Source organism: Granulicella sp. S190 (assembly GCF_009766095.1).
Taxonomy (GTDB): domain Bacteria; phylum Acidobacteriota; class Terriglobia; order Terriglobales; family Acidobacteriaceae; genus Edaphobacter.
Map to the genome: position 1 here is coordinate 154,279 of NZ_LMUD01000023.1, position 56,017 is coordinate 210,295.

General features: G+C 57.8%; 53 protein-coding genes and 1 tRNA gene (1 of these 54 cut by a window edge). 29 read left to right on the forward strand and 25 right to left on the reverse strand.

What is annotated here, in order from left to right; genetic code table 11:
- On the forward strand, nt 1-592 hold a 592-nt coding region (locus GSQ94_RS13995; protein WP_158944489.1), incomplete at its 5' end, for an indole-3-glycerol-phosphate synthase.
- Nucleotides 593-712: 120 nt separating this feature from the next.
- Nucleotides 713-1,396, forward strand: a complete 684-nt coding sequence (locus GSQ94_RS14000; protein ID WP_158944490.1) for a phosphoribosylanthranilate isomerase — start codon at nt 713-715, stop codon at nt 1,394-1,396.
- A gap of 27 nt (nt 1,397-1,423) precedes the next feature.
- Here the strand turns inward: GSQ94_RS14000 and GSQ94_RS14005 are convergent, their stop codons facing one another.
- The 3 genes from GSQ94_RS14005 to GSQ94_RS21675 all read right to left on the reverse strand — a co-directional run bounded on the left by GSQ94_RS14005 (nt 1,424) and on the right by GSQ94_RS21675 (nt 4,240).
- Nucleotides 1,424-1,579 carry a hypothetical protein gene (locus tag GSQ94_RS14005; RefSeq protein WP_158944491.1) on the reverse strand — a complete coding sequence of 52 codons (156 nt, stop codon included), beginning with the start codon at nt 1,577-1,579 and terminating at the stop codon, nt 1,424-1,426.
- A 192-nt stretch (nt 1,580-1,771) separates the two neighbouring features.
- On the reverse strand, nt 1,772-3,877 hold the full coding sequence (locus GSQ94_RS14010; RefSeq protein WP_158944492.1) for a prolyl oligopeptidase family protein: 2,106 nt from the start codon (nt 3,875-3,877) through the stop codon (nt 1,772-1,774).
- A gap of 240 nt (nt 3,878-4,117) precedes the next feature.
- Nucleotides 4,118-4,240: a hypothetical protein gene (locus GSQ94_RS21675; protein ID WP_256369976.1), complete on the reverse strand. Its 123-nt coding sequence runs from the start codon at nt 4,238-4,240 to the stop codon at nt 4,118-4,120.
- Between GSQ94_RS21675 and GSQ94_RS14015 the strand changes: the two genes are divergently transcribed.
- Complete coding sequence (locus GSQ94_RS14015; protein WP_158944493.1) at nt 4,239-5,249, forward strand: VWA domain-containing protein; 1,011 nt, start codon at nt 4,239-4,241, stop codon at nt 5,247-5,249. The genes GSQ94_RS21675 and GSQ94_RS14015 overlap by 2 nt on opposite strands.
- A gap of 171 nt (nt 5,250-5,420) precedes the next feature.
- The gene (locus GSQ94_RS14020) at nt 5,421-7,205 is read left to right on the forward strand and encodes a diguanylate cyclase (protein ID WP_158944494.1); all 1,785 of its coding nucleotides are present in this window, start codon (nt 5,421-5,423) and stop codon (nt 7,203-7,205) included.
- A gap of 301 nt (nt 7,206-7,506) precedes the next feature.
- Here GSQ94_RS14020 and GSQ94_RS14025 read toward each other — a convergent pair whose 3' ends face one another.
- Together GSQ94_RS14025 and GSQ94_RS14030 are read right to left on the reverse strand one after the other, a co-directional pair.
- Entirely contained in the window at nt 7,507-7,902 is a 396-nt protein-coding gene (locus GSQ94_RS14025; protein ID WP_158944495.1) for a LysM peptidoglycan-binding domain-containing protein, read from the reverse strand.
- Between the two features lie 104 nt (nt 7,903-8,006).
- Nucleotides 8,007-8,414, reverse strand: coding sequence for a YidB family protein (locus GSQ94_RS14030; protein ID WP_158944496.1), 408 nt, complete (start codon nt 8,412-8,414; stop codon nt 8,007-8,009).
- Between the two features lie 278 nt (nt 8,415-8,692).
- Here GSQ94_RS14030 and GSQ94_RS14035 point away from each other — a divergent pair, with 278 nt between their 5' ends.
- Entirely contained in the window at nt 8,693-9,637 is a 945-nt protein-coding gene (locus GSQ94_RS14035; RefSeq protein ID WP_158944497.1) for a formylglycine-generating enzyme family protein, read from the forward strand.
- Between the two features lie 82 nt (nt 9,638-9,719).
- Here GSQ94_RS14035 and GSQ94_RS14040 read toward each other — a convergent pair whose 3' ends face one another.
- On the reverse strand, nt 9,720-10,799 hold the full coding sequence (locus tag GSQ94_RS14040) for a cobalamin-independent methionine synthase II family protein (protein ID WP_254063872.1): 1,080 nt from the start codon (nt 10,797-10,799) through the stop codon (nt 9,720-9,722).
- Nucleotides 10,800-10,931: 132 nt separating this feature from the next.
- On the opposite strand from GSQ94_RS14040, the gene GSQ94_RS14045 reads away from it, so the two are divergent.
- Together GSQ94_RS14045 and msrB are read left to right on the forward strand one after the other, a co-directional pair.
- Nucleotides 10,932-11,336 (forward strand): RidA family protein, encoded by a 405-nt coding sequence (locus GSQ94_RS14045; protein WP_158944789.1) that lies wholly within the window; start codon nt 10,932-10,934, stop codon nt 11,334-11,336.
- 52 nt (nt 11,337-11,388) lie between these two features.
- Nucleotides 11,389-11,799, forward strand: coding sequence for a peptide-methionine (R)-S-oxide reductase MsrB (msrB, locus tag GSQ94_RS14050; RefSeq protein ID WP_158944498.1), 411 nt, complete (start codon nt 11,389-11,391; stop codon nt 11,797-11,799).
- A gap of 77 nt (nt 11,800-11,876) precedes the next feature.
- Here msrB and rpmB read toward each other — a convergent pair whose 3' ends face one another.
- On the reverse strand, nt 11,877-12,065 hold the full coding sequence (gene rpmB, locus GSQ94_RS14055) for a 50S ribosomal protein L28 (protein ID WP_158944499.1): 189 nt from the start codon (nt 12,063-12,065) through the stop codon (nt 11,877-11,879).
- Between the two features lie 389 nt (nt 12,066-12,454).
- Between rpmB and GSQ94_RS14060 the strand changes: the two genes are divergently transcribed.
- From GSQ94_RS14060 to GSQ94_RS14085, 6 genes are all read left to right on the forward strand, one after another.
- The gene (locus tag GSQ94_RS14060) at nt 12,455-13,705 is read left to right on the forward strand and encodes an efflux RND transporter periplasmic adaptor subunit (protein ID WP_254063873.1); all 1,251 of its coding nucleotides are present in this window, start codon (nt 12,455-12,457) and stop codon (nt 13,703-13,705) included.
- On the forward strand, nt 13,702-17,028 hold the full coding sequence (locus tag GSQ94_RS14065) for an efflux RND transporter permease subunit (RefSeq protein WP_158944501.1): 3,327 nt from the start codon (nt 13,702-13,704) through the stop codon (nt 17,026-17,028). The genes GSQ94_RS14060 and GSQ94_RS14065 overlap by 4 nt, the downstream gene beginning before the upstream one ends.
- Nucleotides 17,025-20,156, forward strand: coding sequence for an efflux RND transporter permease subunit (locus GSQ94_RS14070; RefSeq protein ID WP_158944502.1), 3,132 nt, complete (start codon nt 17,025-17,027; stop codon nt 20,154-20,156). The genes GSQ94_RS14065 and GSQ94_RS14070 overlap by 4 nt, the downstream gene beginning before the upstream one ends.
- A 6-nt stretch (nt 20,157-20,162) precedes the next feature.
- The gene (locus GSQ94_RS14075) at nt 20,163-21,689 is read left to right on the forward strand and encodes an efflux transporter outer membrane subunit (RefSeq protein ID WP_254063874.1); all 1,527 of its coding nucleotides are present in this window, start codon (nt 20,163-20,165) and stop codon (nt 21,687-21,689) included.
- Nucleotides 21,690-21,812: 123 nt separating this feature from the next.
- On the forward strand, nt 21,813-24,488 hold the full coding sequence (locus GSQ94_RS14080; protein WP_158944503.1) for a sugar-binding domain-containing protein: 2,676 nt from the start codon (nt 21,813-21,815) through the stop codon (nt 24,486-24,488).
- 294 nt (nt 24,489-24,782) lie between these two features.
- Nucleotides 24,783-25,172, forward strand: a complete 390-nt coding sequence (locus GSQ94_RS14085; RefSeq protein WP_158944504.1) for a RidA family protein — start codon at nt 24,783-24,785, stop codon at nt 25,170-25,172.
- Nucleotides 25,173-25,417: 245 nt separating this feature from the next.
- On the opposite strand, the gene GSQ94_RS14090 is transcribed toward GSQ94_RS14085, so the two are convergent.
- The 6 genes from GSQ94_RS14090 to GSQ94_RS14115 form a co-directional block, all read right to left on the reverse strand.
- Nucleotides 25,418-26,002, reverse strand: a complete 585-nt coding sequence (locus GSQ94_RS14090) for an outer membrane beta-barrel protein (RefSeq protein WP_158944505.1) — start codon at nt 26,000-26,002, stop codon at nt 25,418-25,420.
- Nucleotides 26,003-26,013: 11 nt separating this feature from the next.
- Entirely contained in the window at nt 26,014-29,529 is a 3,516-nt protein-coding gene (locus GSQ94_RS14095; protein ID WP_158944506.1) for a choice-of-anchor D domain-containing protein, read from the reverse strand.
- Nucleotides 29,529-29,711, reverse strand: coding sequence for a hypothetical protein (locus tag GSQ94_RS14100; RefSeq protein ID WP_158944507.1), 183 nt, complete (start codon nt 29,709-29,711; stop codon nt 29,529-29,531). The genes GSQ94_RS14095 and GSQ94_RS14100 overlap by 1 nt, the downstream gene beginning before the upstream one ends.
- On the reverse strand, nt 29,701-29,931 hold the full coding sequence (locus GSQ94_RS14105) for a hypothetical protein (protein WP_158944508.1): 231 nt from the start codon (nt 29,929-29,931) through the stop codon (nt 29,701-29,703). The genes GSQ94_RS14100 and GSQ94_RS14105 overlap by 11 nt, the downstream gene beginning before the upstream one ends.
- Before the next feature lie 35 nt (nt 29,932-29,966).
- On the reverse strand, nt 29,967-30,212 hold the full coding sequence (locus GSQ94_RS14110; protein ID WP_158944509.1) for a hypothetical protein: 246 nt from the start codon (nt 30,210-30,212) through the stop codon (nt 29,967-29,969).
- A 480-nt stretch (nt 30,213-30,692) separates the two neighbouring features.
- Nucleotides 30,693-32,978: a winged helix-turn-helix domain-containing protein gene (locus GSQ94_RS14115; protein WP_158944510.1), complete on the reverse strand. Its 2,286-nt coding sequence runs from the start codon at nt 32,976-32,978 to the stop codon at nt 30,693-30,695.
- 504 nt (nt 32,979-33,482) lie between these two features.
- Here GSQ94_RS14115 and GSQ94_RS14120 point away from each other — a divergent pair.
- Nucleotides 33,483-34,055, forward strand: a complete 573-nt coding sequence (locus tag GSQ94_RS14120; protein ID WP_158944511.1) for a PEP-CTERM sorting domain-containing protein — start codon at nt 33,483-33,485, stop codon at nt 34,053-34,055.
- A gap of 140 nt (nt 34,056-34,195) precedes the next feature.
- Here the strand turns inward: GSQ94_RS14120 and GSQ94_RS14125 are convergent.
- Nucleotides 34,196-34,272 (reverse strand) — tRNA-Val (locus GSQ94_RS14125).
- 80 nt (nt 34,273-34,352) lie between these two features.
- Between GSQ94_RS14125 and GSQ94_RS14130 the strand changes: the two genes are divergently transcribed.
- Nucleotides 34,353-34,925, forward strand: a complete 573-nt coding sequence (locus tag GSQ94_RS14130) for a CDP-alcohol phosphatidyltransferase family protein (RefSeq protein ID WP_158944512.1) — start codon at nt 34,353-34,355, stop codon at nt 34,923-34,925.
- Here GSQ94_RS14130 and GSQ94_RS20995 read toward each other — a convergent pair.
- Nucleotides 34,922-35,083 carry a hypothetical protein gene (locus GSQ94_RS20995; protein ID WP_174240939.1) on the reverse strand — a complete coding sequence of 54 codons (162 nt, stop codon included), beginning with the start codon at nt 35,081-35,083 and terminating at the stop codon, nt 34,922-34,924. The two genes, GSQ94_RS14130 and GSQ94_RS20995, sit on opposite strands and share 4 nt — an antisense overlap.
- A gap of 222 nt (nt 35,084-35,305) precedes the next feature.
- Here GSQ94_RS20995 and GSQ94_RS14135 point away from each other — a divergent pair, with 222 nt between their 5' ends.
- The 6 genes from GSQ94_RS14135 to GSQ94_RS14160 all read left to right on the forward strand — a co-directional run bounded on the left by GSQ94_RS14135 (nt 35,306) and on the right by GSQ94_RS14160 (nt 40,156).
- Nucleotides 35,306-35,773, forward strand: coding sequence for an Rrf2 family transcriptional regulator (locus GSQ94_RS14135; RefSeq protein ID WP_158944513.1), 468 nt, complete (start codon nt 35,306-35,308; stop codon nt 35,771-35,773).
- Between the two features lie 81 nt (nt 35,774-35,854).
- The gene (locus GSQ94_RS14140; RefSeq protein ID WP_158944791.1) at nt 35,855-37,123 is read left to right on the forward strand and encodes an IscS subfamily cysteine desulfurase; all 1,269 of its coding nucleotides are present in this window, start codon (nt 35,855-35,857) and stop codon (nt 37,121-37,123) included.
- Between the two features lie 40 nt (nt 37,124-37,163).
- Nucleotides 37,164-37,580, forward strand: a complete 417-nt coding sequence (gene iscU / locus GSQ94_RS14145; protein ID WP_158944514.1) for a Fe-S cluster assembly scaffold IscU — start codon at nt 37,164-37,166, stop codon at nt 37,578-37,580.
- A gap of 90 nt (nt 37,581-37,670) precedes the next feature.
- A complete protein-coding gene (locus GSQ94_RS14150) occupies nt 37,671-38,171 on the forward strand; it encodes an iron-sulfur cluster assembly accessory protein (RefSeq protein ID WP_158944792.1) in 501 nt (166 codons plus the stop codon).
- A complete protein-coding gene (gene hscB / locus GSQ94_RS14155; RefSeq protein WP_158944515.1) occupies nt 38,172-38,783 on the forward strand; it encodes a Fe-S protein assembly co-chaperone HscB in 612 nt (203 codons plus the stop codon).
- Between the two features lie 239 nt (nt 38,784-39,022).
- Complete coding sequence (locus GSQ94_RS14160; RefSeq protein ID WP_158944516.1) at nt 39,023-40,156, forward strand: type IV pilus twitching motility protein PilT; 1,134 nt, start codon at nt 39,023-39,025, stop codon at nt 40,154-40,156.
- Between the two features lie 7 nt (nt 40,157-40,163).
- Here the strand turns inward: GSQ94_RS14160 and GSQ94_RS14165 are convergent, their stop codons facing one another.
- The 5 genes from GSQ94_RS14165 to GSQ94_RS14180 all read right to left on the reverse strand — a co-directional run bounded on the left by GSQ94_RS14165 (nt 40,164) and on the right by GSQ94_RS14180 (nt 42,684).
- Entirely contained in the window at nt 40,164-40,661 is a 498-nt protein-coding gene (locus GSQ94_RS14165) for a DinB family protein (protein WP_158944517.1), read from the reverse strand.
- A 112-nt stretch (nt 40,662-40,773) separates the two neighbouring features.
- Nucleotides 40,774-40,929, reverse strand: coding sequence for a hypothetical protein (locus tag GSQ94_RS21845; protein ID WP_371417533.1), 156 nt, complete (start codon nt 40,927-40,929; stop codon nt 40,774-40,776).
- A complete protein-coding gene (locus tag GSQ94_RS14170) occupies nt 40,872-41,186 on the reverse strand; it encodes a hypothetical protein (RefSeq protein ID WP_216843089.1) in 315 nt (104 codons plus the stop codon). Before GSQ94_RS14170 ends, GSQ94_RS21845 begins: the two co-directional genes overlap by 58 nt.
- On the reverse strand, nt 41,183-41,668 hold the full coding sequence (locus tag GSQ94_RS14175) for a VOC family protein (RefSeq protein ID WP_158944518.1): 486 nt from the start codon (nt 41,666-41,668) through the stop codon (nt 41,183-41,185). Before GSQ94_RS14175 ends, GSQ94_RS14170 begins: the two co-directional genes overlap by 4 nt.
- Nucleotides 41,669-41,862: 194 nt before the next feature.
- Nucleotides 41,863-42,684 (reverse strand): AraC family transcriptional regulator, encoded by an 822-nt coding sequence (locus tag GSQ94_RS14180; protein ID WP_158944519.1) that lies wholly within the window; start codon nt 42,682-42,684, stop codon nt 41,863-41,865.
- Nucleotides 42,685-42,785: 101 nt separating this feature from the next.
- Between GSQ94_RS14180 and hscA the strand changes: the two genes are divergently transcribed.
- Together hscA and GSQ94_RS14190 are read left to right on the forward strand one after the other, a co-directional pair.
- The gene (gene hscA / locus GSQ94_RS14185; protein WP_158944520.1) at nt 42,786-44,738 is read left to right on the forward strand and encodes a Fe-S protein assembly chaperone HscA; all 1,953 of its coding nucleotides are present in this window, start codon (nt 42,786-42,788) and stop codon (nt 44,736-44,738) included.
- 41 nt (nt 44,739-44,779) lie between these two features.
- Entirely contained in the window at nt 44,780-45,211 is a 432-nt protein-coding gene (locus GSQ94_RS14190; protein WP_158944521.1) for a 2Fe-2S iron-sulfur cluster-binding protein, read from the forward strand.
- Nucleotides 45,212-45,285: 74 nt separating this feature from the next.
- Here GSQ94_RS14190 and GSQ94_RS14195 read toward each other — a convergent pair whose 3' ends face one another.
- Complete coding sequence (locus tag GSQ94_RS14195) at nt 45,286-46,356, reverse strand: hypothetical protein (RefSeq protein ID WP_158944522.1); 1,071 nt, start codon at nt 46,354-46,356, stop codon at nt 45,286-45,288.
- A gap of 66 nt (nt 46,357-46,422) precedes the next feature.
- Between GSQ94_RS14195 and iscX the strand changes: the two genes are divergently transcribed.
- Nucleotides 46,423-46,638, forward strand: coding sequence for a Fe-S cluster assembly protein IscX (gene iscX / locus GSQ94_RS14200; RefSeq protein ID WP_158944523.1), 216 nt, complete (start codon nt 46,423-46,425; stop codon nt 46,636-46,638).
- Between the two features lie 60 nt (nt 46,639-46,698).
- Here the strand turns inward: iscX and murJ are convergent, their stop codons facing one another.
- Nucleotides 46,699-48,306 (reverse strand): murein biosynthesis integral membrane protein MurJ, encoded by a 1,608-nt coding sequence (murJ, locus tag GSQ94_RS14205; protein ID WP_158944524.1) that lies wholly within the window; start codon nt 48,304-48,306, stop codon nt 46,699-46,701.
- A 70-nt stretch (nt 48,307-48,376) separates the two neighbouring features.
- Between murJ and GSQ94_RS14210 the strand changes: the two genes are divergently transcribed.
- Entirely contained in the window at nt 48,377-49,297 is a 921-nt protein-coding gene (locus GSQ94_RS14210) for a LysR substrate-binding domain-containing protein (RefSeq protein ID WP_158944525.1), read from the forward strand.
- Between the two features lie 82 nt (nt 49,298-49,379).
- The gene (locus tag GSQ94_RS14215) at nt 49,380-50,315 is read left to right on the forward strand and encodes a YeiH family protein (RefSeq protein WP_158944526.1); all 936 of its coding nucleotides are present in this window, start codon (nt 49,380-49,382) and stop codon (nt 50,313-50,315) included.
- A gap of 4 nt (nt 50,316-50,319) precedes the next feature.
- On the opposite strand, the gene GSQ94_RS14220 is transcribed toward GSQ94_RS14215, so the two are convergent.
- The 3 genes from GSQ94_RS14220 to GSQ94_RS14230 form a co-directional block, all read right to left on the reverse strand.
- A complete protein-coding gene (locus GSQ94_RS14220; protein WP_158944527.1) occupies nt 50,320-50,700 on the reverse strand; it encodes a hypothetical protein in 381 nt (126 codons plus the stop codon).
- 2 nt (nt 50,701-50,702) lie between these two features.
- Nucleotides 50,703-51,221, reverse strand: a complete 519-nt coding sequence (locus GSQ94_RS14225; RefSeq protein ID WP_158944528.1) for a MerR family transcriptional regulator — start codon at nt 51,219-51,221, stop codon at nt 50,703-50,705.
- A gap of 115 nt (nt 51,222-51,336) precedes the next feature.
- Nucleotides 51,337-52,467 (reverse strand): NADH:flavin oxidoreductase/NADH oxidase, encoded by a 1,131-nt coding sequence (locus GSQ94_RS14230; RefSeq protein ID WP_158944529.1) that lies wholly within the window; start codon nt 52,465-52,467, stop codon nt 51,337-51,339.
- A 290-nt stretch (nt 52,468-52,757) separates the two neighbouring features.
- On the opposite strand from GSQ94_RS14230, the gene GSQ94_RS14235 reads away from it, so the two are divergent.
- The 3 genes from GSQ94_RS14235 to GSQ94_RS14245 all read left to right on the forward strand — a co-directional run.
- The gene (locus GSQ94_RS14235; protein ID WP_158944530.1) at nt 52,758-53,369 is read left to right on the forward strand and encodes a hypothetical protein; all 612 of its coding nucleotides are present in this window, start codon (nt 52,758-52,760) and stop codon (nt 53,367-53,369) included.
- 166 nt (nt 53,370-53,535) lie between these two features.
- Nucleotides 53,536-54,222 carry a hypothetical protein gene (locus GSQ94_RS14240; RefSeq protein ID WP_158944531.1) on the forward strand — a complete coding sequence of 229 codons (687 nt, stop codon included), beginning with the start codon at nt 53,536-53,538 and terminating at the stop codon, nt 54,220-54,222.
- 297 nt (nt 54,223-54,519) lie between these two features.
- On the forward strand, nt 54,520-56,017 hold the beginning of the coding sequence (locus tag GSQ94_RS14245) for a DUF3857 domain-containing protein (protein ID WP_158944532.1). 1,616 nt of this gene lie beyond the right edge of the window; 1,498 of the gene's 3,114 nt are visible here — the first part of the coding sequence; it begins with the start codon at nt 54,520-54,522; the stop codon falls past the right edge of the window.

Sequence of the window (56,017 nt, forward strand, 5' to 3'; positions counted from 1 at the left end):
CTTCTATCCCGCCACTCTCGCCAAAACCTTTGAGTCCTCCGGTGCCGCAGCTCTTTCCATCCTCACCGACGAAGAGTTTTTTCAGGGTTCTTTAGCCTATCTGCAGCAGGCTTCAAACGTCGTAAAAATTCCCTGCCTCCGCAAAGACTTTATCCTCGATCCATTTCAGATCCTCGAGGCCCGCGCCTATGGGGCGGACGCCATCCTTCTCATCGTCTCTGCGCACACCGACGCCACCCTCAGCGATCTGCGCGACGAGGCTCACTCCGTCGGCCTCGACGTGCTCTGCGAAACCCACGACCGCGAAGAGATGAATCGCGCCATCGCTCTCGGTTTCGATCTCATCGGCGTCAACAGCCGCGATCTACGCACCTTTTCCGTCCGCACAGAGGTTCTATTCGAGCTTGCCGCATCGTTGCCGAAGAACGCTGTCAAGGTCGCCGAAAGCGGCATTCGCACTGCCGAGGACATCGCCAGCCTGCGTTCCGCCGGATACGATGCCTTCCTCATCGGTGAGACCCTGATGCGTCAACCCGACCCCGCAGCCGCGCTCGCAACCCTCCTGGATCGCGAGTACTCCTCCGACATCTAATCAACTAGCTGGTAGTAGCTGTTGTCGTCCTTGCCCTGACGTAGCCGAAGGAGAAGAATTCTTGTCGCTGTGGTTCATCTCTACGCAGTCAGAAGCACTCGTTTCAATCTGAAATAAGCCATGTGGATTAAAATCTGCGCCAACACCAACCTCGAAGATGCACAACTGGCCGCTGAGCTGGGAGCCGACGCCATCGGCTTCGTCTTTGCGCCCAGCACCCGCCGTGTCACCTCCGCTGAAGTCGCAAAGATCACGCCGCATCTTCCGGCCACTGTAGAGCGCGTAGGCGTCTTCCATGCGCTCGACGCCTATGAGATCGCGCGCGGCGCCCACGAAGCTGGCCTTGACACGGTGCAGCTTCACGGAGGCGTCGATCTCGCTCTCATGCGTCGCCTCCACAAGCTCTTCGCCGGGCAGGTCAAAATGATCCAGGCCGTTCACTGGTCGGTCGATGAGGATGGCGCAAGCGCAGCAGTGGTAGCTGCACAGCTTCGCGAGATCGCGCAGGAGGGATTGGTGGATCGGGTGCTGATCGACTCAAAGGTAGGTGCGGCGCTGGGTGGCACGGGTGTCTCGTTCGACTGGCACACAGCCGGCACCGCGTTGGCACACGCTGCGCCTCAGCTCAAGTTGATAGTGGCTGGCGGCCTCCGCCACGAAAACGTAGCAGAGGCCATCCATGGGCTGAAGCCCTGGGGAGTAGATGTTGCAAGTGGTGTGGAGTCGGAGCCGGGCAAAAAGAGTCCCGAAAAACTTGCTGCGTTTATCAGGAAGGCGCGGGAGTCGAAGGTCGGTTCGATCTAAGCGCGAGCGCCAACTGAAACGCGCGTTTTAGGCGTGATGCACAAACGAATGCTGGATGTGAGCTTTAGGAGAACGGTCGTGGTACTGCTGCGGCCGCAGGTGGGCTGTAGGCGGCTTGGGTGTCGCCGAAGCGAACACAGGAGCCAGTGCCAACAGTAAACCGATAGACAGTTTCAGCTTCATAAAGGCAACCTTTCTACGTTGTTTATAGGACGCGCCGGCGATCTTCCCGGATTCATTTTCTCCGCGGAATCATCACAAGGCGGGGCAGTTGGATATACAACGAATGCGGGAGAGTTCAGTATCGGCGAAAAGGCAGGAGGATCTTTAAGATCTTCCCGCCGCGTGCCTGAAGATGTATTGCGCAAGTGGTTATTATTCGCCGAGCATCCCGTCTCGTAACTCCCTCACCAGAAATGCATACTGATCCACAGTCGCTTCAATCCTCTTGCTGAGCGGCATTCCAGCACCATGCCCAGCCCGTGTCTCCACGCGAATCAGTATCGGCTCTGTACCAGCCTGCGCCTCCTGCAGAGCCGCCGTGTACTTGAAGCTGTGCGCCGGGTACACACGGTCGTCGTGATCGCCAGTCGTAATGAGAGTCGCAGGATAGCTGCCACCCTTCTTGATGTTGTGCAGCGGCGAATACTTGTAGATCGCAGCAAACTCCTCCGCGTTCTCCGAAGGCGATCCGTACTCTTCCTTCCACGCCCAGCCGATCGTGAACTTGTCGAAGCGCAGCATATCCATCACGCCCACCTGCGCAATCACTGCGCCAAAAAGATCGGGCCGCTGCAGCTCACACGCTGCCACCAGCAACCCGCCGTTGCTTCCGCCGGAGATCGCAAGCTTCTTCGCGGACGTGTACTTATTCGCGATCAGCCACTCCGCCGCCGCGATGAAATCGTCGAAGACGTTCTGCTTGTTCAGTCGTGTTCCAGCCTCATGCCACGCCTCGCCATACTCTCCGCCGCCGCGAAGGCTCGGCTGCGCGTAGATGCCACCCATCTCCATCCACATCACATGCGAGGAAGAGAACTCCGGCATCAGCGGCACGTTAAAACCTCCATACGCATACAGCAGAGTCGGCGCAGAACCATCGAGCATCATGCCCTTCTTATGGCTTATGAACATCGGCACGCGCGTGCCGTCTTTACTTCCGTAAAAAATCTGCGTCGTCTCGTAGAGTGCCGGATCGAACAACAGCTGCGGCTGCCGGAATAACGTCGACTGCTGCGTCTTCATATTCAACCGGTAGATCGTACCCGGCGTCGTGAAGTTGGTGAACTGGTAGAAGGTTTCGGTATCCTCGCGCAGCCCCCCAAAGCCATACGCCGTGCCAATCGCAGGTAGCTTCAGTTGCTCGATCAACTGCCCGTCGAGGCTCCGAAGCTCTACGAGGCTCTGCGCATCAGCAAGGTAGTTCGCGATAAAGGTGTTGTCGATGATCGAAATATCGCTGAGCTTGTTCGCGCTCTCCGGGATCACCGTCTTCCAATGCTCACGTTCTGGATGATTCAGATCGATAGCGATGATCTTGCCGTTGGGCGCATCAACCGTAGTGAGCAGCCAGAACAAAGTGCCCTCATTGTTGATCGGAGCGTACGTCGCGTCCGCAAGATCAATAAGCCGCACGATCGTCGATTCAGGATGTTGAAGATCTTTGATCGCGACTTCGTTATTCGGGCTCGTGCCCTTGGACTGGTGAATCACAAGGTAGCGGCCATCATCGGTTACCTGTGCGCCAAGATTCAACTCCTTGTCGTCTGGCCGATCGAAGATGAGCTTGTCTTCACTCTGTGGCGTACCAAGTGTGTGGAAGAAAATCTTGTGAAAGTAGTTCGCTGCTTTCAGAGCCTCAGCCTCAGGCGCGTCGTAGCCCTGGTAGAAGAAGCCGCTGCCATCCTTCAGCCACGCCGCGCCGCTGAACTTCGACCACTCCACGATATCCGGCAGATCCTTGCCCGTCGTCACGTCGCGCACATGCCACTTCACCCAGTCGCTCCCTGCATCCGCAATCGAGTACGCCGCCAGCGATCCATCGTCGGTAATGCTGATGCCGCTGATTGCAACCGTGCCATCGGTCGACAGAGTGTTCGGGTCGAGTAGAACCTTTGCTTCACCGTCCAGCCCCTCCTGCCAGTAAAGGACGTTCTGATTCTGCAACCCACTGTTATGCGAGTAGAAGTACCTCGTGCCCCGTCTGGCAGGAGCGGTGTACCGCTCAAAGTTGATCAGCTCCATCAATCGTCGCTGCATCGACTTCCGCTCAGGAACCTGCGAGAGGTAACTCTGCGTCAACTCATTCTCGGCGTCCACCCACGTCTTCAACTCGGCCGAGTCCACATCCTCCATCCAGCGATACGGATCACTGACAGCTACCCCGAAGTAATCATCGGTCTGCCCAACCTTGCGAGCATGGGGATACGTGAGAGAAGAAGTGCTTTCGAGGGAGGGCGCAACAGCGGAGCTCGGATTCATCAGGTCAACTTTCGGTCAATTGGCGTTCTGGACTGCTGCCTTCGGACTCTAGCTTAGATGAGCAAACCTGGAAGAAGTAGCGCAGGAGGCAGCATCACACTCTGCCGCGCAGAGGACGGAAAATAGCCTGCGCACTTCGAGGTCCAAAAATAAAGTTCAAAAATGTGGCGTATCTTTCGACTGCGAAAGAGTGACGGCTAAGGAACCACGCTAGCCATGCAATCCACCACGCTCACACCATCATTTCACCACCACAAAACACCCTGAAAATGCAAAAACCCCAATTAAAACCACCATCTCACCACGAACCACTTTTTTTGCAACGGGAACAGTGAATTTCTTTCCGGTTAGACTTTCAGACATGCGGATTCTTCTGCCGGTCCTCCTGCTCTGCGGCACCCTCCCGGTTTTGTCCCAGTCTCCCGTCCCACCGGACGACCAGAGCTACACCCTCAAAACCCAGTCCAACGTCGTCCTGGTTCCCACTACCGTCCAAACCAAGCACGGCGATGTGATCTATGAGCTCAAACCGGAGCAGTTCGTCGTTGAAGACAATGGAGTTCCGCAGACCGTCCACGTCGATGAAGACACCGACTCCCTCGGACTCTCCCTCGTAGTCGTCGTCCAGTGCAGCCGTGCCTCCGGCTATGAATACCCCAAGTTGGGTGGCCTGGGCTCCATGATCGATGGCATCGCCGGGGATGCTCCGCGCGAGGTCGCCATCGTCACCTACGGCTCCGCCCCCCTGCTGCTCGGCAAGTTCTCCAACAGCGTCGACGCCATGAGCCACGCGCTCGCCCAACTAGAGCCGTGCGACGATCCGGAGGCCTCCACGCTGGACGCCGTAGCCTATGCCACGAAGCTGCTCGAAGCCCGCCAGAATCACTATCGCCACGCCATCCTGCTGATCAGCGAGACCCGCGACCATGGCAGCACCGCCAAGCCTGCCGAGGTTGTGGCAGCGCTTGGACGGACGAACACCGTCGTCGACGCGGTAGCGTTTGGCCCAGGAAAGACAGAGGTGATGAGTGATCTGAAGTATGGCGGCGGAAGCGGACCGCTCGGCCTGTTGGTGATGGCGGTCAACGCTCTGAAGAAGAATGCAGCGCATGAGCTGGCTGCCTTGTCCGGCGGAGAATACGTCAACTTCACTACGCAAAGAGGCTTCGACGAAGGGCTTCATCTGCTCTCGAACCACGTGCATAACTATTACCTGTTGAGCTTTCAGCCCCACGCTGAAGCTAACGGAGAGCCAGCTTCTGGAATGCACAGGATCCGTGTGAAGATTCCCGATTATCCGGATGCGCGGATACGATTCCGGGAGAGTTACTTCGCGGGAGAACTGGATTCAGCCGCGGCAAATACTAACTGATGTCCTCACCATTAGTTGGATAGGGTGGTTCAAAGTTTTAGGCGGATCAATTCGCCCTTGACGAAGGAGCATACTAGGAGTTCGATGTGAGTTATCAAGCGGAACGGTGCGTTTACCGATAGAGTTTCTCCGGGCTGGCTTATGAGAATTGATGAAAATATAGAAGGTGGCATGCCATTGCTGCGTCGTCTGGCAATGGTAGCGATAGCCCTGACGTGTCTGGATAGTGCTGCGCTGCTGCTCAACCTCCACAGCTGGGGGCAGGGTGGGGTCACTATCCTGTGGCCAGCGAATGGCCTGCTGGTGGGAGTTCTGCTTACTGCACGGCGGCGGCACTGGGCTGCCTTTCTTGCAGTCGGCTACGCGGTCGATGTGAGCGTCAATATTGCGCTGACCTTTGCGGTCTGGACTTCCGCATACCTGGCCTGCTGCAACATGCTGGAGGTTATCCTTGCGGCGGTCTTCCTTTACCGGATCATCTCGCCCAAGCCGGATCTGACCCAGCGCAGGCAGTTGGTGAGCCTGCTGCTGTATGGAGTCATCCTGGCCCCGGCTGTCGCCTCGATGCTGGCACAGCTCAATACCAGCAGCGCTGCGGGAATGCCGTTATTTACCTCCTTCAAGCACTGGTTCACGGCCGACGCTCTGGGTATGGCGGTGATGATTCCACTCTACCTGTCGTTCCGAGAGCGGAGCCACTTTGCCGGACGCTCGCGGTTGGAGGTGATCGGCCTTACCGCGCTGCTAAGCGTCACCGCGTTTGGCGTGTTCTGGCAGACGCGGTTCCCCTTTCTGTTCCTAGTGCTTCCGGTTCTGCTGCTGCTCGGTGTTCGCCTTCGACTTGCGGGCTCTGCGATGGGGCTGCTGATTGTCTCGATCGTCGGAGGATACCTGACTATCCAGGGTCATGGCCCGGTCGCGATGGTGCGCGGATCTTCTGCGACCTCACGCGATCTGCTGGTGCAGTTCTTCGTCGCTGTGTCGATGCTATCTCTCTACGTGATTGAGGTGATGACTGCGGAGCGCGAACGGTTGCAATCGAACCTCAAGGCCAGCGAGACCCTGTTTCGACTTTTGGCAGAGGCTTCGAACGATGTGATCGTACTGGCCGACCTTTCCGGCGAGCGGCGCTATGTTTCGCCTGCGGTGACTACTGTGCTGGGGTGGGAGCCGGCGGAGTTGGTGGGGCATACCCCGGTGCAGATCGTTCATCCCGACGACGTCTCCGAGGTAGAGGAGTTGATGCAGGCTTGCCGTGAGGGCAAGCCGGTGGATACGCTGACCTACCGGTGCGCCCGGAGGGATGGGAGCTATGTGTGGATGGAGGCGAGTATTCGGCTTTATCACGACGAGACGACGTGGGAGCCGATCGGCTTCGTGAACGTGGTGCGTGATGTGACCATACGCAAGGCGGCGGAAGAGGCGCTTGAGAATCTTGCGATGGCGGACGGGCTTACCGGGATTGCGAACCGGCGGCGGTTCGAGGAGAAACTGGACCAGGAGTGGCGCAGGGCGATGCGCGATGGGTCTCTTTTGTCCGTGTTGATGATCGATGTCGACCACTTCAAGCGATATAACGATCTGTACGGACACGTACTGGGTGACACCTGCCTGCGGCAGATTGCCGTGGCGGCGCAGGAGGTGATTCACCGCGCCTCGGACCTGTTTGCCCGATACGGGGGGGAAGAATTTGTGGTGGTGCTGCCGAATACCGACAGCATCGGCGCCCAACTGGTCGCGGAGCAGATTCGGCTGGTGGTGGAGATGCTTCACCTGCCCCACTCCGGCAATCCGCATGGAGTGGTGACGGTGAGCATAGGCTGCGCGACGCAGGCCCTGGATCATGACTCAGTCTCGACATCGGTGGTGGAGGCTGCAGATCAGGCGCTCTATCAAGCCAAGTCGGAGGGGCGTAACCGAGTGCAGGTTGCCGTGGGCTCCGTTGTATCTATTTGACGGTCTACCCCCCTCCCCCGGGGGGGGGTATTTTGGGCGTAACCTGTTTCTCATCATTGGTTTAGCGGAGGGGTGTGTCTGTAAAATATTGATTCCGCTTGGCTTACGTGCAAAATATTATAAATAAAAGGGTTAGGCTCACGTGCGAGAGCCCCGGGATGATATCCGGGGCTCTTTTTACCTTCGTCTTTCAGTATAGCGTTGAGCACTCAATTGATGCGCCACGCTAAGGTCCAGGATTGACGCTGGTTTTGGTGAGGTGAGGGCTTGACAGGGTTTTCATCCTGCCGGTTCTGCGTGGTTAGGCCGTGATGACGGGAAGCTGGAGCGTGGTGCCGATGGGGACGCTGTTGGGGTTGGCTATGTTGTTGGCTTTGGCTATCTCGGGATACTTGTTGGCGTTGCCATAGAAGAGGAGGCTGATGGCGGAGAGAGTATCGCCAGATTTAATGGTGTAGGGCTGGGTGTCGCCACCTGTATTTGCGATCTCGTGATGGAGATCAGAGTAGGTGGGATCGGCCTTTTTGATGTTGTCCCAGACGCGCTCCAGGATGACGCGGGAAGGGACGGAACCTTTGATGTGGAGCTGCTCGCCGTCGAGGTCGACGGCATCGAGGGTGGCACCGTAGGGGGCGAACTTCTGCAGGGATTGGATAACACCGGCATACTTCTGCTTCAAAGCTTCGAGATCTGCCATGACGTGGCTCTCCTTGGTCAGCGTGGCTGACTGTAGTTAGATGTTGTTTGGAGTGAGCGCTGTGGCCCCGGCGCTCCTCAGATCTGCCCCCGCGAGGCGGCGGCCTAGACGAACTTGCTGAGCAGGCTCTGCGCCATGCTGCCCATGGAGCTGGTCGGGGTAGCCTGCCCGTTGGGGGCAAAGTGCTGGATGACCATGGGAAGTACGGTGGCGAGGGCTACCTGCACGACCTGCGGCGAGACGCCGGCCTTGGCTGCGGTAGCTTCGATGAGGCCGGTTCCGCCGAGACCCTGCTGAACCTGCTCGGGTGTGGCGGTGGCTGCCTGGCCGGCGCCCCAGTTGTTGACGTGTTCGGCCATTCCGTTGTTCTTGAAGGCATCGAGCACGCCCTGAATTCCCTCAGGATGCTGGGTGAGAGCTTCGATGAAGCCGCCAGCTACCTTTGCCTGATCGGTTCCCGCAGCCGCACCGGTCTGGCCTGCGAGACCCTGAATCATGTCCATTATTCCCATGTTGTTCACCTCGCACCCAATATATGACCGATTTCCACTGGGTGCGGGAAGAAGTATGAAATATTTATCGATTTCTCATGGGATTGAAAGGCTCTACGGGGTCATTGGATCGCAAGACCCCTTGTAACCTTTCTCCAAATTGCAGCTCTTACGAGGCAAGCATGCATTTTGCAAATCTCTCTTATTGTTATTGTCTGTGGAAGAGGAGCGCCTGCCAGGTGCTCAAGATGACAAAAAGCAAAAGGGAAGCACCACATGCTTGTGGAGGAGTCAGGGAGATGAAGAAGTGGGCAAAAGTTGCCATTCCAGTTGTTGCGGTGGTGGTTTTGGTGGCTTGGTATGCATTTCGGCAGGAGCGGCCTGTAGTCCATCGGCAGGTCGGCGAAGCGTTGCCGGTCGCCCCACCAGCGGCACCGCCCGATGACTTCGTCAACATCCCCGCCGGGCACTTCCAGATGGGCTCTCCCAGCAACGAAAAGGACCGATATGACGACGAAGGCCCGGTGCACGATGTGGTGATCACCGGCTTCGCGCTTTCCAAATACGACGTGACGCGGGGGGAGTTCGCGGCGTTCGTCAAGGAAACCGGGTATGACGCGGGCAACAGTTGCTATACCTTTGAGACCAACGATTGGGAGTCACATGACGGACGCAACTGGCGCGATCCAGCGTTCCGTCAGACCGACCGCGACCCGGTCGTCTGCGTCAATCAGAACGATATCCACGCCTATGCCGAGTGGCTCGGGCGCAAGACCGGGCACCAGTACCGGCTCCCGAGCGAGGCCGAATGGGAGTACGCCACCCGGGCCGGCACGACTTCTTCCCGGTTCTGGGGCGAAGATCCCGATCAGGCGTGCGAGTACGCGAATGTCGCCGACCAGACGGCACGGGATCAGATCGCGGGAGCCAGCACTTGGGAGATCCACAACTGCAGAGATGGCTACGCGTACACCTCGCCGGTGGGCAGCTTCAAACCGAACGGTTTTGGCCTCTACGACATGTTGGGGGACGTCTGGCAATGGACGGAGGATTGCTATCACAAAAACTACAACGAGGCGCCGAAAGACGGATCGGCCTGGACGGCAGGCGCCTGCGAGTTGCACGCGTGCCGCGGCGGGGCCTGGCTGATCGAACCGGAGAATGTCCGCTCGGCCAGTCGCGTCAGGGACCGCCCGCTGAACCGCTTCACCAGCCTGGGCTTTCGTCTCGCAAGAATCAATTAGCCCTTGCGTCTTATCCCGTTTACCTGGGATTGAAGGGCTCTACGGGGTCATGGGATAGCAAGAGGATGGATTTCCGCTATGGCTATGAGAGACCTAGTTTCTGTGCGGCGAGGGCAGTGCCTTCGACCCGGGCTTGAATCTTTCTGAAGGCTGTTTCGCGGGCAGTGGAGGTGTCATCGGCGAAGGGGGCGAAGCCACAGTCATCTGTGGTCCCAAGTTGTGCGGGTTGGAAGAAGGAGGCAGCTTCGAGGACGCGATCGCGCACCTGCAGAGGGGTTTCAACGATTGGGTGGATGGGATCGATGACGCCGATGAAGACGGTCTGATGCGGCTGGAGGAGCTGGCTTACCAGAGAGAGCATTCGTTTTCTATCTGGTTCGCTGGCCATTTGCAGATACAAGCGGCCTACGTTTAACTGGAAGAGGTCCGGCAACAGCTTTGAGTAGTCAATGTCGGCGCTGTGGGTGGAGTCATGGTCGCCTCCGGGGCAGACGTGAACTCCGATGCGAGGACGTTCCTCTGCGGTGAACCGCTCGAGCACCTGATTGTTGAGGGCAATGAAGGTGCGCAGGAGGCTGCCTGAGGGATCGAGCTTGAGAGAGAGCCTGGCTTCGGTGAAGTCAATCTGAACTGAGTCTGCGCCGGCCTGAAGGGCACCGCGGATGTCGGATGCGGCTTCGTCGATGAGATCGGCGAGGAACTCTTCGCGAGAGTATCCCGGGATGCCGGCAGAGGGATAGAGAAGGCTCAAGGCCGAGGCAGAGATGACCGCCTGCTTGAGTGGAAGATGAGTGTAGCGGCGAGCGGCCTGGGTGTAAGTGGCGGCGTGGACGCCATAGCGGAAGGGGCCTGCGGTGAGGCGAGGCAGCTGGCGAGTGTGTCCGTCGGCGAAGGGGATGGTGACTCCGTCCGGAGCAAGATTATCGAGTCCGGAGAGGGGGTAGGTCGCGAAGCTGGGCTTGGTCTGCTCGCCGTCGGTGAGGATGGGCGATCCGGTCTGCTCGAAGCGATGGATCGTCTCGCGGAGAGCTTTGTCCTGGGCCTGTTCAAGGGCCTCGCTGTCTATCTGGTGATTTTGGAAGGCGACGGTGGCCTCGATCAGTGCAGGTGGACGCGGGATGCTGCCGATTGGTTCAGTCAAGATCGCCATAGGACGGAGCATAGCGTTTCTGCGTTCGGCGGAACATCCATCAATGGATTGAGTTTTATCGAGCAACAGGCTTCGAAGGTATTGCTGCCGGGACCGCTGCCGGTGACGTTTTCATTGCGTGAGGAACGAGATAGACTTAGCGGCATGAGCGATCAGAGGAAGACTGCAGTTTCTACAACAGAGGCTCCTGCGGCGATTGGGCCGTACTCCCAGGCTGTGCGCGTGGGCGATACGTTGTATGCGTCGGGGCAGGTGGGGCTGGATCCGGCTACTGGGCAGATGGTTGCCGGTGGAGTGACCGAGCAGACGGTGCGCGTGCTGGAGAATGTGAAGGCCGTGCTGGCGAAGGCCGGGCTGGATCTGAGCCATGTGGTGAAGACGACGGTTTTTCTGAAGTCGATGGGCGACTTTGCGGCGATGAACGAGGTTTACGCCAAGTACCTGGCGCCTGAGGGCGTGGTTCCGCCGGCACGGTCGACGGTTGCGGTGGCTGGTTTGCCGAAGGATGCGCTGGTGGAGATCGAAGTGCTGGCGAAGGGCGCGGCCTGAAACATAACGGGCCGCCTGGCATCTAATCGTTAGATCACAGGGGGTCTGAGCGATGGCCGAAGCGACGAAGGTACAGAAGATTCATAAGACGGAGGCCGAGTGGCGCGAGCTGCTGACTCCGGAGCAGTTCCATGTGATGCGAGAGGGTGGGACGGAGCGCGCTTTTACCGGCGCGTTGGTGAACAATCATGAGGGCGGTGTGTATCAATGCGGAAGCTGCAATGCGCCGCTGTTTACTTCGGATACGAAGTTTGAGTCGGGGAGCGGCTGGCCCAGCTTTTGGAATCCGGTTTCGCCGGATGCGATTGTTTCGATTGAAGATAATTCTTACGGGATGAGGCGGGTTGAGGTGCAGTGCGCGACCTGCGGGGCTCACCTGGGGCATGTGTTTCCGGACGGGCCGAAGCCTACGGGGTTGAGGTATTGCATTAACAGCGCTTCGCTGGGATTTGAGAAGCAGTAATTCTTGTAGAAAAACAGGAAAAGCCCCAGCCGGCTAGGACGCGGCTGGGGCGTTCTGTTTCTGGAGTTCGGGGTGCTTTAGCCTTTGACGACTTTGCCGGTCTTGATGCAGCTGGTGCAGACGCGCATGCGCTGGCTGGCACCGTTGACCTGGGCTTTGACGGGCTGTAGGTTCACGTTCCAACGACGACGGGTGGTGTTGTGAGCGTGAGAGATGTTGTTACCGAACTGCGGGCCTTTGCCGCAAAGATCGCATTTTTGTGCCATGACGAAGAGCTCCAATCTTAGGTCGCAGAAGATTCCCGGGGACGTGCGCCTGAGTGAAAGAAGCCTCAAAACGGTGCCGGGGAAGGATGGTACTGGGAGCGTAGAAGCTCCAGACCTCTACCGGGTGAAGGGTAGTCTGCCGATTTCGTAATCATATCATGCAGGGGTGGGTGGGCTCAATTGCAGTGGGAGGATATTGCAGGGAGGACATCGTGAAGGGGGGAGTAGGGCATCTTATTGAGCATTCAAAGTTTGTCCGGTCTCAGTCGCAGAATAGTTTGACGGCGGTGAGGGTTGAGGTGAGTCTTTAAGCCCGGGCTCATCCGTCGATAGGGAACGGACTTGTTGTGCGTTGCTGTCCTAAAAATCTCTGATGTGGCAAGGGAGACGTGTTGCCAGCTGAATCAAATGAACATCCTGTAATAGGGCCGGACCATCAACTTCCGGCACCCCCTCCGACCCGTTCCGGAAGCAAGCTGATTCGGGTGCTGGTGTGGATTGCATTGTTGCTGATCTTTGCCGTTGGTTTCTTTCTGGTGCTACGCCACCACGATGACACGACAAAGAGTGCGGCGCCACGCCGCGGCGCAGGCGGTGGACCTGTAACGCTGACGACCGCAACCGCGCAGAAGGGCAACATCGGCGTATACCTGGACGCGATCGGGACGGTGACGCCGGTGTATACGGCTTCGATCACAAGCCAGGTGACGGGGCCGGTGATCGCGGTGCGGTTTACAGAGGGGCAGATTGTTCGGAAGGGCGATCCGCTGATCGAGATCGATCCACGGCCGTTCGTGGCTACGCTGACGCAGGCGCAGGGCGTGCTGGAGCGGGATCAGGCTCTGCTGGCGCAGGCGACGATGGACCGCGACCGGTACCGGGATGCGTGGTCGCGGAATGCGATTCCTAAGCAGACGCTGGACGACCAGGAGAAGGTGGTGCTGCAGGACGCGGGTACGGTGAAGAACGATGAGGGGACGGTGCAGTTCGACCAGATCCAGGTGGGGTACTGCCACATCCGGGCTCCGATCTCGGGGCGGGTGGGGTTGCGGCTGGTCGATCCGGGGAATGTGGTGCAGGCTGCAGGAACGACGACGCTCGCGGTGATTACACAGATACAGCCGATTACGGTGATCTTTACGGTGCCGGAGGATAGTCTGGGGCAGATTCAACCACGGCTTCGTCAGCGGACGAAGCTGCCGGTGGATGCGTATGACCGGGCGGCGTTGAAGCAGATCGCTGTTGGAACGTTGTTGACGCTGGATAACCAGATCGACACGACGACAGGAACGGTGAAGGCCAGGGCCTCGTTCGATAACAAAGACTCGTCGCTGTTTCCGAACGAGTTTGTGAATGCGCGTCTGCTGGTGAATACGCTGCAGGGAGCGACGCTGATTCCGTCTTCGGCGATTCAGCATAACGGCACGGCTGCGTTTGTTTATGTGTTGCAGAATAATGTGGCCCACACGCGCCCGATCACAGCCGGGGTGACCGAGGGTGATACGACCCAGGTGACCGGGATCAATCCCGGCGACATGGTTGCCAACAGCAGCTTCGACAAGTTGCAAGACAACTCGAAGATCGTGGTTTCGAGTAAACCGATTCCAGCTGCAGCGACGACGGGGAGTAGCGCTCCTTGAGTCCATCCCGTCCGTTTATTCTGCGACCCGTTGCAACGTCGCTGCTGATGGCTGCGATCATGCTGGTTGGTATTGTGAGTTACACGCAGCTCCCGGTGTCGGCGCTGCCTGAGGTCGATTATCCGACGATCCAGGTGCTGACGTTCTACCCCGGCGCCAGTCCGCAGGTGATGGCGACGACGGTGACGGCGCCGCTGGAGCGTCAGTTCGGGCAACTGCAGGGGTTGAGCCAGATGACCTCGAGCAGCTCGGGCGGCACGTCGGTGGTGGTGCTGCAGTTCAACCTGAGTTTGAATATCGACATCGCTGAAGAAGAGGTGCAGTCGGCGATCAATGCGTCGCAGAGCTTTCTGCCTGCGAATCTGCCTGCGCCGCCGATCTACAGCAAGACGAATCCTGCGGATGCGCCGGTGCTGACGTTGGCGATTACGTCGAAGACGATGCCGCTGTCGCAGGTGGAAGATCTGGTGGATACGCGGCTGGCACCGAAGATCTCGCAGTTGAGCGGGGTGGGGTTGGTGAGTATCAGCGGCGGACAAAAGCCAGCGGTGCGGATCCAGGCGAATCCTACGGCGCTCTCTTCGTACGGGATCAACCTTGAGGATCTGCGTACGGCTGTGACGCAGAGCAGCGTAAATGCAGCGAAGGGAAACTTCGACGGGCCGCGGCAGGACTACCAGATCGACGCGAACGATCAACTGGTCACAAGTAAGGACTACACCAGCGTTGTCGTGGCGTATCGCAACGGCGCTCCGGTGATGCTGACCGATGTGGCGCACATTGTCGATGGAGTGGAGAACTCGACGCAGGCTGCGTGGATGAACCAGACGCCAGCGGTGATCTTGAATGTGCAGCGGCAACCGGGTGGGAACACGATCAGCGTGGTGAAAAGCATCAAGCTGCTGCTACCGCAGCTCGAGGCAAACCTGCCTAAGGGAATTGAGGTGACGACGCTTACCGACCTGACGACGCCGATTCAGGCTTCGGTGAGCGATGTGGAGTTCGAGCTGCTGCTGACCATTGGGTTGGTGGTGATGGTCATCTTCCTGTTCCTGCGCAACCTGTACGCGACGATTATTCCCAGCGTGGCTGTGCCGCTGTCGCTGGTGGGAACTTTTGCGGCGATGTATGCGCTGGGCTACAGCCTGGATAACCTGTCGCTGATGGCGTTGACGATCTCTACCGGATTCGTGGTCGATGATGCGATTGTGATGGTGGAGAATATCTCGCGTTACCTGGAAGAGGGCGAAACGCCGATGGAGGCGGCGCTGAAGGGCGCGGAGCAGATAGGGTTTACGATTCTGTCGTTGACGGTCTCCCTGATCGCGGTGCTGATTCCGCTGTTGTTCATGGGAGATGTTGTAGGGCGTCTCTTCCGTGAGTTTGCGGTGACGCTTGCGGTGACGATTGTGGTCTCCGCGGTGGTTTCGCTGACGCTGACTCCGATGATGGCTTCAAGGATTCTGAAGCATAATCCCGAGGCACAACAGGGGCGTTTTTATAAGGCGTCGGAGCGCGTGTTTGAGCGCATGATTGCGTTTTATGGACGGACACTAAAGGTGGTGCTGCAGTACCAGACGATTACGCTGCTGGTCGCGTTGGCGACGCTGGTGTTGACGATCTTTCTGTACATCATCATTCCCAAGGGATTTTTTCCGGTGCAGGATACGGGTGTGATCCAGGGAATTACGCAGGCTCCGCAGACGATCGGATCGAAGGCGATGGCGGTGAAGCAGCAGGAGGTCGCCAAGGTCATTCTGGATGATCCTGCGGTGCAGAGCCTGTCTTCGTTTATTGGCGCGGATGGAACGAACGTCACAACCAACAGTGGAAGGATGTCGATCAACCTGAAGCCGCTGGAGGATCGCGATCTGAGCGCGTCCGATGTGGTTCGTAGGTTGCAGTCGAAGTTGAAGAACGTGCAGGATATCCAGATCTACATGCAGCCGGTGCAGAACATCACGGTGGATGACCGTGTGAGCCGCACGCAGTACCAATACACGTTGGAGGATCCGGACCAGAACGAGCTGAACGAGTGGACGAGCAGGTTTGTAGATAAGCTGAAGCAGCTGCCGGAGCTTGAAGATGTTGCGACGGATCAGCAGTTGGGTGGGCTGGCGGTGTCGCTCGTGATCGATCGCGCGACGGCTTCGCGGCTGGGCGTGGCGCCGACGACGATCGACAATACGCTTTACGATGCGTTCGGCCAGCGCCAGATCAATACGATGTATACGCAGTTGAATCAGTACCACGTGATTCTGGAGGCGGAGCCGCAGTTTCAGACCGATCCGAATAAGTTGAATCATCTGTATATACGGTCCGGCTCGGCCTCGGGAACGACTGGTGCGGCGGCCTCGACTTCCTCGGGGAACGGCTCTACTTCAGCAGGATCGAATGCTCTGACGGGTTCGGTGCTATTTACGGCTTCGGCGAATACGCTGACGCCGCCTATCAATGCGCTGACTTCAAGCACGGTGAACTCGACTTCGAGCAAAGGCGCGACTTCAGCCGGAGCGACGAGTTCGACCTTTAATAACGCAGTGCCATTCAGCGCGTTCTCGCACTTCGAGCCGACGACGGAGGCGCTATCCATTACGCATCAAGGACAGTTTCCTGCGATTACGGTCTCCTTCAATCTTGCGCCGAATGCTGCGCTGGGCGGAGCGATTACAGAGATCACCAAGGTGCAGAAGGACATGCACATGCCTGCAAGTCTGCAGGCTGATTTCCAGGGGACCGCAGCTTCCTTTCGGAACTCGCTCTCCGGAATGCCGCTGCTGATTCTTGCCGCGCTGGTAACGGTGTATATCGTTCTCGGAGTACTGTACGAGAGCTTCATTCATCCGATCACGATTCTTTCGACGCTGCCGTCGGCGGGCGTCGGCGCGTTTCTATCGCTGATTCTTTTCCACCAGTCCCTGAGCGTGGTGGCGATCATCGGGCTGGTTCTGCTGATCGGAATCGTAAAGAAGAACGGCATTATGATGGTCGACTTTGCGCTCGATGCGGAGCGGAATCGCGGGCTTAGTTCGACGGATGCGATCTACGAGGCGTGTTTGCTGCGCTTCCGGCCGATCATGATGACGACGATGGCGGCGCTACTGGGTGGGTTGCCGCTTGCGTTCGGCCACGGCATTGGCTCGGAGCTGCGCAGGCCGCTCGGGATTGCGATGGTGGGCGGGTTGCTGGTGAGCCAGGTGCTGACGCTGTATACGACGCCGGTGATCTATATCTTCTTCGATAGTCTCTCGCACCGGTTTTCGAGGAAGTCGAAGCGGGCGGAGCATGGTGGAGGCGAGTTGGAGCCGGCGGAGCAGCCATGAACATCTCTGCTCCCTTTATTCACCGCCCCGTGGCGACGACGCTGCTAACGGTCGCGATTGCGATTGCGGGTGCCATTGCGTTTAATGTGCTTCCTGTCTCTCCGCTGCCCCAGGTGGACTTCCCAACTATTTCGGTGAGCGCAAGTCTACCGGGCGGCAGCGCCGAGATTATGGCTTCATCGGTGGCGACTCCGTTGGAGCGGCAGTTTGGACATATCGCGGGTGTGACCGAGATGACGTCGGCGAGCAGCCTGGGGTCGACCTCGGTGACGATTCAGTTTGACCTGAGCCGGAATATCGATGGTGCTGCCCGTGATGTGGAAGCTGCGATCAATGCCGCGCGGACTTACCTTCCGGCGAATCTTCCGGCGAACCCTACGTATCGCAAGGTGAACCCGGCGGATGCGCCGATCATGATTCTTGGGTTGACGTCGGACAAGTACGGACCGGACAAGCTGTATGACGAAGCATCGACGGTGATTCAGCAGAAACTGTCGCAGATTCAAGGGGTGGGACAAGTGAATCCTGGGGGCGGTGCACTGCCTTCGGTTCGCATTGAGGTGAATCCGACGAAGCTTGCGAGCTTCGGGATGACGATGGCGAATGTGCAGGCGGTGGTGAGCCTGCAGAACTCGGATCTGGCGAAGGGCCAGATTTCGAATGGAGACGTCTCTGCCGACATTATTGCGAATGACCAGATCTCGCATGCGGAGGACTACAAGCCGATCATCATCGGTTACAACAATGGGTCGGCGGTGCGGCTGTCGGACGTAGCGGATGTGGTGGACTCGGTGCAGAATATTCGAGCGGCCGGGTATCTGAACGGCAAGCGGGCCGTGATGCTGATTATCTTTCGGCAGCCGGGCGCGAACATCATCGACACGGTAGATCGCATTCGGGCGCAACTGCCTTCGGTGGAGGCGTCGATTCCAAAGGGGATCGATACGACGATTGTGCTGGATCGAACGACAACGATTCGCGCTTCGGTAAGCGATGTAGAGCGGACACTGCTGCTTTCGATTGCGCTGGTGATCGTGGTGGTGTTCATCTTTCTGCGCAATGGAAGGGCAACTCTGATTCCGGCGGTAGCGGTCCCAGTGTCGCTGATTGGCACCTTTGCGGTGATGTATTTGTTTGGATACAGCATCGACAACCTGTCGCTGATGGCGTTAACGATTTCGACCGGGTTCGTTGTGGATGACGCGATTGTGGTGATGGAGAACATCACGCGGCATCTTGAAGCTGGGATGAAGCCGTTTCCCGCGGCATTGCGAGGAGCGAAGGAGATTGGGTTTACGGTGATGTCGATCAGCATCTCCCTGATCGCTGTGTTTATTCCTCTGCTGCTGATGGGTGGGATTGTCGGCCGGCTGTTTCGCGAGTTTGCGGTGACGCTTTCGACGGCAATTCTGGTTTCGATGGTGATCTCGTTGACGACGACGCCGATGATGTGCGCGTACCTGTTGCGAGATGAACATGCACGGAAACATGGGCGCCTCTATATGGCGACGGAGAGGTTCTTCGACGGGGTGTTGTCACTCTATCGGCGCAGCCTTCACTGGGTGTTGGAAAACCCCGGGCTTACGCTGACGGTGCTGTTTCTGACGATTGCGCTGAACGTTGCACTGGTGATCAAAATACCCAAAGGATTTTTCCCGCAGCAGGATACGGGGTCGCTTGCGGGGGGCGTGCAAGGGCCGCAGGATTCTTCGTTCCCTGCAATGAACGAGTCGATTATTCAGATCGGCAAGGTGATCAAGAGCGATCCGGCGGTGCAGAATGTGATTGCCTTTACCGGTGGGCAGGGCGCGAGTAACTCGGGGAATATCTTCGTTGCGCTGAAGCCGCTGAATGTGAGAAAAATTGGCGCGCCGGACATTATTAACCGGCTGCGGCCAAAGTTGAACCGGCTTCCCGTGGCTTCAGCGTTTCTGCAGGCTTCGCAGGACCTGCGTATTGGGGGACGATCGAGCAGTGCGCTTTATCAGTACACGATTCAGGCAGACAGTCTGGCGGACCTGAAGACGTGGGGGCCGAAGCTGTTGGCGAAGATGAAGGTTCTGCCTGGTTTGCAGGACGTGAATACGGATCAACAGAACGGCGGGCTGGACGAGATGCTGACGTACGATCGCGTGACCGCGGCGAAGCTGGGTCAGACGGCGCAGTCTCTCGATCAGGGGCTGTACAGCGCGTTTGGGCAGTCGGAAGTTTCGATCATTTATACGCAGCTGAATCAGTACTACGTGGTGCTTGAGGTAGCTCCGGAGTACTGGCAGACGCCGGCAGGGTTAAAGAATATATATTTTCACCCCGCGGGAACGAGTAGTACGACTGCCAGTGGCAATGTGCCGTTGGCTACGATGGCGACGAACCAGACAAACACGACGCCGTTATCGTTGAATCATACCGGGTTGTTTCCCTCGGTTACGGTGTCGTTTAATTTAGCGCCCGGGGTTTCGTTGAGCGATGCCACGCTAAAGATCACGCAGATGCAGCAGGAACTGGGAACACCTACCACTGTGCATGGTTTTTTTGCGGGGACTCTGCTGGCGTATCAACAGTCGCTGGGGACGGAGCCGTTGCTGGTTTTGACGGCGCTGCTTGCGGTCTATATTGTGCTTGGCGTGTTGTACGAGAGCCTGGTGCATCCTCTGACGATTCTTTCGACGCTGCCTTCAGCGAGCGTGGGAGCGATGCTTGCGTTGATGCTCTTCAAGACGGATTTGAACGTCATCTCGATTATTGGAATCGTGCTGCTGATCGGTATCGTGAAGAAGAATGCGATCATGATGATCGACTTTGCGCTGCAGGCGGAGCGGGAGGGCGGCATGAATACCGAGGATGCGATCTTCGAGGCTTGCATGCTGCGTTTCCGGCCTATTCTGATGACGACGATGGCTGCGTTGTTCGGCGCGCTGCCGCTGGCATTCGGCACAGGCACCGGGTCGGAGCTGCGCCGGCCGCTGGGCATCACGATTGTTGGGGGGTTGATCGTGAGTCAGTTGCTTACGCTTTATACGACCCCCGTTGTTTACCTGACGCTGGACCGGCTGCGCCTGCGTGCGCTTGGCCGGAAGCACGATACTTTTCACCCCGCGGACGGCCCTGCTGCCGCTGCCGCGGAGTAGAACCGGATGTATACCACTATGACGAACTTTCGATTGGCTCTCGCGATGTGCCCGGCGCTTACGGCGCTTCTGCTGACTGGATGCATGGTTGGGCCGAAGTATCATGTGCCGCCGGCGGCAGCGCAGGCGCCCCCGGTGACGTACAAGGAATCGCCGACACAATTTCAAGATACGGATGGCTGGAAGGTGGCGCAGCCGCAGGACGCGATGTTGCATGGAAAGTGGTGGGAGATCTACCAGGATCCCGAGTTGAATGCTTTGGAAGAGCGGTTGAATATCGACAACCAGAACATTAAGCAGTTTTTCGCGAACTTTATGGAGGCGCGAACTCTGGTGGCGCAGGCTCGTTCGCAACTTTATCCCACGGTTTCGGTGGGCCCTTCGTACCAACGAGCTAAGACGTCATCAAACCTGGGGACCTCCAGTGTTGCGAATCCCGGCCGGCAGAGCTCGGTTGGATCCCTACCGGCCACTGTTTCCTGGGAGCCAGACCTTTGGGGGAAAGTTCGAAATACGATCCGCGAGGAGCAGTACAACGCGCAGTTGAGTGCGGCCGATCTTGAGAATGAGAAGCTGACCGAGCAGGCAAGTCTTGCCACGTTCTTCTTTGAGATTCGCGGCCAGGATGCGCTGCAGGCGATTTTGAACGACACGGTGGAGGCGGATAAGAAGGCACTGGAGTTGACCCGGGCGCAGTACGAGACAGGGGTCGGCGATCGCATCTCGGTGGTGGAGGCCGAGAATACGCTACAGAATGTGCAGGCGCAGGCGATCAACCTTGGCGTGGCGCGCGCGCAGTTTGAGCATGCGATTGCCATGTTGGTGGGAGCCAATGCGTCGGCATTTTCGATTCCTGTGAAGGCTGTGAGTGTGAGCCCGCCGCCGGTTCCAATCGGGTTGCCGTCGGCGTTGCTGGAGAGGCGGCCGGATATTGCTGCGTCGGAGCGAAACATGGCGGCAGCAAATGCGGAGATTGGGATTGCGACAGCTGCGTTTTATCCGAATCTGACATTGAGCGCAGAGGGCGGCTTCGAGAGTTCGTCGTTCAAACATTTGTTCGACTGGCCGAGCCGGTTCTGGTCGATTGGTCCCACCGTGAGTGAGACGGTCTTCGATGCGGGGCTACGGCGGGCAGAGGTGAATCAGTTTGTGGAGGTCTACAACGCCGACGTCGCCAGTTATCGACAGACGGTGCTTACCGGGTTTCAGCAGGTGGAGGATGCGCTCGCGTCGGTGCGGATTCTTTCTCAACAACTTATTCAACAGCAGGCGGCGGAGAAGTCCGCGCAGGAGTTTGTCACGCTGGAGACGGCAAGGTACGAGACTGGCATCGATCCTTACGTGGATGTGGTGACAGCGCAGACTACTCTGCTGACGGATCGCCAGTCTGTCGCGAGTCTGCGGGTGCAGGAGATGACGGCGTCGGTGCAGTTGATCGAGGCGCTGGGCGGCGGATGGGATCGTTCGCAGCTTCCGACTCCGGCACAGGTTTCGCAGAAGCTTACGAAGGCGGAGACGACGATTCAGAGGTAGGGCGCCGGTGACCTTTCGTCGGTGATCGTGTAGGGTTTTTATGTCTGGCGTGGGTGACGTTTTTACACAGCGCACAATTTTTGCAGGTCTATCGAGTTACAAAAAGGTACGGGTTGAATGCGAATGAAAGTTTTGGGATCGGCTTTGGTGTTGGTTGCTGCGGGTTCGATGGGGTTGGGTTCGATGGCTAATGCGGCTGACCGGTCTGTGGCGGAGCCAGTAACGTTGAGCTCCGGCTGGCAGTTGCAGGACTCCGCAAAGGTTTCTCAGACGGGGGATGTGATCGCTTCGACAGGCTTCAGGCCACAGGGTTGGTACGCGGCTACGATGCCGGGGACGGTGCTGACGACGCTGGTGAATGCCGGCGTCTACCCGGAGCCTCTGTATGGGGAGAATAATCGTCCCGACAAGATTCCTGAGAGCCTGGCGCGTACTCCATACTGGTATCGCACGGTTTTTGAAGTGCCGAAGGCTTACGCCGGCAGACATGTGTGGCTGAACCTTGAAGGAATTAATTTCTCTGCACAGGTATGGGTGAATGGAGTGCAGGTCGGCACGATGAAGGGAGCATTCAAGCGCGGGATCTTCGACATCTCGCCGAATGTGAAGGCCGGCAAGAAGGCGGTTCTTGCGGTGCTGGTGTCGCCGCAGCCACACCCGGGCGATCCGCATGAACATACGATTCACAACGGCATGGGCTTGAACGGCGGAATCACTGCGATCGACGGTCCAACATTTCTTTCAACGATTGGCTGGGACTGGATTCCTGCGATACGGGATCGGGATACAGGGATCTGGCAGAAGGTGTACCTGTCGGCGAGTGGGCCGGTGGTGATTAAGGATCCTCTGGTGTCGACGGATCTTCCGCTGCCCAGAACAGACACAGCCGATGTTTCGGTGCAGGCGCGGGTGGAGAATGTAACCGACGCGCCGCAGAAGGGCGTGTTGAAGGGAAGCTTCGGCGATGTGACGTTTGAGCAGAGCGTAGAGGTGGCGGCGCACAGCTCGCAGATGCTGACGATCGATCCGAAGAGTACGCCGGCGATGCACCTGGAGCACCCGAAGCTGTGGTGGCCGAATGGCTATGGCCCGCAGGACCTCTACAAGCTGCACCTGAGCTTTGAGACAGACGGGAAGGAATCGGATAACAAGGATGTAAGTTTTGGAGTGCGCAAGTTCAGTTATGCGGTCGCGGATTCGGAGAACCTAACGATTTCGGTGAACGGCGTTCGCGTGTTTATTCGCGGCGGGGACTGGGGCCTGGATGAGGCGTTGAAGCGCAATCCGCGGGAGCGGCTGGAGGCACAGATTCGGATGCACCAGATTGCGAATATGAACATGATTCGCAACTGGGTGGGGCAGAGTACCAGCGAAGATTTTTATGAGCTATGCGACAAGTACGGGATCCTGGTGTGGGATGAGTTTTTTCAGCCGAATCCGTCGGATGGTCCTGACCCTGAAGATTTCGATACGTACATGGCCAATGTGCGGGACAAGATTCTGCGGTTCCGAAACCATGCGTCCATTGTGCTGTGGTGCGCGCGCAACGAGGGAAATCCGCCGAAGAAGATCGACGATGCGCTGCATGTTTTGATGAGCGAGCTTGAGCCGAACCGGCTGTACCAGGCGAACTCCAACGATGGACGTGGAGTTCACTCGGGTGGGCCTTACCATTGGCGGACGCCGCGTGAGTTCTATGTTTATAACGAGGCCTTCAAGTCGGAGATAGGAAGCGTGTCGGTGCCGACGCTTGAATCGATTCACGGGATGATGCCGGAGAAGGATTGGGAGACGATCAACGACGACTGGGCGGAGCATGACCTGGCCAAGGGCGCCTCGGACGGAGACACTTACCCTGCGGTGCTAGCTGCTCGCTATGGCAAGGTGGCGAACCTTGCGGATTTTGTACGGAAGGGTCAGCTGATGAACTATGAGGCGTTTCGCGCGATGTACGAGGGACGCAACGCGAAGATGTTCCATCCGACGACCGGCGTGATTACGTGGATGAGCAACCCGGCGCAGCCGAGCTTTGTATGGCAGATCTATCATCACGATCTTGAGCCGAACTCTGCTCTGTTCGCAGTGAAGAAGGCTGCGGAGCCGGTGCATATTCAGTTGAATGAGGCGACGGGTGAGGTGCAGGTGATCAACAATCTGGATGCTCCGCTGGAAGGAGCTCGTGCTCATCTGGCGATCTACAATCTGGACGGCTCGGTGCAGTATGAACACGACTATGAGGTTTCTGCCGCGGCTAGTCTGGCGACTACGCTGGGTGCGGTGGCGTGGCCTGCGAATCTTTCGGCTGTGCACTTCGTGAAGCTGACGTTGCATGACTCGACCGGAAAGATGGTTTCGGACAACTTCTACTGGCGCGCGTTGCCGGACCACCAGGATGACCTGACAGCTCTTGGAGGCTTGCAAGCCGTGGTGCTCGACGCGAAGGTGAGCCGCAGCGATGGGGAGGGGAAGAGCGTGATTTCGGTGACGCTGCACAATCCTGGGAAGGCGGTTGCGTTGATGAGTCATCTGCAGCTGCGACGCAGGCGCTCGGGGGAGCGGGTGTTGCCGGTTTATTACAGCGACAACTATGTCTCTCTGCTGCCGGATGAGACGAAGACGATCACGATGGAGGCGGCGACGGCGGAGCTGAAGGACGAGGATGCGCTGGTGGTTGTGGATGGATGGAATGTGGGTGTTGTTGCCGGAAGTGCCGCAGGTGTTGGGATTGAGGCTAATGCAGCGGCGCTTGTGGAGCATTGGCCGGTGACGGGGTTGCCGATGATCTCGGCCGCGCAGTGAACGTACTGCGTGAATGCTGAGCTTCGCATGTATGCAGGCAGGCGGGAACTAGAGTCGCTTCCTCTTCTGTAGCGAGAGCTACGCAAGTCGGCTTGAGGCGATATCGGATGACTATGAAATATGATCGGCACGCTGTTCTCGACAGATGCAGGCCCATAGATTTCTGTAGGTCTTAGCATCTCCGCATCCTGTTTCCAGACGAGCCTCTAAAGGAGCACACTGTGAGCAAGAGTTAATCTGCTCGAAGTCAGCCGCAAATATTCTGACAGAGGGAAGAATGGTAGAGGTGAACCTATGAGTCATCTGATTCACGATATCGGCGTCTCTCATCAGATCGGAAGATACAGCGATGCAATTGAAGTTAGTCCCAATATGCGTTGGCTCTTTACGTCCGGCACGCCAGGGTTGGAAGCCGATGGCAAGGTGCCGGCGGACATCAGCTGTCAGACCGAGCTCGCCTGGAAACATATACTCCACATGTTGGAGCGGGCAGATATGGCTCTCACCGATGTGGTCAAGATCACGCAGTATCTCACCCGTGCCGAAGATATTGCAGCTTATGCAAAGGTAAGGGCTCGTTACCTGGGCGACGTTGAGCCGGCATCGATGCTTCTCGTAATACCGCAGCTTGTGCGCCCCGAATTCTTAGTCGAGATAGAGATCATTGCCGCCAAGGCCCAGTAGGATGAGGAGACAGGTGACGGCTTATGTGCTCGGTTCAGAAGCTGCGCGCGGTTTGTTCTAGATAGAAAAGTATCGACCAACAGCACTTGTTACAGCTCAAACCACGATGGCCAGTGGTTTTGTAAGTAGGTGAGGAGCGCGCAACCCGCTGATGACTGAATACTGGCTTGCGCGCCGGTGCGATTCTCTTTGTTTCTTGCGTTTAACTCTTCGAGATCAACCCCTTGCCTGTGCGAATTCAGTCACTAGTGTTTCAGCCGAAAGAGGATGCCGACGGAGACTCGAAGATCATTCTGCCGGTCGTCAGCGCCATTTCCGAACTTCGTTAAGAGGTAGTCGACTCGGACGGGCTCCAACACGATGCGCGAAGACAGCGGAAGACGAACACCGCCTCCTGTCTGAAGTGCGAAAGTATTTGAACCTCCAAACCCTGTGTTGTCTGGAGCCAGGGAACCAGAGGTGTGCGCTCCACCGAGTAGAAGTTCACCAAAGGGCTGCCAGCGAGCACGCGGTCTGAACGGGAGATAACGAGCTCCGAAGGTGTAGGTTGTCTGGGTAAGGTCGTAGTTATTCTGAGTGATTCCCGAGCGATGCGCGATCGTCAAGTCAGCTACCGCGGCAAGGTGAGAGGTGAGGCCTGCGTCAAGCTGCAGGCCTCCTCCGTTGAGCGAGACACAGTTGCAGCCGGGGAGAATATTTGTTTTGACGTAGGTGTAGTCGGCACCGACAAGAATCGAGTGTCTCTCCTGCGCCACCGTGAAAGTTGAACCGACGATCAAGGCAAACAGGACCAGAAGACCTGCTCGATAGATGTTGTGAGTGATGAGCATCAAAGGTCTCCTTACTGCTGAACGGTTAGGGTGACGGAGGTGGAATGAGTGAGGGAACCGCTTGTGCCGGTAATGACGATGGTTGAGGTAGAACTCGGGAGTGCGAAGCCGTTGCCGTTGCCGCAGCCTGAGAGTCCCGCGCTCAACGCGCCAAGAGCACACAGGCAAAGCAGAAGCCTTATGGCGATTTTCCTTCGTCTCCCAAACCGCGCAAGCAGAGCGGCCGTGAAGACTCCTCCGAAGGCGGAGAGGTGACCGTTCCTCGGTGTATCTCGCGCGCTCTGAGTGGGAATTGTCACCAGTAGCGCGCTAGTGGGTTGACTGGAAGCTGGCACGATACTTCCGGGCGAGAACGTAGACGTCGCTCCGGCAGGCAGGCCGGAAGCAGACAGGGTCACGCTGCTTGTAAATGGATTGGAAGCGGAGGCTGAGGCCAACTGAATCGTGTAGGTGACCGAGGTGCCACGAAAGCTGGCCTGCGCCGCCGGGTTCGCCGCGATGGTGAAGTCTGCCGGCGTGGCGGCCGCGACGGCTGTGCCGGAGAGTGCGGATGTTTGCGTGCCCACCGCGTCGGTGACCGAAAGGCTGGCGGTAAAGCTGCCCGTAGAAGTGGGCGAGAATGTAACCGCGATAGTGCAGGAGCCTCCGGCAGCCAGCGTCGTGCCGCAGGTATCGGCTCCGAGCTGGAACGAAGAAGCGTTCGCACCGGTGAGGGCAACGGAGGTGATTGACAGAGCCGCGTTGCCTGCATTGGCGAGAGTGAAGGTTTGGGCTGTGCTACTAGTGCCGGTCGCAACGCTATTGAAGTTCGCAGAGGCGGCGGTGAGAGCAGCCTGCGGAGCCGCTGCTGGAGTGGATGCGACGCCGGTACCCGTCAACGCTGAGGTCTGCGTTCCCACCTGATCGACGATGGTGAGCGTCGCCGAGGATGGACCTGCGGTGGTTGGCGAGAAGACGATGAGGATCTGGCAGGTACTTCCTGGCGGCAGTGCGGGCAAGTCGCGTGGGCTCGATCCGCCGCGTGTAGTCACTCGGCTACGCGCCGGTCTCGCGTCAGCCGTGCCGCCGGTGGCACAGCTGTTGTTGACCACGATGAAGCTGTCCGGATTCGCCCCGCCGAGTGAGAGCGATGTAATGGCCAGCGCTGCGTTGCCTGTATTCGAGAGCGTAAAGGTTTGCGCGGAGCTTGCGGCGCCTGTCGTTATGCTGCCGAAGTCGGCGGTTGCGGGCGATAGTGACGCCTGCGGGGCAGAGGTTGTAACGGCATTGCCGATGGCAGAGAGCACCACAGTTAGGGGCGATGCAGGATGGTTGAGGTCGTGAATCGAGTAAGTGGAGGTGAGTGGGCCTGCGCTCTGCGGGGTGAAGGTAAAGGTGACGGTGCAGGTGCCTCCGTTGGCTGAGATGATGGCGCAGTTGCTCGTCTGGGTGAAGTCGATCGCGTCGGTCAGCGAGCCGCTGCTGAGATAGATCGCCTGGTTGGTGGTATTGGTGATCGTGGAGGTAAGTGCGGAGCTAGTGCTGCCCACAAGAATCGCTGGAAATGTCTGGGTGGTGGGTGCGATGGTGAGTGATCCGGTGTTAGTGGCGGCGATTGCGGTGCCGACTAGTGAGATCGTCTGTGTGACGTAGGGGCTGGGAGCATTCAGACTGTTGTCAGTCAAAACAATCGAGCCCGTGATGTTGCCTACAGTGACCGGTTCGAATTCCACCGAGAGGCCGCAGCTACTTCCTTGCGCCAACATCCCAGCTGATGAAGCTGGCCCCTCAAAGGGGCACGGCCCACTGTTACCGATGAAGCCCGTGAAGCCCGTGGAGATACTCGGATTTGACCCGGTTGAAGGCGGCGGCAGAGCCAGTGGCGCGTTGCCGATGTTTGAAACGATCGCTTGCAGCGGGCCGTCTGTCGTGTCGATCGAGTCGACGGGAGTGGGCGTGGCGAAGGTTAACGTAGGGTTGCTGACATCCACCTTTCGAACCAGATTGTTCTTCGTGTCGGCGACGTAGAGATTGCCCGCGCCATCTAACGTAACCTTCTGCGGGCCGTTCAGTGAGACCTGCGTTGCCGACCCGCTACCGGCAGAGCCTTGCGAGCCATTGCCAGCAACGGTAGTGATGGTCTGAGTGGCCGAATCCACTTTTCGGATGAGGTTGTTGGAAAAATCTGCAATATACAGATCGCCGGCAGGGTCCACCGCAACGCCCATCGGCCAGTTCAATTGCGCGCTGGTTGCAGCTCCGCCGTCGCCTGCGTAGCCGGCGCCGAGTGCGTTGTTACCTGCAACGGTGTGAATGATGCCGTCCGTCGTTACTTCACGTACGACGTGGTGGCCGGAGTCCCCGATGAACAGATTGCCCGAAGCATCCACGGTGATGGAATCGTACGACGCATAGACACCCCCACCGTAGAGAGCCAGGTTCGCCTGGGTAGCCGGCCCACCATCACCACTGTAAGCAGGTGTGTCCTGACCGACAGTCGCCGGATTACCCGCAACCGTTGTAATGATGCCCGCGGTATCTACCTTGCGGATCAGGTTATTGTCATGATCTTCGATATACAGATTGCCCTGCAGATCGAGCGCAAGACCTTCTGGATAGTTCAGGCTCGCCTGGGTGGCAGGGCCATTGTCTCCGCTATAGCCTGCATTGCCGTTACCCGCGACGCTAGTGAGTATCTGTGTGACGGCATCAATTCTGAAGACCTGCTGGGCCGTCTCAGCTATGAAATAGACGTTCCCTGCGGGATCGACAACAACGTCGGCAGGACGATCGAACGTTGCACTGGTCGCAGGACCACCAACGCCGCTTAGACCGCCGGCACCGGTACCCGCGATCACAGTGATGTTGCCACTCGTATCGATCTTGCTGACGGTGTTGCTGTAGAACGACGCGACATAGACGTTCCCCGCGAAGTCCACTGCCCCCGCGGATGGATTGCAGATTGGCCCAAGCAAGGCGGGTCCGTTATAAGCATTGCAGTTTGGCCCGTTGATCTCGCCAGCCAGCGTTGACATGGTTCCAGGTGTCAGCACTGCAAGCGGACTGATACCCATGCCGTTCAAGCCGATATTGAACTTGCCGGCGCTGGTGGCTACCTGCAGAGGCACGGGACGCTGGCCAGGGTACGCGGGACTGAAGGTGATGGAAACCGTGCAGACCGTGTTGACCGGATTGGTCGTCACGCCATCGACCGCGCAACCGCTCACTGTGCCAACTGTATATTCCTGCTTGTTTCCTTCAGATACAGGCACCGTGAAACCGCTGATGGTCTCGGCAGAGGTTGTCTTGAGAAGGATATTCTGCGGGGCGCTGCTGCTGGCGACATTTGTTGCAGGTAAGGCGATAGGGCCGTTCACCGGGACCAATTGCGCATGCAATGGCTTCCACGACACCAGGAGCATGACCATCAGCCCGAAAAGCTGCAAAGGTTTATATGCGTTCGTGTGGCGATAACGGAGAGAACCGGAGTACTGGCGAAGTATGCAGCGCGAGATCAACTGCGAGATTTCGGGAATTGACGATGGCATCAGAATTTCTCCTTGAGTTGTTCAAACGATCTTTGGCAGTCAGAGGCCGCCGCCCTCGTTATCCGGGATCCGTCGGATTTCAGGGTGTCCCTGATGTCGGCTCCCTGGGCAATCGCGGGCAGGAAAGAGGAGAAAGCGAGCAGGGTGATAAAGAAGCGCGCGGCCCGGCGATTAAGCTGCATTGGAACTCCTCGAATTGGCTTGTTTATTAACGGGATCCAGCGACTCTGGCATGACGTCCACTGATTTCGTTTTTGAATTGTCTTTATGTTTTTCCAAAGGCCGCATGGAGCGGTTGATCTTCCTGCAGCCGCGAGCCGTCAGCTCCAGGCAGGGCACGAAGACGAACATCATCAGCAAGATGGCACAAGAGATGGTGATCGAGATCAGGTTTTCAGACATGGAAGTCCTCCTTGAGAACGACGTCATCGTGAATGTCAGTCATCGCAATCCTTTCGACTGCAGACGGTGATGCGACCTTCGGCATTGCGGTGGAGGTGAACGCGCCCTTCGTTCAGAGCAGCTGCGAGCTCTTCGGGGAGCATCTTCGTCTCTGATCCGCGCGAGAGAGAGTCAGCCAAAGGGGCTGCTTCATCGTCAGGGCTGGACCATGAGGACGAAGTCGCATAGAGGGTGATCTCTCGCTGTTCGACCTCAATGGAAACCCGCCGGATGCGCTTCATATTCCTCCACGCCCACCGCAGCGGGGTCCCGTGAGATCAGCAGAGGATGGTGAGTGCTGAGTTCGCATCTCCTTACCACTGCAGCCTCACCCCGCTGGCTGGTGTGCATCCTGTTCTCCCACAGAAGATCCTTCGTCGCCTTCAAGCCAGCCTTAAACATTTCTCAATTAACCTTCAATTGGGGTTATGTCTTTTGTTGCGTATGAGATAGGAGTTTCTCAAATTTTCGAGATTGAGGATGTTGTCTCGATCGAGACATGGCTACACCGGTGACATCGGTTAGCGTGGGCGTGGCGTGTCTGATAAATAAACCGCTTAAATTACTCGGGAGAGGAGGGAAGAAGCCCTAAAGACCACATTTCGGAGTGGACGACAGAACGAGCAACGCGCACTCGACATACGACGATCGACTATCTATATAGATAGTCGCAGTCGACTGTGGCAGTTCAGATACCAAATAACGGTCTCAACAAGGATGCTTCATCGTGAAGCCGGGGTCGCACGAAGTGCTGCCAGCTCTTGCTTCGCCTCAGTGAGAAATACAGCCTTTGAATCGGCGCGAGACCAAAGCGCAAGGAAGTGCTCATAGGCCTCGGCGGCCTGTGGACGTCTTCCTTCCGCTGCCAGTGCGCGTGCCAATCCAAGCCACGCTAGCGGTTGGGTCAATGAAAGAGGTTCCAGGAAGGGCTTCGCCAGAGCCTTTCTGAACTCGGCTTCAGCCGACAGGGGCTGGCCGCCCGCGAGGTAAGCGCTGCCTCGTCGCACCGCCATGTCATTTGACCGGCCATCGAGCGTGCGTGTGGGCTCCAACGCAGCGATGGCGTCTAGCGGCTTGTTGGATGTAAGTGCGATCTCGCCGCGGATGGCCGGGCCAAACCACGACCGCCACAGGGTGTCATTGGGGCGTTTCGACAGTTCGTCGCCCAAAATCTTAGTGGCCTCGTTCTGATTGCCCATCTGAGCCAACCCAAGGACTTCAGTTCCTTCTTCCGGATCGACCGGCGCCGACTTTAACAACGCAACTCCGTCAGCGGTGTCACCCGCTACGATGAAGTTCGCGCCATAGGATTTTGTCAGACTCGCCGCGGCTTCAGAAAAACCTTGATGACGAAGGATCTCAGCACCTTGATCGATGAATCGCCGAGCTTCAGCGAAACGCCCTTGGGACGTAGCTAACTCGCCTTCCGCGAGAATGAAATAAGGACTATCGGGATGAGAGGCAGCCCAGTCTCGCTCGGCTTGAAGTAAGGCGGCATCCCCCTGTGCTACCGCGGTCACAAATAATGTCATGCGAATCAAGTCACCATCGACACCCAGTGCGATCGCCCGTTCGCAGGTTGCGCGTGCAGATTTCGCATCGCCGGAAGCGAGCTGCGCGTCTGCGAGGTTCGTGAATAGTCCCAGGTACTTTGGCCTGAGCGCGAGAGCATGCTGTACGGAGACAACCGCCTCCGCTTGTTCGCCAAGTGCGCGCTGAACGATAAAGAGATTGTTCCACGCTGAGGCAAGGCGCGGGTACAGAGCGATCCACGCGTGATAGTCCCTCTCCGCCGCGTACAGATCGCCTGTAACAATGGATTCATAGCGGCCCGTAATATTGATCTTCATCAAAGGACCTACAGAGTCACGGAGCGAATAAGCCTTTTCAAGAGCTTTACGTGAGCCGGCATTATCACCCGTACTGCTATAGTTCATCGCCAAGTCGTAGTAAGCTGAGCCGAAGTTTGGGTCGTAACTGATCGCCTGTTTGAGCAGCCCGACCGACTCCGAGCGTTTACCCTGCTCCGACAGTCGTTTTGCCTGGCTGTATGCCTTGAGTGCTTCGAGAGAGGCAGTATCCGCAGGCGCGATTGGTACGCTGAACCGTTCAATGCTTCGTCTTGATTCACCCAACTTCTGTCGAAGAATACCGGTCAACCTATCAATGGTCCCCGGTAAATCTTCCGCTCTAGTCACCTCGCGTTTCGCCGCAACAAGGGTCGCGCCATCGACGCAGTTTGTTGCTTCCTCCGTTACTAAAAACTGCTCCCCATCTCGGGCAAGCGTGCCATTCAATACAGCCTGACTGTTGGTGCGTTCACAGAGTTCGCGGGCCGTAGCCGCGTCCATCGGGTCGTCCGGCGCTCTCTTCATCTGCTTGAGAGTGGTAGTCACAGTCGTGGACGGAACGACCGAAACAAAAGGACTCTGGCTCAGGTCCGTCCGTAGCGCGTCCAGAAGCGTATGGTCCAGAATCGTGTCTCCGGTAGTTCCGGCCAAAGGCGCGAGGACAATCTGCACAGGAGGGCCACCGGTACGATCCAGCCAATGCTGCCACTGCGTCCATCCAAACCATCCAAGTCCGGCGATCAAAACCAGAACACCAGCCGCAAGCAGTAAGCGCTGGCTACGAGCTGTGAAACCTTTTGCAGGTGTCTCAGCTCGACTCGCCGGTGCGATTGTCGCTGGGTCTTCGTCGATCTGCTCTTCGAGAGTCACGCGAGTGATGCTACGGCGCTCCTTAAAGACGAGGCTCTGATTTTCCTCAGACGGTGTGATCTCAAGAGGAGCCACAAACCGATACCCTCGCCCCGCGACGGTCTCAATCATCTTCCGCTTAGACTCGTGCCGGGACAGCGCCTTTCGCAGTAGAAACACATGCTGCGACAGATTGCTCTCCTCCACAATCTGATCAGGCCAGACTGCAGTCAGCAGTTCATCTTTCGTCACGACCTGGGTTCTGTGATCGATCAAGTAGAGCAGCAGGTCGAAGGTCTTCCGATTCAAGGGGATCTGCTCGTCCTGCCATCGAAGTTGCCAGCAGGATCGATCGACTTCATAACCTTCAAAGCAGAATAAGCCGTTGTTTAAAAGCGACATATCGCAATTAATCCTGAATTGAGTTTTTCTTGAGGTCCACTTGAAGCCGGGAGATCCGGTGCGTGCGTAAATGGCTCATGCAACGAAGAATGCGAACTGAAAGCACAAGCGATTCCCAGAAAGCATATCAAGCATCTCGCTGTACTTCACCATTTATGTCGCCCTGGACAGCCACGCAGGCAGAACACACCAAGAAATTGTTTGTGTCGCAACTAATTTTTAGGGCTGGCGGATCTTTGCTCTTTGCGTTGCTGTACTCCCCTTGGTTCTCGCTGGCGGCCCCTGCTTAGTAGGGGGCCCTACCAGCCGCCGATGAAAAGTACCTCATCTGCCAACGCAGCGCCAACCCTGATCGTCCTCCACCAACGCCCTTAGCACTTCGGGGCCACAACCCGCAACAAGGAGATATCCATGCGCCGGTCCTCTGTACTTTTCGCCGCTCTGTTCCTCGCCTGCGCCGCATCCACGACGTTTGCGGATACGGTATCAACCTTCATCCTCTCGAACGCCATTTTTCAGAGCGGCGCAATCGGTACCGGTATCGTCGAAATCGATACTACGACCGGTGTCGTCACGGGCCAGACTGTGGGTTGGGTGGAGGGGGATCCGAATCAGGAGGAACTATTCGTCGGTGTTGCTAATCAGGGTGCCGTCACAGAAACTCCTACATCGATCTATGCTTTTGATGGTGAGAATGCGGACGGCGATTTGTTCAACTTCGATCTTCTTGGATCCTCTCTGGTTGGTTACAAAGGAGGCAATATCTGCTCTCTCTCGAACCTTTGTGACGGCAACATCAGCAGCGCGTTTGAAACTCCCGACTCATCCCCTGACTTCTTCAGGTCCGGAGCTCTCGTCTTCGATTTCAGCACGACCACGCCGCCACCCATCCCATCAGTGCCTGAGCCCGCATCACTCGTCTTGCTGGGAACTGGTCTGATCGGCGTAATGGGCGGGCTTCGTCGCAAGCTGACGAACAGCTAAAGGTGAACCCGCGATATTGCCGATGTTCGGCGGTTAAGCGGATGCGATTGCATGATTTGTGGGCTGCTCTCGGTCTTCCAGCTACGAGCAGTCCATCAATTCAGATCAGATCTGAAAGCTATTTTTTGGGTGTTTAGAAATGGTAGGCACGAGCGGATTCGAACCGCTGACCTCTACCGTGTCAAGGTAGCGCTCTAACCAACTGAGCTACGCGCCTGTGCGTTCTTTCAGTCTAAACGGAGATGGGCGTTGGGGCAACCTGTCCGGGGTTGGGTTAGGATGGATTGACCCTGCCACGTGCCCTTTCTTAGCCAATTTCGCGCCGCCCCTAACCTGCTGACGCTGATGCGGCTTTTTATCATCCCCTTCCTGTTGATTGAGATTCTGGATGGGCACTACGGCGTAGCGTTTGCGCTGTTTGTGCTGGCAGGGATCAGCGATGCGCTGGATGGATTGCTGGCGAGATGGTTGAGCCAGAAGACGACCCTGGGGCAGTATCTGGATCCGATTGCAGACAAGCTTCTGTTGAGTTCGCTGTTCGTGGTGCTGACGCATGTGGGGTTGATTCCGCTTTACGTGACGGTGCTGGTATTCAGCCGCGATGTGGGAATTTTATTGATTGCGACGCTGCTGTTTGTGACGGGAACGCTGCGGGACTTCCGGCCCAGCGTGTTCGGAAAGCTGAACACGCTTGTGCAGATCGTTGCTTTGATTGCGGTGCTTTGTCAGAAGCTTTTTGTATCGCCGCAGCTGGCGACGCTGAGAGATGTCCTGGTGAGATCGATTGCGGTGCTGGCACCGCTGTCTGCAGCGCAGTATGCTTGGATTGTGCTTCGCAGAATGAGTGCGCCGCCAGAGCAGACGGTCTAGTCGTCGGAGGGGGTTTCGGCGAGGGCGGCTTCTTCGATGGCGATATCGCTGTATTCGGCCGAATCGAAGACTTCACCACACTTCTGACACTCGACGAACTCTGCGTCTTCCTCACGGGCGACGACTTTGACGATGGGATGTTTGCAGATGGTGGTCATTTTTTGGGGAGAATAAATGTGAATGGTATGGATTTTGCCCGTCCGCAGACCCCTTGTCAACCATCGATTTTCCTGAGTTTTTGGCAGATGAATTCTGGAGGCGGCCTTGGTTTGAGGGGCACTTAACGCCGGTTGCACCTCCCCCCTTTTGGACGTACACTGATGTAGGACTGGAATTGTCTTATTTTTGCCAGATTCACGGAGCGGGAGCTCAAAGCCGATATGTTACGCCTGACCAAAAAAGCCGATTACGGTCTTATGGCTCTGAAGTACCTGGCAGAGCAGACCGATGGCAGCGCACATAGCGCGAAGGATATTGCCGAGGCTTACCATATTCCTCCGCAGCTTTTGGCTAAGATTCTACAGACGTTAGCAAAGGCGGGACTGCTGGTTTCGCATGCGGGTACCAACGGCGGCTATGCGCTGTCGCGAAGCGCTACGGATATAACTGCTTTCGAGGTGATCCGCGCGATCGACGGGCCGCTTTTTATTACGAGCTGCATCACGATCCACGGAACTTGCGACCTGGCGGGCCATTGCACCATCAAAGAACCATTGCGCAAGGTGAATGACAGTATCAAGGACCTGCTGAATGGGATTCGTATCGCCGATTTGATTGAAGCTGGAGATGCCGAACATGTTGGTTCGGGTGCTCCTGTGGGTGGCGGTCTGGTGAGCATCGCGGTTTAGAAGTATCACCCGGCGATGGGTAGAGTGCGGTTTTAGTAAAGATTTGAAGTACAAGTTTTGGGAGATACGATGAGCAACGAAATGAGCAATAACGGCGTAGTGATCAGTGAGTCCACAGCCCCCTTGCCGGCCGGCGTAACGCTGCCGATCTACATGGACAATCATGCGACGACGCAGATAGACCCTCGTGTCCTGGATACGATGCTGCCCTACTTCGGCAAGGTGTTTGGCAATGCGGCGAGCCGCAACCACGCCTTTGGCTGGGAGGCTGAGCAGGCGGTAGAGAAGGCACGCGAGCAGATTGCGAAGCTGATCGGCGCATCGGCGAAGGAGATTATCTTCACCAGCGGCGCGACCGAGTCGAACAATCTCGCGCTGAAGGGGATTGCCGAGATGTATCGTGAGCGCGGCAATCACATCATCACGCAGGTGACCGAGCATAAGGCGGTTCTTGATACCTGCAAGAAGCTCGAGAAGCAGGGATACCGTGTGACGTACCTGCCGGTGCAGGCTGACGGATTGATCGATCTTGAGGATCTGAAGCGTGCGATCGATGACAAGACGATTCTGGTCTCGATTATGTATGCGAATAACGAGATTGGGGTGATTCAGCCCATCGCCGAGATCGGCAAGCTTTGCCATGAGAAGGGCGTGATCTTCCATACAGATGCGGTTCAGGCTGTGGGCAAGATTCCGGTAGATGTGCAGAAGGACAATATCGACGTGCTGTCGCTTTCGGGGCATAAGCTTTATGGGCCGAAGGGTGTGGGGGCGCTGTATGTTCGCCGCCGCAATCCGCGGGTTCAGATCTCCGAGCAGATCAATGGCGGCGGCCATGAGCGCGGGATGCGGTCGGGTACGCTGAACGTTCCCGGCATCGTTGGGCTGGGCGCAGCGTGCGAGATTGCTGGCCAGGAGATGGAGGCCGAAGGGAAGCGCGAGAAGGAGTTGCGCGACTACATGAAGGCCAAGTTCGAGAAGGCGCTGGATTACGTGCATGTGAACGGCAATATGGAACATCATCTGCCGGGCAACCTGAATATCAGCTTTGTTTACGTCGAAGGCGAGAGCCTTTTGATGGGGATCAACGATATTGCAGTTTCTTCAGGTTCTGCTTGCACCTCAGCGACACTTGAGCCATCTTATGTATTGAAGGCTTTAGGGCTGGGCGACGATGTGGCGCATAGCTCGATCCGGTTTGGCCTTGGCCGCTTTAATACGAAGGCTGAAGTGGACTACGTTTCAGACAAGTTGATCGATGTGGTTTCGAAGTTGCGTGAGCTTTCTCCACTGTATGAGATGGTGAAAGAGGGAATCGATCTGACGAAGATCGAATGGGCGGCGCACTAAGTTTTGAGTGGGTTTGGGATTAGAAAGACAGGAGAACAAGATGGCATATAGCGAAAAGGTAATTGATCACTACAACAATCCTCGCAACGTGGGACAGATGGATAAAGCGTCGTCCGAAGTTGGTACGGGGTTGGTCGGTGCTCCAGAGTGCGGCGACGTGATGCGGCTGCAGATCCGAGTGAATCCTGAGACGAACGTGATTGAAGATGCCAAGTTCAAGACCTTCGGCTGCGGCTCGGCGATTGCTTCTTCTTCGCTGGCGACGGAGTGGGTGAAGGGCAAGACGATCGATGAGGCATTGGCGATCTCGAACACGGATATTGTGAAGGAGCTTGCGCTCCCTCCGGTGAAGATTCACTGCTCGGTGCTTGCAGAAGATGCGATCCGCGCGGCGATCGGCGACTGGAAGAAGAAGAATAGCGTGGCCGAGACAGCTGCGGTCGCGGTAGCTCAGTAGGTTTTGAATTGAAGTTGGATGTGAGAGGGCGGTAGCGGCATTTTTTAGTCGCTATCGTTTTCTGTTGGTGGCAATAGTAAGGACATGAATATGGCGATGGTGACGTTACAGACTGCGGCGGAGATGGAAGCGGCTCAAAAGGCTGCGGCATCCGGGCAGACGAAGGATCCGCTGGCTGGGATGAATGTGCTGACCGCGCAGGGCCAGGAGCCAGGGCAGAAGGGCATTCAGATTACCGAGAAGGCGTTGAAGCGGATCAGGGTTGCGATGGCCAAGGAGAGTGTTTCGCCGGAGCAGGGCGGCCTGAGGGTGGGGATCCAAGGCGGCGGCTGCTCGGGTTTGAGCTACAACATCCGCTTCGATACACAGCCCCGGGATCGGGATCGTGTGTACGCGTTTGGCGAAGGGCTGGCGACAGCGGGCGATCCTACCGATGGTGCGGCGATACGAATCTTCGTGGATCCAAAGAGCTTTATCTACCTGCATGGCATGGTGCTCGATTTCGAAGAGACGCTTATGCGGCAGGGGTTCAACTTCATCAATCCGAATTCGACCAAGAGCTGTGGGTGCGGGTCGAGTTTTACGGCATAGATGGATTACTTCTCTTTTTTTGATCTTCCGAGGAAGCTGACGCTGGACATTGTGGCGTTGGAGAAGCAGTTTTATGCGCTGAGCCGCAGACTGCATCCGGATCGATTTGCCTCTAGACCAGTCGCGGAGCAGGAGGCGGCACTGGCGCAGAGTTCGCTGCTGAATGATGCCTACCGGACTCTGAAAGATCCGATTGCGCGGACGCAGTATCTGCTCACCCTTGAGGGGGTGGAGCTGGAAGAGCAGTCGAAGGCGGCGACCGATGCGGCACGGGCGTCGGGTGAGCAGAAGAAGCAGATTGTTCCTCCGGAGTTGCTGGAGGAGGTCTTCGAGCTGAATATGCAACTGCAGGAGATGCGCGCGGCGAACAAGATGGGCGAGGATGAGCCAGAGCTGAGGCGCGATTTGATGACGGCCAAGGACGCCTTCGACGCGAAGATGGTGGAGACGCAGGCGGAGTTGGAGGGGCTTTGGGCGGTCTGGGATTCTGGCGTGGATGCTGGAGATGAGACGGCTAAGGGTCGGGCCAAGGATGCGATGGTAGTTCTGCTGAATAAACGAAGTTATCTGCGGAACCTGGTGCGGGATGTGAATGAGGCTCTGGGGATTTAAACGCTTAGAGCGGTTTCCTGTGGGTTTTGAGAATTGAACAGATACCAGCGGGTTGCGAAGCCGAGATGAGGGGTTCTTTGCTCGCTCAGTATGACAACCTTTTTATAACAACGAGAACCTGCCTCAGGAGACGTTTGGGACGGTTGCGCGTCTGATCTTCACTGCTTATGAGACTTTCTCAGGAGATCTGATGAATTGGCACGTGGCTGAAGTCTGGCGTCTGCTGGAAGAGTGGTTGCATGGGTGAGACAGAGAGCGAGTTGTCGAAGCTGGTTGACCAGCTCAACCGGTCCGCGAACAGTGCTCGGCCCAGCGAGAAGAGATCGCTCGATAAGATTCTTGAGGGTGCGTTCGAGAGTAATGCCTCCGATATCCTGCTGGTGGCTGGTTCGCCCGTGACGCTTCGAGTGAATGGATCGCTGACGTCGGATGGAGGAGCGGCGCTCTCGTCGGAGATGATTCGAGATATGCTGTTGCCGCTGCTCTCCCCTGGCAGGTTGCAGGAGCTGCAGACGCACAAGTCGGTGGACTTTTGTTTTGTGCGCTCGTCTATCGGGAGATTTCGAGCGAACTTTCATCATCAGCGTGGGACAGTGGCGGCTGCAATTCGCCTGCTACCGGAGCAGGTGCCTTCGCTGGAGTCGCTTCATCTGCCGGCTGGCCTGGCGATGTTGACGGAGCGGCGACAGGGGCTGGTGTTGCTGACAGGGCCGACAGGATGCGGTAAGACTTCGACGCTGGCGGCGCTGGTGGACCGGATGAATGCGCGGCGGCGAGATCACATCATCACGATTGAAGATCCGATCGAGTATCAACATCCGAATCGCAGCTCACTGGTGGAGCAGATCGAACTCGGTCGCGATACTGCCGACTTCGCGCAAGCGGTGCGATCGGTGTTGCGACAGGATCCGGATGTGATCATGATCGGGGAGATGCGCGACAGCGAGACGATGGCGGCGGCGTTGACGGCGGCAGAAACCGGGCATCTGGTTCTTTCGTCGTTGCATACCAACGATGCGGCGCAGACGGTCTCACGGATTCTGGATACGTTTCCTTCGGGGTACCAGTCGCAGATTCGGCAGCAGCTTTCGCTGGCACTGCTGGCGGTGATCTCGCAACAACTTCTCCCGGCTGCGGATGGGGTGGGTCGATATCCTGCGGTGGAGATCCTAGTGGCAACAGGTGCTACGCGGAACTTGATTCGACGTGGGGATGACCATCAACTTCGCGCCAGTATTGAGACGGGACGTGCCGATGGGATGATGACGATGGAGCAGTCTCTTGCGGAGTTGGTGAGGGCTGGGCGGATCTCGCGTGAGACGGCTTTCGCGCACTGCTATCACGTCGAGGATCTTAGGCGTCATCTCGGATAGTGGCGGGTCAAGCGGGTTGTGCGGTGAGGCGGTCGAGTTGCTGGAGATGGTTGATGTCGTGACCTGCCATGGTCTCGACGATGGTCCAGAGGGTCATGGTGCCGCGTTCGGGATGGGTGGTGGGGCGGTGGCGGTCGTCCTGGGAGACGGTGGCGAGGAAGAGAAGGTTCCAGTTGCGCATGGCCTGGAAGAGGGCCAGGGCCGGTTCAATGTGGTAGACCGCGTAGCGCTGAGCCCAGGCATCCTGGTCGAAGGGCTGGATGATGGCGTGGGGCTGATCAGGTCGGACGGCGAGGGTCTGACGAAGGCGGAAGGCGAAGACAAGTTCGCAGTCGGCGAGGTGGGTGACGATGTTGCAGATGCTCCACTTGCCGGGGGCGGGTGGGGTGTTGATCTGTGCGCCAGAGAGGTTGGCGGTGAGAGCGTGGAGGCGCTCGGAGGTGCTGGTAAGCACAGGGATAGGGTCATAGCCGTTAAGGTAGGTGGCGTAAGGGTTTAGCTCCATGGGGAACGGTATCACGGAGGCTAGGGGTATAGGCTAGGGTTCTTTTTTCTCAGGCAGATGGGCCCCGGCGATTGCCCCTCGACATCCAACTTAGGTCGTTCATCGCTTTCTGTTACCTGAAATGAAGGTACATGCCAATGGAGAGGGGCGCAGTCGCTTTGAAGCCGAAGAGGGAGTACAGACGATGGGCTTCGCCATCGGCGATGAGGCTTACGTAGGCGCCGGGAAGTGCGGTCTTGTGAAGGTGATCGACGAGAGCACCGACGATGCGCTTTCCGAGGCCGCGCTTCTGGTGCTTTGGGTGGCGATGTCTACGATCTGGAAGAAGAGGCCGCCATCGCCGATGATGCGGCCCATGCCGACGACTACGCCGTCGTTGCGGACGACCACGGCGTAGATGGTGTTAGGCAGTCCGGCGGCTGCGGCCTCTGCACTCTTCGGGCTTAATCCCGCTGCGATGCGGAGTCGGCGATAGTCGTCTGAGGATGGTGTGGCCTCTACCAGTTTGTATTGTTCGTCGGTCATCTCCCTGCACTTTCCGTGGCGGCCTCGTTAGTTTCTGTTTGTTTTGGTTCGGGTGCCCAGGGGTCGTAGGTGCCGACGCCCCATGTGTGGCCTTCGAGGTCGCGGCAGGAGAAGTGACGGCCGCCATAGTCCATATCTCGGATGTCGATGACCATCTCGGCACCAGCGGTTTTTGCAGCTGCATAGATGGCGTCGGCATCAGGAACGACAAGGTAGGCGCCCTGAGTTTCGCGGAAGCCAACTTCATCGGGTTGAACCATGTACTTGCCGGCTTCGCCGCCGTTGTCGACGGAGCCGATCATGATCATGCCGTTACCGAAGGTGAGTTGAGCGTGCTGGACGGTTTTGTTGTCCGGGGCAACGAAGACTGCCTGTTTTTTGAAGCCGAAGACCTTGACGAGCCAGTCGATGGCGGCAAGCGCGTCGCGGTAGCGGAGGCTGGGAATAATGGCGGAGCCGGTGGTGTTGATTTGAGTATTCATGGTTTGAAGGATGTCATGCGGCTGGTGGAGCGGTCTTGGAAAAATCGGCGGTGATGTAAGGCTGTGTCCTGCCGGACGGGCCTCCTGTGCTTAGTCATCCTGCGAACTAAGACCTGTTTGCGGGGACCCGATTCGCGCGGTCACTTCGTGACTTATGTATTCCTTAGGTTGGCGCTTCCGTTAGTCGTTCGTCGCTAGTCGAGAGGTATGTGGTTGGCCCAGATACGGTTGGTGGTGGAGTAGCCGGAGGCGCTGAGACCGGAGAAGGCACGAAAGTCGTTGGCAAAGTGCGACTGGTCGTAGTAGCCGCAGGTGAGGGCGAGCTCGGCCCAGGGTATATCGGCGCCTTGATGCATCTGCTGGACGGCTTGTTGAAAGCGCTGGATACGACAGTAGAGTTTGGGGGAGAGGCCGACCTGTTCCTTGAAGCGCTGCGAGAGTCGACGGGGACTGAGGCCGGTGGTCCGGGTGAGTTCGGCGATGGTGGTGGTGCCGGGTGAGGCGTGGAGTTGGGTGAGAGCGAAGTCGAGGATCGGGTCGCGACGCTGGTTTCTGCTGAGGGAGAGGCGAGTGAAGAGGGCGATCTCGAGGAGTGCAAACTTCTGCTCGGGGGTGGGAGCCTGGCGGAGATCGTCACGGAGGTTGTGGGCGGCGCTGCCCCAGAGATCGGTGAGGGAGGTTTCGCGGTTGGTGAAGGCGCTGGTGTCGTCTGGGAAGAAGGGCATGGTGCCGCCCGGATGGAAGACGACACCGATGAGCTCGGTGAAGTCGATGGCGTCAATTTGCTGATAGCGGGAGTAGATGCCGAGGAAGATAGCGGCGGGGGAGTGGTCGAGGGGATTAATGGGGTTGCTGGCGTCGGTGAGGTAGTCGCGGGCAAGGGAGAGGACGATCTGGGCACGGCCGGTGGGAAGGACACGCTCGTGACGGTGTGTGGCGGCGGGGTCGCGGGCATACCAGAGGGTTTTGATGAAGGGAGCGAGGGCGGGATGGGGGCTGCGCTCGAGGTAGAGCATGCATCGACCTCCGGTAGGGCACATCTTAAGAGATGCCGGATCGGGTATTGGTGGTGCGATTGTAGGACAATAGAAGATGGACGAATAGGGGATTTGAAGCGATGGCGGATGAGCGGGTTGTAGGGATAGATCTGGGTACGACAAACTCTCTGGTGGCGTTTATGGAGGGTGGAACGCCGGTAGTGATTCCCGGGGAGGATGGCGAGCGGCTGGTGCCTTCTGTGGTGGCCTGGACCGATGAGGGAGTAGTGGTGGGAAACGCTGCGCGGGGGACGCTCATGGCAAACTCAGCCAGTGCAGTTTATTCCGCTAAGCGATTGATGGGGCGTGACATCGAGGACGTGCAGGGAGAGTTAAAGCTGTTTCCGTTCAAGCTTGCGGAGGGCCTGAAGCCGGGTGAGGTGCTAAAGGTGAGTGTGGGCGGGTTGATGCTGACGCCGCCGGAGATCTCCGCGTACGTGCTGCAGCAGCTGAAGAAGAATGCAGAGAGATTCTTTGGCGGCCCCGTGACGAAAGCCGTGATTACGGTTCCGGCCTATTTCAACGACGCGCAGCGGCAGGCTACGAAGGATGCGGGACGAATAGCCGGGCTGGAGGTGCTGAGGCTGGTGAATGAGCCTACTGCGGCGGCGCTGGCTTACGGGCTGGATAAGAACAAGGACGGCTTGATTGCGGTTTATGACTTTGGCGGCGGGACGTTTGATGTCTCGATTCTGAAGCTGCATGAGGGGATCTTCGAGGTGGTGGCGACGGGCGGGGATACGCACCTGGGTGGAGATGATATCGACAACCTGATGATTGCGATTGCGCTGGATGATATTGCAGGAGATCTGGGTGCGGATGTTCGTGGCAATGGCGAAACCGCGCAAGCGATTCGCAAGTCAGTGATTGAGGCTAAGATTCGGCTGTCGACCGAGGAGACGGCGACGCTGGATGTGATGCTGCCCATTATTATTGATGGAAGCGTTCGGTATCAGCGGAAGATTACGCGGGAGCAGTTTGAAGGATTGATTGCAGGCGTGATTGCGCGGACGGCAGCTCCCTGCAAGCAGGCGTTGAAGGATGCGGGCTTGTCTGCGGCGCAGATCGATGAGGTTGTGCTGGTGGGCGGCTCGACTCGGATTCCTGCGGTGCGGACTCTGGTGGACGAGGTGTTCGAGCTGAAGGGGCGAGGGAAGAAGCCGCATACGGAGTTGAATCCGGATGAGGTCGTGGCTCTGGGAGCAGCGGTGCAGGCGCAGATTCTGGCGGGTGGGGCTGTGTCAGGATCGGGACTCGAGGATCTGCTGCTGCTGGATGTGACTCCGCTTTCGCTGGGGATCGAGGCGCTGGGTGGTGTCGTGGCGAAGATCATTCAGCGGAACTCGACGATTCCGGCGAGCGCTACGGAGCACTTTACGACGGGCGTGGATGGGCAGACAAACGTCGCGATTCATGTGGTGCAGGGTGAGCGGGAGCTGGCGAAGGATTGCAGGTCGCTGGCTCGGTTCGATCTGAAGGGGATTCCGCCGATGGTGGCTGGTCTGCCGCGCATCGAGGTGAAGTTTCTGATCGACGCGAATGGGATTCTGCATGTGAGCGCGCGGGAACAGAGGAGCGGGAAAGAGGCCGAGGTGGAGGTGAAGCCCACGTATGGGCTTACCGATGAGCAGGTGGAGACCATGATCCTGGACTCGTTCGATAATGCAGAGACGGATATTCAAGAGCGGCAGACGATCGAGGCAAAGAACGAAGCCGAGACGATCCTGACTGCAGTGAAGAAAGGTAAGAGCCATGCCGCGTGGCAGATGTTGACCAGTGAAGAGATAGAAAAGATTGCCGAGGCTACGTCGTTTTTAGAGGCTGCGGTGCAGGGAGGCCAGTACAAGGTGATTCGCCACGGGATCGAACGGCTAGACCAGGCGACGCGGCGATTCGCGGAGCTGATGATGGATACGGCGGTCTCTGGCGCGATGCAGGGTAAGACGATGGAGGCCGCAGGTGAGAGCATGGGAGCAGGGCCTACGGCGCCGCATCCGTTTGCGAAGGCCCAGATTGACGACTCGAAGGTTTAGTTCAAAGTAAGGCTGCGGCCAAAGAAAGATTGGAAGAGATCATGTCTGAGAAGAAGGTTGTTGAAGCGGTAGATCTGTCGAAGCCTGCGGGTGAGGGGATGGTTCGCGTGACGTTTTTGCCAGAGGGCAGGACGGTGGAGTTCCCGTTCGATACGCTGCCGTATGAAGGGCACGGATTGCCGATGTCGTTTCTGGATGTAGCGGAGAACTATGAGATTTTTCTCGACCATGCCTGCGGGGGAGTGTGCGCTTGTACGACCTGCCATATCCATGTGAAGGAAGGCGCGCAGGGGATCAGCGAGGCTGAGGACCTTGAGCTTGACCGGATGGAGACGGCGGCGGATATTCAGCTGAACTCGCGGTTGGGATGCCAGGCGGTGATCGAGAAGCCAGGAACATACGTGGTGGAGATTCCGAAGTGGAATCGGAACTATGTGCAGGAAGGCAAGCCAAGCCACGGTCCTGGGGCTTAGGTTTGATCTTGCCTGCCGGCACTGTTGAATTGGGCCTGCGATGAGGCGATGAGCGCATCCAGGCTGCAGCTGTGTCAGGCAGGGAGAATTCCGTATTTTGATTCCAGGAATGTCTTGAGATCCTGAGGAAGCGTGGTTGCGAGTTCCTGCCAGGTGAGGAGTTTGAGACGCCAGGCAAAGTCGGGGGCGTGGACTGCGGCCAAGACGGAGTACCAGATCTCGATGAGGTCGTGGCGGCGGCTGTCGCAGAGGACGCAGAAGGATGCGTTGGCGGCGAAGGCGGCGAGGACGTTGCGGATGAGCTGGTAGCCCTGAATGATTGTGCGTGAAGGTGTTGACGTTGTAGTTGGCCGTGCCGATGGGGGGTCTTCCAGATCGGAGTAATCCGCAGTGGGCGGATGCGTGGGGGAGTGCGTGAGGATCTTGTGGGGAAGGCGTTCAATGTCGAAGACGGCTTCCAAGTCGCGATAGCGCTCGATGAGACGCAGGCTAGCTGTCTGGAAGTTGGATTCGGTGAGCTTGGCTTCCACGAAGAGATTGCCTAGTTGAAGATCTATCTCGGTGCGGTCTTTGAGAGGTTCGATGGGTTGCGGCGGTTGCTCGAATACGCCGTTGTTGCTGAAGAGTGGAACTTGCTCCCGCTGGTGAATGGCGTGCGAGGCTTTCTTTCTGTTAGGTGCGCGGGTATTTCTTAGCGGGACGCCTGGGTGGATGCCGAAGTCTGGTTGCGCGGTTGAAGGAACTCCGAGAAGGTTGGCGACGGTGTGGTTCAGGTGGTCGTCGGAGAAGACGGCGGGATGGCAGAAGATGTTCATCAGGAGCGCGTCGGAGCTGTTGGCGCAGTCGAGCTCTTTCCAGTGCCAGTCGGCTCTTGCGCGAACGCGTCGATGAGCGGTGTGGACCTTGAGGAGGCGACGGGACCAATCCGGGTTGGCGCAGATGGCGGCGTAGCTTGCGGGATGGAAGTTGCCGTGGCGGCCCTGCTCAGCTTGTTCTTCATGGCCGAAGATGATGCTGGGCTCGGTGCCCGCAGTTTGCTCGTAGAGGAGACCGTTGGTGGTGGCGAGGTGCTGGGCGCGGGCGTTAAGGTCGCAGCGTAGGAGTGAGGCCGACCATGCGGCGGTAGTTTGATGGGAGTGCGCCATACGAGTTTCTTGTAGTCTTTTGTGTGGGTGACGATTAGTGCCCAAGACCAGTTTATGGGAGATGCTATGTCGCGCGAAATTGAGTGGACAGATTCGGAAGAGATTGGGATTCAGCTGCAGGAGAAATATCCGGAGATCGAGCCGTACTCGGTGCGATTTACGGATCTGCATAAGTATGTGACGGAGCTGCCGGGGTTCGTGGGGGATCCGACGAAGTCGAATGAGGGGATTCTGGAGGCGATTCAGGCGGCCTGGAATGAAGAGTGGGAGGATGCGAAGTAGTCACCTTTTTACTGACTGGCCTCGTTCGCGATCTTATTTGGGTAATGATTGGGTGTGCGGCTAGGTGCTTTTGCGGCGGAGTATCTGTGCAGGGAGTTTCGATCCCGTTGCTATCAATGTGATGTAGGCAGCGATGGCCCAGGCTATGCTTGCCGCGGCGATGGTGATGACGTCCTTGGGATGGCTGGAGACCGGTGGCAGGAAGCGCGAAGCAGATGCGGTTGCGGCGTAGGCGAGCAGCGCAGCGAGGAATGATCGGCCAAGTTCGGCAAACTCGAGGTCGTGGAAGCTTACCAGGCGTTTGCGATTGAGCAGGTAAGCGAGTGAGGCGGTCTGGGCCAGGATGCCGATGTCGGATGCTATGGCCAGACCTTCAAGGCTGAAGGTGTGGAATAGGGCAGCGTAGATGGGGATTGAGAGCAGTGTGATGACGGTGCCGGTGATAGCTGGGGTCTTAGTGTCGCTTGCCGCGTAGAACGCTCGTGCGTAGATTCCCTGCACAGCCCATATGGCGAGGGTAACGGCGAGGACGCGGAAGAGATGGGTGGTGCCTGCGGCGTCTGCGTGGTTGAACTTGCCTCGGCGGAAGAGGTCCATCAGCCATGGCGCGAGGGCGACCATCCAGGCGGAGACAAGCATGCCGACCGAGAAGAGTCGCGAGACCGAACGCGAGACGGATTGGGAGAAGTCTGCGAGGCGCTTCTGCTGAAAGAGAGAGGCAAAGAAGGGGAACGAGGCGGCTCCGGCGGCGGGACCGATTACGTTGAAGGGGGCGTTGAACAGGTCTTTCGCGTTGCCAATGAGGGTGATGCCACCATCGCGCAGGGAGGCATAGTAGTTGAGGAAGATGCCATCGAACATGACGAGCGAGACGCCGATCATGAGCGGCAGAGAGAGCTTGAGCCACTCGATGAATGCGGGATCGCGGAAGCCGATGATGGGTCGATAGCGGAATCCGGTGCGGAATGCTCCGATGGAGTTGAGAAGGGCAGAACCGAAGAACGTGCCTGCGAAGACTCCAATGGCGAGTGAGGTAACGCCGAACTGGCGGTGCAGGAGGACTGCCCCGACGATGATTCCTGTGTTGTAAATGAGCGGCGTAAAGGCCTGGTAGAGGAAGATCTTGCGCACCTGTAAGCGCGAGCTCATGACACTGCCGATGAAAAAGAACAACTGAGCCGGGATGATGATGCGGGTCATGCTCGTGCACAGTGCGGCTTTGGCGGGATCGGTACGAAAGCCTTTGTTCGCGAGCAAAACGTACTGGGGAGCGAAGATCTCTGCCAGCAACACACCAATGCCGAGGACAACGAGCATCGTAGTGAGGATGACCGAGAGAGCGCGGTCTCCGCCTTCTTCGTCGCCAGCTTCGCGATAGCGGTTGAGCACGGTGATGAGCGAGATAGAGGCAGCGCCGCCAATGAGGAAGTAGGAGATGAGGTCTGGTAGTTTGAAGGCGGCCCGGTAAGCATCTTGTGCGACGCCAGCGCCGAAGAGAGAGTTGATGTACCCGATACGGACCAGGGCAAGGAAGCCGGAGAACATCGTCGACAGCATGAGCAGGATGGTGGCGGAGAAGGCGCTGTGCGTGGCGGAGGGACGAAGAAAGGCAAAGGCGCTGCGGCGAGGCGGTACGAGCGGCGGGTTGGGATCTTCGTTGGTGGGCACAGGCTGAAACGATTTTATCGGGTGGGCTTATGCTGATGGTTGGCGGGGCTGGTTCTGGTGAGGAGATGGTTTGGAGAATTTTCGGTTGCGCGTGTTTCGGGCGGTGGCGGAGGAGATGAGCTTTCGCAAGGCGGCGGAGGCGCTGCATCTTAGCCAGCCAGCCGTGAGTCAGCATATTCGCGCGCTCGAAGAAGAGGCTGGGGTACAGCTCTTCGATCGCGCCCGAGGCGCAGGACATGGAAGCCAGATCTCGCTGACCGAGGCGGGAAGGGTTTTACTGGGGTTTGCTAACGCTGCAGCAGAGACGATGGTAGAGGCACGACGGGCTCTTGCTGGGCTGAGTGATGCGATAGATGGTCCGCTGAAGTTGGGGGCTTCTACGACGGTGGCACAGTATCTGTTGCCTCGAATTCTTGGGGAGTTTTTGAAGCAGTATCCGCAGGTGAAGCTCTCCCTGGTTAGTGGGAATACGGAGCAGATTGTGGAGGCTGTGGCAGAGAAGAGGGTAGCGCTGGGGATTATTGAAGGGCCTGCAATGCGGCGGGAGCTGAAGACTGAACGCATGGTGCAGGACGAGATGGTGCTGATTGCGAGTCCGAATCATGCGTGGGCAAGGCGTGGGGGTGGGGCGATTGAACTGACGGAGCTTGCCAAGGTGCCGTTATTGCTGCGGGAGCGTGGGTCGGGGTCGCGGCGTGTGGTGGAGAGGGCGTTGAAGGGTGTCGGGCTGCCGTTGCGATCCCTGCAGGTGGCGATGGAGTTGGATTCGACAGAGGCGATCCTGTCCGGCGTGGAGGCGGAGCTCGGCGTAGGGTTTGTTTCGCGATGGGCCCTGGGGAAGGTTTTGCAATTAGGCGCGGCGAAGGTGATTGCTGTGAAGGGGCTGGAGATTCGGCGGGACTTCAGCTTTGTGAGGCTGGCAGGTGCGGAGGTAACAGGGGCTGCCGCGGCATTTCAGCGGTTCGCGATGGGGACAGTGGAAAGAAAATAGACGATTGGACTGATAAGTAATACTTATCGGCGATTGAAAAGTACGTCTCGACTGCTGGGATAGACCGGCTCATGCTGGATGCATGTGGAAGAAGAATCTTTTCTATATCGGGATCATCGTTTCGGCGAGCGGGCTGATCGGGCCTCCGCTTGCGTTGGCTGCGGGGCTCGCGTTTGGCTTGACGACGGTGCATACCTTTCACGAAGAGGGGCGTAACCTCTCCAAGTTTCTGCTGCAGGCGGCGGTGGTTTGCCTGGGGTTTGGAATGAATCTGAAGGAGGTGGTGCATGCGGGTGCTTCAGGCTTCATGTACACGGCTATCAGCATCACATTTGCGCTGGCGTTGGGAGTTGCGTTGGGCAAGCTGCTGCAGGTGGGAAAGACGCAGTCGTTGCTGATCAGCTTTGGAACGGCGATCTGTGGAGGAAGCGCGATTGCAGCAATGGGCCCGATTCTGAATGCGAATGAAGAGGAGATGGCGGTCTCGCTAGGAACGGTGTTCGTGCTGAACTCGGTGGCGCTGCTGACGTTTCCGTTGATCGGGCATCTGATGCACTTTACCCAGACGCAGTTTGGACTGTGGGCAGCTTTGGCGATTCACGATACGAGTTCGGTCGTGGGCGCAGGAGCGAAGTACGGGCCGACAGCGCTGGCTGTCGGGACGACGGTGAAGCTGGCGAGGGCACTATGGATTGTGCCGCTGGCGATCGCTACGGCGATGCTGAAGAAGAGCAACGCGAAGGTGCAGTGGCCGTGGTTTATTTTGTACTTCTGCGTTGCGGCGGTGATGGCTAGTTATGTACCGAGATATCTGCCGCAGTCGGTGGCGTTGTTCTCTGATCTGAACCGGCTGGGCCGCGCGGCGTTGACCGTGGTTCTGTTCCTGATAGGGACGAGTATCACGCGAGCGACTCTGAAAGAGGTTGGCGTGAGGCCGATGGCGCAGGGGATCACACTCTGGATTGTCGTGGCCAGCCTTTCACTATGGGCCATTCATGCGGGATGGGTGGCGCTGTGAAGAGCTAGCGGTCAGGAGACGGCGAAACAGCCTTCGACTCTTCGTCCTGATCTTTGAATGGGTCTTTCCAGTGGATGGGCAGGGTATTGCCGCTACTTCTCTTCTTTATTTTGATGCTGGACGAGAGGGAGAGGCTGGCGATGGTGAAGCTGACCATCTGCCGCTGACTGCAACGGAGGCAACGGACGGGATAGCGCATGAGCAGTATTTCGGTGAGGTCTTCCGACCGCACACTGGAACGGCGAAAGCTCTGGCCAGAGCAGTACTGGCAGCGGATGGGGACGCCGTTGCGCGGATCGACTCCAAGGTAAGGGGCGCGGCTATGCGAGGAGTGAGGGCGATGCCTGCGGCGGTTGCGTGCGTCGTAATCGTCTTTGAAGTTCATCTTTAGCTTTTATTTTCTTCGGGAAGAAGAGGCAGATCGAAGAGTCTTTCCGGAGCTCTGCGCGGGGCGTGTGGGGTACGCGGGGCGCGGATTGGGTGGACAGTCGGGCGTGCGGGTGGCTTTGAGAGTAACGTGTGAAGGTCGCGAAGATCTTTCTGCAGTTTATGGAGCTGCCGCGAATCTGGGCCGGGGTCGGTGCCTTCGATGGTAAGAGTGAGCTGCGGCTCTCTTTGCTTGAGCTCGCTTTTGAAGACCTGCCGCGCACCGGGAATAGTGTAGCCCTCGTTGTAAAGGAGGCTTTTGATGCGGAGTGCCATTTCGACGTCACGGCGCCGATAGAGACGCTGGCCGGTGCCGCCCTTGTGCGGTTTGAGCTGAGGAAACTCACTCTCCCAGAAGCGCAAAACGTAGGCGGGAACATCGCAGAGTTTGGCGACCTCGCCGATGCGGAAGTAGAGCTTGTCCGGGATATCGGATCCGGAGGATGGGGTGGTTTTGCGGATTGGCTGGTGCTGGGCCATGCCAGAAGCTCCGTGAACCGCCTGCCCGGCGGGTGTAGCCTACATTCGGCTGCTGCCAGTATAGGCCACTCCCTTGAACGCGACATCTAATTTTCGTGGGCTGAGCCTGTTGAATTCAGGCACTTGGGGTGGAGACGGGCTGGCGCGGCTCGGTTTTGCCACGGGCGCTGCGTAGGTATTGAACTGGCCACGTGCCGGGCTGGTGGAGCATTTCGGCGGCGTGGAGGGGCCAGTAGGGATGACGGAGGAGTTCGCGCGCCAGGAGAACGAGATTTGCCTGCCCGGTGCGGATGATCTGGTCAGCCTGGGCGGCCTCGGTGATCATGCCAACGGCACCGGTTGGAATCTCTACCTGGCGATGGATGGTTTCGGCGTGGTGGACCTGATAGCCAGAGCCTATGGGGATTTGTTGAGCCGGGTGGTTTCCGCCGGTGGAGACGTCAACCAGATCGACTCCAGCCTGCTTGAGGAGGCGGGAGAGGGCAACGGATTGAGGCAGATCCCAGCTTGGACCGAGGGATTCGGGCGCCCAGTCGGTAGCTGAGATGCGGACGAAGACAGGGAGATGCTGGGGCCAAGCGGTGCGAACGGCGTGGACGATCTCGAGTGGGAAGCGGGTGCGGTTTTCGAAGCTTCCACCGTACTCGTCGGTGCGGTGGTTGGAGAGCGGGGAGAGGAACTCATGAAGGAGATAACCGTGGGCGGCGTGGATCTCGACGAGGTCGAAGCCTGCGGCCTGGGCGCGGTGGGCGGCGGCTACGAAGTCAGCGACGATCTTGTCCATGCCGATGCGATTGAGCGCGGCGGGCAAGGGATAGGCTTCGTCGAAGCGGATGGCGGAGGGGGCGACGGGTTGCCAACCGCCTTCGGAGGCGGGGATGGTGCGTGGTTTTTCCCAGGGAACCGCCATGCTGGCTTTGCGTCCGGCGTGGGCGAGCTGAGTGCCCGTGTAGGATCCGTGTTGATGGAGGAAGGTGGTGATGCGTTTGAGCTCGGGGATGTGATCGTCTTTCCAGATGCCGAGGTCGCCGGGGGTGATGCGGGCTTCGGGGCTGACCGCGTTTGCCTCGGTGAGGACGAGGCCGGCGCCGCCGATGGCGCGGCTTCCGAGGTGGACGAGGTGCCAATCGTTGGCGAAACCGTCGACGGAGGAGTATTCGCACATGGGAGAGACGGCGATGCGGTTGGGTAGAGTGAGGCTGCGAAGCTTGAGGGGGGCAAAGAGATGGTCGGTGGGCTGAGTCACGTCCCTTTGGATGTTGCTGGAGGGTGGTTGGATGTGGGGAGACCGGCTTCGAGGGCGGATTAAATTGGCTGGTGGTCTTTTGCAGGGTTTTTTGGGGAAAAGCCAGAGTTTATTGTGGTTTTTTGGTGGTGGAGATGTGGTGAAATGCGTGGTGAACGTGGTGAGTAGACCGCGCTTATTTCAAGGTCGAAAGATACGCCAAGAATTCCGGATTTTTTTTGCGCAAGCAGAGAGACGGAACCCGAAGCGTCAAGACAGCGTATTGTTTCTCTGACTGGATGGAGGTTGCGATGCGAGTGAATCAGTGGATCACTGCGGCGATGGTAGCGGCAACGATAGCGATGAGCGGCTGCCGGATTGAGAACGACAAACATGGCGATGCCGATAACGTGAAGATCGCTACGCCATTTGGTGGGATGTCGGTGAAGACGAATGAGTCGGCGGTGGTCGACGGAATTGGGTTGCCGGTGTATCCAGGGGCCGTGATGGTGAAGAAGAAGGATAAGAACGATGGCGCGGCCGATATCAATCTGAGCTTCGGCAGTTTTTCGCTGAAGGTGAAGGCGGCCAGCTACACAACACCTGATAGCCCGGATCTGGTGACGGCGTTCTACCGCAAGGCGCTAGGACGGTACGGCGATGTGATTCAGTGCCAGAACGACAAGCCTGTGTCTTCGCAGACACAGACAGCGGAGGGATTGACCTGCGCGGACGATCAGAAGAACCACATCAAGGTGGACAACGATCTCTCCGGGAAGGTGGAGCTGAAGGCCGGATCGAAGCAGCACCAACACATTGTGGGGATCGATCCAGATGGAGGCGGAACGAAGATCGGGATGGTTGCGTTGGATCTGCCGGGACATCTCTCGGTCGGCGATGGAGATGATTCGAATAAACAGTGATTAGTTTCAAAATACCCGCTGCGCGCGGGGCGGTCACTTCGTGACTTGTATACCCTTTCGGGTGGCGCTCCCGTTGGTTGCTGGAGATATTTCCCGCCGACTATCAAGAGGCTCGCACGAAGTGGCTGCTTGCTCTGTCTTGTGGGGTGGGATAGCTTCTTAACATATGCATGAGTATTGTCACCGTTGTGGAGGCGAGCTTTCCGCCAGTGTTGGCGAATCGCCGTTCTGCCCCCACTGCGGTTCTCCGCAGCTGTATCTGCAGGACTATGAAGAACAGACGGATGGCTCCGACGGCGCGACGACTGGTGCGCCGCCACCTCCGAGTCCGCAGCAGGTGGAGTGGAAGACTGCGATTCGGTGTGCTCTGCTGGTGGCGGGTGTGGCGGCGGTGCTGAGCGTGGTGTCGTCGCGAGTGCAGTTGGTGTCTCCGCTGAGCTGGCTTTGGACGATCAGCGGGTCGATGATTACGCTGGCGTTGTATCAGAAGCAGAAGCCTCTGGCGTGGATGGATGCCGGGGTTGGGGCGCGGATCGGCGTGGTAGTGGGTCTGGCGCTGGTGACGTGTCTTGCGGTTGCGATGGCGGTTGCGGGACTAGTGGCACGGTTTGGACTGCATAGCATGGCGGGGTTTGATGCGGAGCTGACGCAGGCGCTGCATGCTCAGATTGAGAAGGCGGCTGCAACGACGCCGGAGCCGCCGGAGGTGGTGCGGTTTTTGTACTCGCCCGAGGTGAGGGCGGGGATCATGTTGGCGGGGTTCGCGATGGTGTCTGGTGTGCTGCTGGTGCTTTCGACGGTAGGTGGGGCGCTGGGTGGATTTATGCGGATGAGGCGGAAGGTTTCGGCATAGGGCAACTGGTGAGGGTGGGGTACGACCTTTGTGGTAGTTCCTTCGTATAGAGGCAGTTGAACGCCTGCGAGGCGATGAATTCCGTGGTCGGCCGGATTAGGTTCTGCTATACACAGCAGAGAGATTATGAAAGCCACTTTGTTTTGCTGTGCTCCTCTGCTGGTTCTTTCTGCCTTCGCGTTCGGTCAAAGCCCGACTACACCAGAACATATTCCTGTTAAAAATTTGCCTCTTGCAGAGCCTGCGTCAGGTATGAAAGCCGCGAGCACAATCCTTGATTATTCAAATGAGCCTGCTGTGATTCGGCATCTGGATCGCGTTTACCAGACGGAGACCGATGGCACAGGCTGGCGACTAGTAACGACATCGGTTCAGATGCTAACCGAGGGTGCGGTAAAGCAATTCGGTGTGCTTGGTATCGGCTATGCAAGCAGCTCGGAGACCGTAGAGATTGTTTATGCCAGGGTGAAACGTCCGGATGGCACGGTAGTGGAGACGCCTGTAAGTGGCGCGATAGAGCAGCCCGATCCTGTGACGCAAGCAGCGCCCTTTTATAGCGATTTGAAGCAGAAGCAGCTTCCGATTCGGAGTTTGAGCGTCGGTGACACCTTGGAGTGGCAGGCGAAGGTGGTGCGTAGTAAGGCGGAGGCACCGGGGCATTTCTGGGGACAGGAGACGTTCTTTGACAATGCGGTAATTCTGTCTCAATCGGTGGAGTTGCGGGTGCCGAAGGATGCTTTTGTAAATGTGTGGAGCCCGACCTTGAAGCCGACGCAGACGGCTGCTGGTGGATACCGAGTGTTTCGATGGGAGAATTCGCAGCTGAAGCCTACGGTGGGCAAAGATGCGGATGCGGAAAAGGAGGCAAAGAACAATCTGGTATGGACCCCTGAGCAGGAGTTGGAGGAGACGCAAGGGAAGCTGCCTACGATTGCGTGGACTAACTTCAAGAGCTGGGAGGATGTGGGTGGGTGGTATCGAGGTCTGGAGAAGGATCGAATCGAGCCTGATGAGGAGATTAAGGCCAAGGTCGCGGAGTTGACGGCTGGAAAGATAACAGAGGAAGAGAAGGTTCGCGCGGTGTACGCCTATGTGGCAACGCAGATCCGTTACATCGGAGTTGCGTTCGGTGTTGGCAGGTATCAGCCTCATCGCGCGGAAGACGTGATGCAGAACCGCTATGGCGACTGCAAGGACAAACACACGCTGCTGGCTTCGATGCTGGAAGTTCTGGGTTTGCACCCGGATGCGGTGTTGATTGGCGCGGGGATTCGGTTCAACGAGGCGGTACCTTCGCCTGCTGCTTTCAATCATCTGATCACGATGGTTCCTGTGGGTGGGAAAGATGTGTGGCTGGATGCAACGGCTGAGGTCGCTCCTTACCAGATGTTGACGTACTCAATTCGCGACAAGCAGGCGCTGGTGATTCCAAGTACGGGGATGGTGGCGGTGGAGAGGACGCCTGCGAAGCTGCCCTTCGCACCCTATCAGACGATGCATGCGGAGGGTTCGCTGGATAAGGATGGGACCTCGAACTCCCGGCTGTCGATAACGTTTCGCGGCGATGACGAGTTGGTGCTGCGAAGTGTGTTGCGACAGCTATCGCCTGCGCAGTATGACCAGGTGGTTCAGCAGATGTCACAGAATCTTGGTTATCAGGGAACGACGAGCCACGCCGAGGTAAGCAGACCGGACGAGACGGCTGAGCCACTGAAGATCAGCTATGACTATAAGCGAGATAAAGGAGGCGATTGGGAAAACTATCGAATTCTTCCGCAGGTTGCGCCCGTGTTGC

Excerpts from the sequence above, each read along its gene's own strand:
- GSQ94_RS14000 (WP_158944490.1), top strand. The coding sequence starts at position 713 with ATGTGGATTAAAATCTGCGCCAACACCAACCTCGAAGATGCACAACTG.
- GSQ94_RS14005 (WP_158944491.1), bottom strand. The coding sequence starts at position 1,579 with ATGAAGCTGAAACTGTCTATCGGTTTACTGTTGGCACTGGCTCCTGTG.
- GSQ94_RS14010 (WP_158944492.1), bottom strand. The coding sequence starts at position 3,877 with ATGAATCCGAGCTCCGCTGTTGCGCCCTCCCTCGAAAGCACTTCTTCT.
- GSQ94_RS14015 (WP_158944493.1), top strand. The coding sequence starts at position 4,239 with ATGCGGATTCTTCTGCCGGTCCTCCTGCTCTGCGGCACCCTCCCGGTT.
- GSQ94_RS21675 (WP_256369976.1), bottom strand. The coding sequence starts at position 4,240 with ATGTCTGAAAGTCTAACCGGAAAGAAATTCACTGTTCCCGTTGCAAAA.
- GSQ94_RS14020 (WP_158944494.1), top strand. The coding sequence starts at position 5,421 with ATGCCATTGCTGCGTCGTCTGGCAATGGTAGCGATAGCCCTGACGTGT.
- GSQ94_RS14025 (WP_158944495.1), bottom strand. The coding sequence starts at position 7,902 with ATGGCAGATCTCGAAGCTTTGAAGCAGAAGTATGCCGGTGTTATCCAA.
- GSQ94_RS14030 (WP_158944496.1), bottom strand. The coding sequence starts at position 8,414 with ATGGGAATAATGGACATGATTCAGGGTCTCGCAGGCCAGACCGGTGCG.
- GSQ94_RS14035 (WP_158944497.1), top strand. The coding sequence starts at position 8,693 with ATGAAGAAGTGGGCAAAAGTTGCCATTCCAGTTGTTGCGGTGGTGGTT.
- GSQ94_RS14040 (WP_254063872.1), bottom strand. The coding sequence starts at position 10,799 with ATGCTCCGTCCTATGGCGATCTTGACTGAACCAATCGGCAGCATCCCG.
- GSQ94_RS14045 (WP_158944789.1), top strand. The coding sequence starts at position 10,932 with ATGAGCGATCAGAGGAAGACTGCAGTTTCTACAACAGAGGCTCCTGCG.
- msrB (WP_158944498.1), top strand. The coding sequence starts at position 11,389 with ATGGCCGAAGCGACGAAGGTACAGAAGATTCATAAGACGGAGGCCGAG.
- rpmB (WP_158944499.1), bottom strand. The coding sequence starts at position 12,065 with ATGGCACAAAAATGCGATCTTTGCGGCAAAGGCCCGCAGTTCGGTAAC.
- GSQ94_RS14070 (WP_158944502.1), top strand. The coding sequence starts at position 17,025 with ATGAACATCTCTGCTCCCTTTATTCACCGCCCCGTGGCGACGACGCTG.
- GSQ94_RS14075 (WP_254063874.1), top strand. The coding sequence starts at position 20,163 with ATGTATACCACTATGACGAACTTTCGATTGGCTCTCGCGATGTGCCCG.
- GSQ94_RS14080 (WP_158944503.1), top strand. The coding sequence starts at position 21,813 with ATGAAAGTTTTGGGATCGGCTTTGGTGTTGGTTGCTGCGGGTTCGATG.
- GSQ94_RS14085 (WP_158944504.1), top strand. The coding sequence starts at position 24,783 with ATGAGTCATCTGATTCACGATATCGGCGTCTCTCATCAGATCGGAAGA.
- GSQ94_RS14090 (WP_158944505.1), bottom strand. The coding sequence starts at position 26,002 with ATGCTCATCACTCACAACATCTATCGAGCAGGTCTTCTGGTCCTGTTT.
- GSQ94_RS14095 (WP_158944506.1), bottom strand. The coding sequence starts at position 29,529 with ATGCCATCGTCAATTCCCGAAATCTCGCAGTTGATCTCGCGCTGCATA.
- GSQ94_RS14100 (WP_158944507.1), bottom strand. The coding sequence starts at position 29,711 with ATGCAGCTTAATCGCCGGGCCGCGCGCTTCTTTATCACCCTGCTCGCT.
- GSQ94_RS14105 (WP_158944508.1), bottom strand. The coding sequence starts at position 29,931 with ATGTCTGAAAACCTGATCTCGATCACCATCTCTTGTGCCATCTTGCTG.
- GSQ94_RS14110 (WP_158944509.1), bottom strand. The coding sequence starts at position 30,212 with ATGAAGCGCATCCGGCGGGTTTCCATTGAGGTCGAACAGCGAGAGATC.
- GSQ94_RS14120 (WP_158944511.1), top strand. The coding sequence starts at position 33,483 with ATGCGCCGGTCCTCTGTACTTTTCGCCGCTCTGTTCCTCGCCTGCGCC.
- GSQ94_RS20995 (WP_174240939.1), bottom strand. The coding sequence starts at position 35,083 with ATGACCACCATCTGCAAACATCCCATCGTCAAAGTCGTCGCCCGTGAG.
- GSQ94_RS14135 (WP_158944513.1), top strand. The coding sequence starts at position 35,306 with ATGTTACGCCTGACCAAAAAAGCCGATTACGGTCTTATGGCTCTGAAG.
- GSQ94_RS14140 (WP_158944791.1), top strand. The coding sequence starts at position 35,855 with ATGAGCAATAACGGCGTAGTGATCAGTGAGTCCACAGCCCCCTTGCCG.
- iscU (WP_158944514.1), top strand. The coding sequence starts at position 37,164 with ATGGCATATAGCGAAAAGGTAATTGATCACTACAACAATCCTCGCAAC.
- GSQ94_RS14150 (WP_158944792.1), top strand. The coding sequence starts at position 37,671 with ATGGCGATGGTGACGTTACAGACTGCGGCGGAGATGGAAGCGGCTCAA.
- hscB (WP_158944515.1), top strand. The coding sequence starts at position 38,172 with ATGGATTACTTCTCTTTTTTTGATCTTCCGAGGAAGCTGACGCTGGAC.
- GSQ94_RS14160 (WP_158944516.1), top strand. The coding sequence starts at position 39,023 with ATGGGTGAGACAGAGAGCGAGTTGTCGAAGCTGGTTGACCAGCTCAAC.
- GSQ94_RS14165 (WP_158944517.1), bottom strand. The coding sequence starts at position 40,661 with ATGGAGCTAAACCCTTACGCCACCTACCTTAACGGCTATGACCCTATC.
- GSQ94_RS14170 (WP_216843089.1), bottom strand. The coding sequence starts at position 41,186 with ATGACCGACGAACAATACAAACTGGTAGAGGCCACACCATCCTCAGAC.
- GSQ94_RS14175 (WP_158944518.1), bottom strand. The coding sequence starts at position 41,668 with ATGAATACTCAAATCAACACCACCGGCTCCGCCATTATTCCCAGCCTC.
- GSQ94_RS14180 (WP_158944519.1), bottom strand. The coding sequence starts at position 42,684 with ATGCTCTACCTCGAGCGCAGCCCCCATCCCGCCCTCGCTCCCTTCATC.
- hscA (WP_158944520.1), top strand. The coding sequence starts at position 42,786 with ATGGCGGATGAGCGGGTTGTAGGGATAGATCTGGGTACGACAAACTCT.
- GSQ94_RS14190 (WP_158944521.1), top strand. The coding sequence starts at position 44,780 with ATGTCTGAGAAGAAGGTTGTTGAAGCGGTAGATCTGTCGAAGCCTGCG.
- GSQ94_RS14195 (WP_158944522.1), bottom strand. The coding sequence starts at position 46,356 with ATGGCGCACTCCCATCAAACTACCGCCGCATGGTCGGCCTCACTCCTA.
- iscX (WP_158944523.1), top strand. The coding sequence starts at position 46,423 with ATGTCGCGCGAAATTGAGTGGACAGATTCGGAAGAGATTGGGATTCAG.
- GSQ94_RS14215 (WP_158944526.1), top strand. The coding sequence starts at position 49,380 with ATGTGGAAGAAGAATCTTTTCTATATCGGGATCATCGTTTCGGCGAGC.
- GSQ94_RS14220 (WP_158944527.1), bottom strand. The coding sequence starts at position 50,700 with ATGAACTTCAAAGACGATTACGACGCACGCAACCGCCGCAGGCATCGC.
- GSQ94_RS14225 (WP_158944528.1), bottom strand. The coding sequence starts at position 51,221 with ATGGCCCAGCACCAGCCAATCCGCAAAACCACCCCATCCTCCGGATCC.
- GSQ94_RS14235 (WP_158944530.1), top strand. The coding sequence starts at position 52,758 with ATGCGAGTGAATCAGTGGATCACTGCGGCGATGGTAGCGGCAACGATA.
- GSQ94_RS14240 (WP_158944531.1), top strand. The coding sequence starts at position 53,536 with ATGCATGAGTATTGTCACCGTTGTGGAGGCGAGCTTTCCGCCAGTGTT.